This is a genomic window from Tepidisphaeraceae bacterium, from assembly GCA_035998445.1.
Taxonomy (GTDB): domain Bacteria; phylum Planctomycetota; class Phycisphaerae; order Tepidisphaerales; family Tepidisphaeraceae; genus DASYHQ01.
This window is the reverse complement of record DASYHQ010000022.1, coordinates 1-57,090: the sequence shown is the minus strand read 5'-3', so window position 1 is coordinate 57,090 and position 57,090 is coordinate 1. Positions and strand designations below refer to the sequence as shown.

The following is a 57,090-nucleotide window of genomic DNA, read 5'->3' as shown; positions in this document are numbered from 1 at the left end:
TGCAGTCGCGCGGGTGGGTCGGTGAGGACGGCGTTGCGCGGATGCGGCTGGTGCTGCTGGCGTCGGGCAGTTCCGGCGTCTCGGCGCAGATCGACTTCAGCGAGCTGCCCGTGCTGGCCTGCGAGACGGCCGACCGGCGATTCTTCGACGGTGGCCTGGTGGTGATCAGTGAGGACATGGACGGCATGCGGGCCCGGCGGTTCGAGGTCGCCCAGATCGACTTCATCGGCGACGGCTTCCTGGCGTTGAAGACGCCGCTGACGCAGTTCTTCGGCGTCGGCAGCCGGGTCATGCCGCTGATCGAGTGCGACGTCACGATCGAGGGGCAGCTGACGCCGCGGACCGACAACATCGTCGAGGCTACGCTGACCTTCCGCGAGCGCGTCGGCAAGTCGCAGCTGCCGTCGCTGGTCCAACCGGGGCTGGTCCCCGAGGGCTTCCCGAGCTACCAGGGCTACCCGATCCTGTACTCCGGGGCGTCCGGCCTGCAGCCCCACGTCGACTGGAGCCAGCCGCTGTCGGCGGGCGTCGTCCGCGAGTTGGTCTCGACGCCCGTTGGGCCGGACCAAGCCACGATCACCTATGGCGCGGTCCCGCGGCGAACGCACACCCGGCCGTACCTGTCGCGCGATCGCGCCCGCGCGTTCGACCTGCTGCGCCTTTTCGACTCGAGGGCGGGCGCCCTGTTCCCGTTCTTCGTCGTCGATCCCACCACGATCTTCACGGCCACCGCGATTGGCACCGGCACCGTGACCGTCGTCGCCGCGGGCCCGTCGCGCGACTGGACGTACCGACGATACCTGGCCGTGCTGACGACCACCGGCGACCTCTACGTGCGCGAGGTGGCCAGCGTTGCCCGCGACGGTGTCGTCGACGTCGTCACGCTGCTGGACGTCATCCCGATGATGGCCCTCGCCCAGGTACTCCGGGTCACGTTGGCGCACCTGGTGCTGTCGCAGTCCGACGAGATCACCGAGCAGTGGACGACGGACCAGCACATGGTGTCGTCGCTGGCGGTCGTCGAGGCCGACGGCGAGAAGACGGTGTCGATCGAGGTCCCGGCCATCGGCCCGGGGACGACGCTGCCGCCGGCACCAGAACCCACCGGCGGTCCCGGTGCCAACCCGCCGCCCCCGGGCGACCCGGTCCCGTACCGGCGCGCCCGCGACCTCTGCACCGGTGTACCGATCGACCTCTGGATTCCGGCCGACACCGCACCGGCCGCCCCGGAGTACGTCGGCGGGTTCGACCCGACGAGCGGAAGGTGCTTCACGGTCGACCCCAACGACCCGACGACGCTGAACCCGCCCGGCGACGTGCCGGCGGGCTGGGAGCCGCTGCCGTCGGCAACCGACCCGTTCGCCCAAGAGGTCTGCGGTTGCAAGTTCCGGCTCGCGACGCCGTGTGCCGGCGAGAGCGGGGCTGCGTTCTCGGTGCCGAGCGGTGCCGTGGCAGGCGGAAGCGTGATTAAGTACGCCGACACCTGCTATACCGTCTCGGAGCTGCAGTACGTCAATCCGCCGGCACCCATCGTCGAGAGCGGCTGGACTTCGTTCGCCGACTGCGACGCCTGCAATCCGCCCCCGGAGCCCGTCCCATGCATCTGCCCGGCCAGCGAACTCGCCGAAAGCTACACCATCAGCGGCGACTTCGTCGTCGATCACATTAACTACAGCGGCGACGAGCCGCTGGGCAGCTTCAGTATCGTCGTCACGCGGAACGGTACCAGTTGCAGCTACAACGGGTCGGGGGGTGATGCTTCCTGGGTGAACGGATCGACGGCCTGCACGGGTCCGACCCCAACATTGTCGCTCAGCCTGTTTCACGAGTGCGGACGATGGGTGGTCAGCGCGGGCATGGGTTGTAATCCGAATAACTGTGCGTCCTGCACCGGCACTGCGATCAAGACTGTGGGGCCGCTGCCGCCGGGCAACTACGCCGCGCCGTTCTCCGCTTCGGAATCACGGGTCGACCTGACCAACGTCGTGGTGAGCCGATGAACGTCGTCAACTGCAAGCTGGCCGCCGTGACCGCCACCGGCATTGCCTGCGCCGGGCATCACCACGCCAAGCCGAGCCAGTGTCATTGCCTCACCATCTGCACCGTACGCCAGCGGATCGCCGAGCGGGATCCGCTGCATAATTGCGGCGGCCTTCCCGCGACGCGGACGGCACAGCCGGCAGCCCCTTGGTACGAGGGCATGTGGGCCGAGTTTCACGGCTACGAGCCGATCGGCGACGTCGCGGCCGACCAAGCGTGGTTCGATCGCTTCAGCGGACGCGTGGCCTGCGGTGAGTGCCGGGACCACTGGACGGCCCTGACCCGCGCGCACCCGCCGGATTGGGCACACTGGCACGCCTACACGCACGCGCGGCACAACGATGTCAACCGACGCATCGGCCGCCCTGAGCTGCCTTACGCCGACGCCGCTGCCCGTTGGGGCTGGCACGACCTCGCCAAAGCCGAACCCGATCCGTCATCCTGAGGTACTCCGAAGGATTCCTCCGAGAATTGACCATGCCGAACCCGATCGACACCCGAAGCGCCAGCATCGTCGTCCAGCTCCTGACGTTCATCTGGGGCCCCGGACCGCAGGAGCAGCGATACGTTGGCATGGCCGACGACCTACCGATCCCCGACTACGGCAACTTCGCCAGCCTCACGAAGATGGAGATCACGCCCAAGGCGATCACCGGCGGCATCAGCGACGAGCCCTGGGATGTGCTGATGGCCGCGGTGCACCCGATCGACCGGGCCGCGCGCGAGCCGCACGCCACGATCACCTGCCGCGTCGAGGAGGTCGACCCGTTCGACCTGACCACGCGTCGGCTGCTCTGGAGCGGGTACGTCGAGAACGTCACGACCAACCCCGATGGCCAGCCCGGCCTGGTCCGGTTCCAGATCCACGGCCAGAAGGCGAAGCTGCCGGTCGCGCTGGGCATCCTGATTAACCGACACTGCCAGAACCCGTTCGGCGACGAGCAGGGCAGCCCGTGCAAGTTCCCGCTGGCGACGGTCCGGCAGACCGGCACGATCACCGCCATTGAAGGTAACGAGGTCACCGTCGTCGGCGCAACGGCCGTGCCGGCGAAGGGCATGTGGCGCGAGGGCAGCGTCAGTTACGACGGGCTGGAGCTGAAGATCGAGGACGCCGTCGGCGGCGTCGACGAGTCCTACACCGTCTTCAAGCTCGAGTGCGATGCCCCAGCTAACTGGTTCAGCAAGGAAGTGGTCTGCACGCCGGGCTGCGACGGGCTGTTGACGACATGCCGCATCTACGAAAACGAACTGCGCTTCAATGGGCTCGGGATCCGCATGTCGAAGGTGGACCGGACGCGGTACATCAGCTGACGGCCGAGCTGCAGCGGTGGCTCGGCACCCCGTACGCCCAGGGCCAGAGCCGCCGCGGCGTCGCCTGTCATTGCTGGGGCTTCGTCGGCGGCGTCCTCGACGCCCTGTACCGGTTGTCGGGCCCGTTGCCGGCCGTGCCGTTCAACACCGGCCTGGATGACCGCCGGGCCGCGGTGGCGGTCGTCGGCATGCTCTGCCGGCGTTACCCGCACGTCGTCGCCCGCGATGGCCTGCTGTACCCCGGCGACGTGCTGGTCGCCCGCCGCGTCGCCGGGCCTGGCCACGTCTACATCGCCGGCAGCGGACAGTTATGGCACGCCGACCGCGCGACCGGCGTTACCCGCACCGCTCTGGCGGCGTCGCTGAACGTGATGCGCGTCTACCGACTTCAGGATAAGCACCTATGGCAGTAACCGCACTTATCTACGGGGCGATCGCGGTCGGCGCGTCGGTCGCCGCCAGCCAGGTCCAGCGCAAGAACAAGGCCAAGGCCACGCTGCGCGATGCCCCGACGACGACGAGCGTCGAGCCCGGGCAGTGGTTGCCACTGCTGATCGGCCGCCGGCGCCTCGGCTACAACCTCGGGTGGGCCGGCAAGCGGTTCAACAGCACCGACGGCGACGGCGACACCGACACGCTCGTCTACAAGGAGCACGGCTGGCACCAGATCTGCGTTGGCCCGGCCGACGTCCTGCACGGGATCTACCTCGGTACCAAGAACATCCTGCTCGACCCGCTGTCGCGCGAGACGCACCCGTCCGGCACTGAGGTCGGCCTGCGCGGCGGCGGCGCCTTCACGATCTACTGGGGCGACGACGATCAACCGATCGACGCGTTCCTGTCGCAGCCCGACGTCCTCGGCATCGCCAGCCAGTGGCCGCGGGTCTGCCACGGCCGGTACCGCAGCTTCCCGCTCGGCACCAACGAGAGCGCGACGTGGCCGGCGGACCTCACGTACGACATCGAGTGCTACGGGACCGAACCGGTGATCCCCGGCGTCGAACGGGTGATCGCGGAGACGAATGAGGTCACGGCCGACGGCGGCATCAACCCCGGCCACGCGATGTGGCAGGTCCTCACCGCGCCGTGGCCCAACGGGATCCACATGGAGCCCGCCCTGATCGACGGCGGCGCGGTGATCGCGGTGGGCCTGCAGACGCAGAACGAACACCTGCCCAGCAACATCGTCGCGGCCGACGGCATCGGCGCCGACGAGCTGATCAACTCGATGATGCTCGACTACGGCTTCATGCTGGTGCAGAACCGGGACCTGCTGACGCCCTACATGATCCGCCAGGCCGTCGGCGATCTACCGGCGCTGACGGCCGACATGATCGTCGCCAGCAAGGCCGAGCGCACCCGCGTGCACGGCGTCAGCGGCGTCGACCAAGTCGCCTACACGTTCCGGGACCGCAAGCGCAACTACGGTGAGAACTCGATCTCGCTGCGGAACGACCCCCGCGCGCGCAACCGCCGGCGGCAGAGCGTGACGAAGGTGGGCATCGAGACGGTGACCGATGCTTCGACCGCCTTCAAGATCGCGGCCCGTCGTTCGCTGGAACGGATCGCGTCGACCGAGTACGACGGCGGGATCTTCCTGCGCGGGGCCCGCAACCTGTTGCCGGGCCAGGCGTACCTCGACGCCGAGGGCCGGCAGCAGCGGGCCAGCAAGGTCGAGTTGATGCCGCTGGCGTCGTCCGGCGCGAAGGTGACCGCGGTGCTGGACCAGTACACGTACGGACCGCCGAACTACGCGCCGACGTACGACGATGACGCCGCGTTGCCGGACAACGAGGCCGCGCCGGACCTGGCCGTGCTGGCGATGATCAACCAGATCGGCCGCGTGTGGGTCTTCCGCGTGCGGGCCAACCAGTCGGTGAGCGGCGCCTACATCTGGATCCGACCCGGCGAGCTGCAGAGCTACGATCGCCACAGCCAGAACCAGCAGTGGCCGGCGGCGGGCGGGACGCTCAACAAGCCGCTCGACGGGTCCGATGCCATCGTCGAGGAAGGACCGACGATCACCGCGTTCCCCAACGGAGACATCCTGACAGTGCCGATCGACCTGACCGGGCAGGACTCGGCGTGGGAGGCCAACCGCCAGCTGCTGTGCTGCGAGGGCGAGCTGATGAGCTTGAGGAAGGTCACGGCCGTCAGCGGCGGCTGGCGGCTCGACGGCATCCGCCGCGGCGTGCTCGGGACCGACGTCGCCGCGCACCCGATCGGCGCGACTGTGTACATCATCCGGCAGCAGCTGCTGACCGACATCGCGTTGTCATCGAGCATCACGCTCAGCGAGGCGGTGCGGCTAAAGACGCAGCCGTACACGTCGTCGGCGCGGGTCGACCTGCAGGACGTCGAGAGCGTGGAGATCCTCCCATGAGCATTCCCGGCAACACCCGCGATCGCCGCCCGCTGCGACCGGCGAACTTCCGCGCCAACGACGGGCAGTTCCGCGACACGTACGTCGCCGGCGGCGACGTCGTGTTTGCCTGGTCGTACCGGGTGAAGGACGGCCGGGGCAGGGCTGCAGGCGAGCAGCTGGCCGGCGTGCCGGTCGGCGAGGGCGTCCCGACCCGGCAGGGACGGTTTCGCGTGCGGGTCCTCGACGCCGACGGCGAGACGGTCCTGCGCACGATCTACGTCGACGACGACGCTGCCACCACCACGTACACGAACGCGCAGATTATTACCGATTTTATTTTCGAGCCGGCCGAGATCGTCGCGGAGCTGGTGAACCTCGACGGCACCTGGCAGTCCGAGGCGAGGCGGATCACGATCACGAAAAGGACCTAGACATGCCCCAACCCACGACACCCACCATCCTGACCGTCGCCGCCGGCAGTGCCAACTGGCAGGCCGAGATCAACTCGAACTTCGCGGCGCTCCTCGCCCACCTGACCGGCGGACCTTTGCCGGTGAAGGTCTACACGATCGCCACGCTCCCGCCTGCGGCCGAGTGGCAGCAGTGCATAGCGTTCGTCTCTGATCCGGCAACGGACAAGGGCATGCTGGTCTACTGCGACGGCACCGACTGGCGGTACGTTTCGGACGCCACCACCCTCTAATCGGTTGTCGCCTGCTGCTGGGTCGTCGGTGACGGTCGCGTTGTAGTTGGGCGGTTCTCCACTGGACGATCCTGCGCGATCGCCCACCACACGATCGCTGCGGCCAAGCCCAAGCCCAGCATTGCTTTGGCGACTAGGCTTGCAACGTTCTGCCCTGTCGTTTCACGCTCACCGGGCGGCGGCGCGTATTCGTCTGGTGTGTACGCATGGCCACATCGCAGGCAGGTGACATCGACCTTCCTGCTGTCCACCGCGCCAAGCAGTGCTCCGATCGTGCCTAGGGCAATCAGCCCTATGGGCCCAGCCGCACAGAAACCCACCGCACCTAAAATGAACGCGCCCAACAGGCCAGCGAGGCACCCGTATCCTTTCCGGTGCGCGTTCACGTTCGTGGAGTCGCATTTCGGACATCGGATCTGATCGTCGAGCATCGTCTACTCTATCGCCGCGCGTTCGGGGTCTAACATACGTGGACTCAGACGTCGTCAGGCTCTACCATCAGCTTAGCGGTGCGTGCTGCCTCGTCAATATCACCTGCTGCGGGGACGCGCTGCCAGCGCCTTGTCGATCTTCGCCAGCGTCGCGCGGTTCGGCGTGTTCTTCCCGGTCATTAGCCGGTTGATCGTCTCCTTCGGTAACCCCGCCTGCCGCGCGAGTTCGGCTTGCGACCAACCCTTCGCCTCCATCCCCGCGGCGATCTTCCGCACCAGGGATGCGCGGGCATACTCCAAGGCCCGCACGTTCCCGGCATCGTCGGCCACGGGCAACGCCGGCAGCTCGCCCCCACTCAGCCTGCGGTACTCATCGGCGTCCAGCAGGTAGAACGTCTCGCCTTTGATGTTCAGTGTCTGGGGCATCGCTTCAATCCTCGTAAAACCCATCTCGTTTGCCAATCTTCACGATCGTCACCACGTCGCCCTTGACCGTGAACTGCACCCGGTAGTCACCGGTGCGGACGCGGTACTGGCCTGCCAGCCCGTGACGCAGGGGCTTTGCCCCGCTCACGGCTGGCCACTTCGCTAACCGCTCGATGACCTCCAAAACCCGCCCGTGAATCTTGATCGGCAATGCGTCCAATTCCTCGCGGGCTTCGTTGTTCAGCAGCACGGTTGCCATGCCCATATTCTACATTATAGACATAATTTGTCAATGGAAATGCATACGAATTTTGGTGGGCCATCCTCGCTATTTATCGGTTATTATAAGTCTCATCCGTGGGGCTTATGGAACTACCGACCGCCAAATTAGCAGGTGTGCTACGTGATGCTCCGAACTTTGACTTCCTAATGGGGGGAGTGCGCATTTGGGGCGACGTGGTGACAGATATTCCGGAGTACGCCGCGTTTGCAAACGCCGAGGCTGTCCGACGTCTTGCAGGCGCCAAAGTACTTGGACGTCGGCTGTTTAAGGCGTCAGTCCCGCTAGGTCACAAGTCCACCATCGCATTGACGGAGTTCCTCGTCAGTGGAACCGATGTTGGCGTCCACTACAAACGGGGATACCGGCGGTGCGATGATGAAGCTGAACAGATTAGACGTCGCGCCGCGAAGCTTTACGCCGCCCGCGAGGGTGCAGACCTAACGAACGCGGAGGATGCGGAGCAAAGGCTGCGCGACTGTCGCGGGATCACCGACCTGTTCCTATTTCGTCTGACGCAATGGATCGATATGTGGCCCGGGGTAGTCCTCCACATCCAGAACCGTGGAAAGCTAAAGGCACCGCGTTACCGCGAGTTTATTGAAGATGCTACAGGAATACATGATCGCAGCGTGAAGTTCAGCGTCAACGCCGCCCCGCTATTGGAGTTCGTAACCACATTGGACTTACGAGCTTTGCCCGAAGCCCTTATGACCGTTACGCAGTACAGGGAGGCCCGGCTCCGGGAATTCCAGTTGGAAGACGTTGCCGTCATTTCCGGAGCCCACGATCCCACGTCAGTCCTCGATAATACGGCCGACCCATATGCGCCGTACTGGCCCGCCTCCGACTTCAAGACCAAATTTGGGATCCCGCCATCACGTCTTCGCCAAGCAAAGAAGCGGGGGCAATTACGGTTCAAACTCATTCGTAAGCTTCCCTACTATTCCATCCCTAATGCTCGGGAACTGTGGGCTCCGGATTTCGACGAGCAGTTCTAGCACATCTGTACTCATCCGCTCCGGTCTGCCCGCCAGCGGTATGCGAACGTATCAATACGAATATTGCGCAGGCTATCGGCACTCATCCGCGGTCCTCTGCCGTCTTCCCGTTGTCTCCGTTGGATACGTTGGTCGTTTCGACCGAATTTGAGCATTTCAAGGCATTTTGCGCCATTTGCGGCCTGTTCCCTGCAGGCCATGCTGCAGTAGAGGCTACCTTGTGGATAGTGGCCCTCCGTCAAACGACTGGGTAATGACCGTCGACCTACGCTGAACCTACTGTGAACGCTCATTTTATGACCTTCGGATCCCCTGGGACTCCTTGGGACTACGTGGGATTACTTGGAATGACCGGGATTACAACGGGGTGCGAGTTGTGGCGGTGCATCGATCGACAACGAACGTAAGTGCAGTATTGCGCAGATACTAGCAGCGGCGGTATTCAGACCAACGACCAAGCTAGTTGAAATCACGAAACTGTCCAAGGCGTGACAGGCGTGACAGGTCGTGACATCCGTGACAAGGCGTGAATCAGGTCAGTTTGGCCTTTGTTCCGGCGGCCAGCGCTGGCATTAATAGGTCCATGCGAAAGAAGCGAAGCAACAACAAACGTAGTACACGAATGACGCCTGAACTTTGTCGCGCACTTGCTCGACTGACCTATTGGGCGGAACGCGTTAGATCGCTGCAATGTGCTGCACCAGTTCGATCGTCGATGAACCCGACGGTCCGGAAGGCAGCTTGAAGGGGTGGGTATACGATGTCCGTCCCACTATCGCCCTCGGCGTTTGGGTTTGGCGGGTCCGGCCGGCGTAGCACGAGGATCTTCCGCGTTCTGAACGGATGCCACTCCCGTTCTACGTGCCTGTTTGAGTTCTTCTAGTGCCGCCTCATACAGAGCGGCGTCTGGGCGCCGCCCGGCAAGAATTTCAATCGCTACGCTGGGCTCGCCACCTTCCTCGGTGATACGGTCCAACGCGACGTTGGCGGCGGCAGACGTGGTGGCAGACGCGAACGTGATGAGCGCGGCTATTTGGATGACCTCGGGTTGTCGAGCCATCCAGCGAACGATACGCGAAGTAAGCTCTTCGCGATTGATCTGCCACTTGCCGCACAGCTCATCAAATGCTTTCTCGGTAGCCGCCGCTTCTTCGGGGGTGTTCGCGACGTAGCGGGCGTTGACCGAATGGTGGCCGGCGCCGGCGTCTTCGAGTTCTTTGAGCGTGATCCGAAGCGCTTGAGCCAGCAACCTCTTGGTAGACGTACGAGCAGCCAATTTCTCCGACGTCTCCAAGCTCTGTATTGCTTCAGGCGACAGACCTGCGTGCTCTGCAAACGCCTTACGCGATTTGAATCCCAGCATATGTCGCTGCGCCGTCAGCCAGTCTCCGAAGTGGATCATAAGGAAAGTCGTATCGGCTCATATTTGGTTATACAACATGATATTTAGTAAAATACCGAAAATAGGTTGAAACACTGAAAACATAGGGTATATATAACTGCCGTCCTGATGAAGTAACCCATCGGAGCAGATAGATGCGAAAGAAGATCACGCCTTTTTACCGAGCCCGTTACGCCAAGGGATTCACACAAGCGGAACTCGCCGCAAAGTTGGGCGTCAGCCAGGCCGCTGTGAACGGGTGGGAAACAGGTCGGTGGATTCCACGCTTGGCGATTGCCGACGAGCTGGCAAAGCTGCTCGGCATTTCGCGGGATGATCTGCTCGAGCTAGTCGTAGCGTCTGCGTCGGCGTCCACGGATACCGTCGGCAATCAGGCACTCGCAACTGCTTAAGCACGGTGAATGCATCTTATAGCGACGGTGTCACAAGCGGGACTCAAGTTACTAGGTGATGTATGAGCGACCTACTCACACCAAAGAAATTCGCCGCCGAGATGGGCAAGGGTCTTGGCTTCGTGATGTCGCTGATCAACAACGGCGAGATCGAGGTCGAGGATCACCGGTCGCCCGGCAAGACGCTGCCCCGCTACATGATCAACCGCGAGCAGATCGCCATCTGGCGAAACAATCGCCGGACCCGGAAGAACCCTAAGACGGAACAGCAGCAGGGTCGGCAGCAGCCGCAGGAACTTGAGTCGGTAATTCGCTAGTCCACCCCTCGAACAGTTCGCGCCAGACATGATCGACCACCGCGTACAACTTCGCCTCGGGGAACCGCTCGACGTACTCGGCACTGATGTGCCGGTCGGTGTGACCCATGATGAGGTTGATCGCGTCGTCGTCCTTCACCGGCATGCCTTCAGCGAGCGTGCGGAACGTGGTACGCAGGCCCGACAGGCCGCGCCCGACCGAGTGGACGTCAGCCGCCTTCATCAGCTTGTAAAACTCGCCAGCGGCGGCATCGACGCGGTTGGCCGACAGCAGCGTGCCTCGCTCGGATCGTTCCTCGCAAGCGCGGGACAGCGGCATCGCGAAGGTCGTCAGGAAGAACAGGTCGCCGTGCTTCTCGAAGCAGGGGCCGTAGACGTCGGGCCGCTTGAGAAACCGCTTGTCACCGGGCTCGGGGCGGCGGTAGCTGCGGAGGGCATCGATCGTCTCGCGCCACAACGGTGCCTTGCGGTACGCGCGGCCCTTCTTTCCGCGCCGGAACTCGATCACGCGCCGGTCCAACTCGACCACCTCGCGCGGCAGGGCGCCGAGGTCGGCGTTGTGGAAGCCCGCGTTGAGGCCGAGCAGCACCATCGAGATCCACAGCGGCTTGTCCGCGGCGGCCGTCACCAGCTTGCGGACCTCGTCGCGCGAGAACTCCTTCTGAATGTTGGCACGCGAGTCGCGACGCTCATCCTTGCTCGTCTTCTTCATGTCCGACCCCATCTTCACGGGGTGGGGCAGGTGGTCGTTCTCAACGCCCCATTTGTACATCGCGACAATCGGAGCGATGTAGCGGTCGCGGGTGTACGGGCTCTGGCCCGGGATGCGCGAGGCATAGGCGGCGAACTGTGCCGGGCCGAGTTTGACGGCCGGCTGGTTGGCGAGCCGATCGCTGTTGCCGCCGCCGTCCGTCCACCGGGTATCGTTGAACAGCTGGATCGCCAGGCGGTAATCCTCGTAAGTGCGGGCCTTGAACGGTCGCGGCTTCTTTGTCTCGATCCGCTGGCGCAGCCATCCCATGTAGAGGTTGCTGAGCTCCTTCACGGTCACCACTTGCTGGCCGTCGGGCTCGGTCGCCTTCAACATCAGCGGCTGCTTGCGGTCGAAGTCACCGGCCTTGATGCGGGCGTGCAGGCGGGCCACCGCCTCGCGCGGCGAGATGCAGCCGCAGACCCACTTCATCTGGTTGTTGAAGGACTTGGCGTAGCCGTCCTTTCGCAGGCTCATAGGGAACTTGGCGGGCAACTTGTAGCCGGCGGCGGTGAACCAGTCGGGCAGCTTGATCGTGACGGCCATTTGAACCTCTCCCTTATCGATGCCATGGGGTACAGCCATGGGGTCGAGGGATTCTCGGGTAGAAACGTGCAGATTTCAACAGAAAAACGCAGTATTCGGGCGTGCAAGCTAACCGGACTGTCGATCCGGATGTTGCGGGTTCGAGCCCCGTCGTCCTCGCTTGCGACAATTTGATTGCATCGCGTAAGCCCTGAAATGTTCAGGGCTTATTTTGTTGGTAGGTGGAGGTGGGAGGGGTTAGGTGAGGGTGATTTCGAGTTGTCCCACTTGTCAGGATTGAAGAGTTGCCCATTCGTCGGCCGTCTGCCGTTCGAAATCACCCTCACCTAACCTCTCCCGGCGTACCGGGAGAGGGACCGGAGGATTTCGGCCGCAATGGAGGCCACCAAGTCCATCCCTTTTCCCTTCTTGGCGTACTTGGCGATCTTGGCGGTTCAAACGTTTCCTAACCCCCATCCCGATCACCGCCTATAGGCTGCGCACGCCATCCGGGCTAGATTAGTACCCATGAAGGGCGTCATTCTAGCAGGGGGGACCGGCAGCCGACTGTTTCCGTTGACGAAGGTCACGAACAAGCATTTGCTGCCGGTCTACGACAGGCCGATGATTTACTACCCTATCGAATGCATGGCCAAAGCCGGCATCGATCAGGTGCTGCTGGTCACTGGCGGCAACAACGCCGGCGACTTTCAGCGGCTGCTGGGCGACGGGCGCGAGTTTGGCCTGAAGGAACTCCGTTACACCTACCAGGAACGCGCCGGCGGCATCGCCGAGGCGCTGGGGTTGGCCGAGACGTTCGCGGCCGGTGGTCCGATCTGCCTGATCTTGGGCGACACCATCCTGCAGTACTCGATCGCCGGTGCCTGCCAACGGTTTTGCCAGCAGCGCGAGGGGGCGAAAATCCTGCTGGCTGAGGTGGATGATCCATCCTCTTTCGGCGTGGCCGAGCTTGCCGCAGACGGCACCGTGACCCGCATCGTCGAGAAGCCGAAGCAGGCCAGCAGCAACCTGGCTGTCATCGGCGTCTACTTTTACGATTCGCACGTGTTCGACATCATCAGGATGCTAAAACCATCCAGCCGTAACGAACTGGAGATCACCGACGTCAACAACGCCTACGTCGCCCGCGGCACGCTGACCGCCGAGCGCATTGCTGGCTACTGGGTGGACGCCGGCGAGAGCATCGACGACTACCTGAAGGCCTGCAATACCGTGGCGGCCGGTGGGGCGAACCGGGAGTTGGCGTGATGCGCAGCATTCTCGTCACCGGCGCCGCGGGCTTTATCGGCAGCAACTTCGTGCGCGGGTTGATCGGCCGTGGGGAGGCCGTGAAGCTGATCGCGTTCGACAAGCTCACCTACGCCGGCAACCTCGCGAACATCGCCGACCTGCTCGGCGAGCAACTGGTCTTCATCCAAGGCGACGTCTGCGATGCAACCGCGGTGCTGGCCGCGATCGATGCGCACCGTGTGACGGAGATCGTCCACTTCGCCGCCGAGTCGCACGTGGACCGCAGCATTCATAGTTCGGCGCCCTTCGTGCAGACGAACGTCGCCGGCACGCAGGTGCTGCTGGATGCCGCCAAGTCGCGGCACGTTGAAAAGTTTCTATACGTCAGTACGGATGAGGTCTACGGCTCTCTTCCCGAAGATCGGCCGGACCTGAAGTTCACCGAAGAAACGCCGCTGCAACCCAATAGCCCCTACAGCGCCAGTAAGGCGGGGGGTGATTGCCTGGTGCGCAGCTACTTCCACACGTTCGGCATGCCGGTGCTGACCACGCGGTGCGGCAACAACTACGGGCCGTACCAGTTCCCCGAAAAACTCATCCCGCTGTTCGTCACCAATCTGATCGACCGCAAGTCCGTGCCGCTCTACGGCGACGGCCGGAACGTGCGCGACTGGATCCACGTCGACGACCACTGCGACGCCCTTTGGGCCGTGCTGAACCGCGGCACGTTTGGCCAGGTCTACAACGTCGGCGGCGACCACGAGGTGACCAACCGGCAGATCACCGAGATCGTTCTGAACGAGATGAACTGCCCGTGGCACGAGTGCGTGCGCTACGTCGACGACCGCCCCGGCCACGACCGTCGATATGCGATCGACGCGGGCAAGATCAAGCGCCAGCTCGGCTGGTCGCCACAGCGGCCGTTTGAACAGACGCTTCGCGCCACGGTTGCCTGGTACCGCCAGAACGAAAACTGGTGGCGGGCCATTAAGGCGCGAAACGATAGACCGTAAGACTGCGGCCGGGCAGGGTGGCCTTTTCGCTTTCACTTTCACCTGCGCCGGCCGACGTGAAATCGGCTTGCGGGATCGACAGGATCGGCTGACCGATCTTGCCATTCACGCGTAGCGACACCTGCGCCGGATCATTGCCGAAGTTGCTGACGGCCGCGAGGTCGTCGCCCAGCAACGTGACCGCCACGCGGGGTGGCGCATCGAACGTCACCCCGAGCGACGATAGCGCGTGCTGGCGGATACGCGTAAGCGTCTCGGCGGGCAGCGTCAACATCGACTCCGGCTTTCCGTTCAGATCGACGCGCAGCAGGTTCGGGTGACGCGCGAGATGATCGGCCTTCAGCCCCGCAAGCAGGCCGTCCGTCACCACGGCGTGCCCGCCGTTGTCCAACAGTTGCCCCAGCCGGTCGGCGATCGCGGGATCGGCCAGATTTTCGGCCGACACGAACGCCGACCGCGCCGCGGGGTCGAGCTGCGTCGTCGGGATGAGCGGCAGTCCGATCATGCCGGCGTAGTCGAACACGTACCGGCCGTCACCCGCGTCGGAGCCCGGCGGCTTGGGCGACACCACGCCGAGCGATAGCGGTCGCGATCGGACGAGCCGCGCCAGTTCGAACATCGCCGGCAACTGCGGGCGCAGCGCCGCGATGCAGGATTCACCGCGCGGAGTGGTAAGGCTGGTGTAGTGGAACAGTACCATCTCGCGTCCACCGCCGAGCACGGTCTGCCAGGCTTGCTCGACGTAGGTGTTGGGGCTGGTGGCGTACTCGTCGAACCAGCCACCGCCGCACTTACCGTCGATGCCACCGGCCAGGTGCGATAGCCACCGCATCACCCAGAATCCCTCGTACTGCGCCACGCGCGGCAGGCTGCCCTTGTTGTGGTCCGGGTCGCGCAGTTCGGTGCCGGCCCAGGTCAGGTCGAACATTGCCGTCTGCCGTTCGACGTCGTAACCGTTCAGGTGGTACTTGTCGTACCACTGCGGGTACTTCAGGATGATCTTCACGTTCGGGTTCACGCGTCTCGCCGGCTCCAGGATGCGCTCGCGCGACAGGCGCACCAGCAGATCGCGCCGGTATTCGCTCCACGATTGCTGCCCGCGCGCGGCGTCGCATTCGGGGCACTGGCAGTCGGTGAAGAGGAAGTCGTCGATCATCACAAGGTCGAACAGCCTCGCCGCATCCTCGAAGATCTGCTGCAGCTTGTCCTGCACCCCGGCGTCGGTGTAGCAGGCGACGATGTCCCAACCGGTCGACCGCTTGCCAAGGTGCGTCGGCGTCACGCCACCGGCGGTCTGAATACCGGCGGCCTCGAATTGCCCTTTGGCGCGCAATACGTTCTGCGGCGGCGCATCGTAGGCGGTGCGGAACGATTCGAGGAAGACGCGCGTGATGCCGTTCGCATGGCACCAGTCGATCGCGGCCGCGATGCCGCTGTCGGTCGCGAGCCGCTCGCGGAACAGGCCGGCTTCGAAAAGGGTCGAGAGCGTCAGCACGTCAAGATTCTGGCGGGCGAGGTCGGAGAGGTTCATGTGCGTTGTTGGGTTTGGGTTCGCGTCGGCAACTTTAAGGCGCATGCGCGCTGAGCGCAACAGTCTACCAGTTCGTCATCCTGAGCGGGTTAAAGAGTATTGCCGCGTCCGCTCCGACCGTGGCATGGGCGTCTCGCCCATGCGTGCCGTAGGGCCAGAAGACTGGATTGAAGCCCGCGGCCCGGTCGGCGCAGTGGCCAGCAAATGACATTTCCCTTTCCAGTCCACAGGCATGGGCTCTGGCGTCCATGCCACGTGAAAGGCAAACGCGATTGAATTCTTTGACACCCTCGCAGTATCTCAGGATGACGATATTGCGCTAAGCGCATACCCACCGAACCTAATTGGATGACGGAAGGGGCAGCTGGTTGTTCTTCTCGATCTGCGTGGTGGTGTAGCGGGTGGCGCGGACGACGAGGACGCGTTCGCCGGTCGTCAGCACGAGCTTGCGCGCGACGGCCTCGGCCGCCTCGACCGTGGGGTAGAGGATGGCGGTGGGGCCGGGTTGGCTGCCTTCGGTGCAGACGGTGAAGCCGTCCATGCGGATGACGTCTTGCATGCGTGAAAGCGTAGCCGGTTGCACGCAGCGCGGGAAGCGGGAAAGGGGCCGGTTTAGGCAGTGGCGGACGGATCGCAGACGTCCATCAGAGAAGAGTGTCATCCCGATGGGAGCCTCAGGCGACCTGAGGGATCTCAGCTGTCTGAAGACGCGGGCTCTGGGAGATCCCTCGGGTCGCTACCGCTCCCCTCGGGATGACAATTTGAGTGTTAAGGCACCGCACGCCTTCGTCCGCATAATTCATTCCCTCTCCCGGTACGCCGGGGGAGGGTTAGGGAGGGGGCGAAGCGACTTGCGTTATGTATTGAAGACCCCCTCCCCAGCCCTCCCCCGCGAGTACGCGGGAGAGGGAGCGGTTTCGGATGATTGCAGGGATCGGTTGTGCGGACTTTCGTCCGCACGACCGGGGGTAAAGGGTGAGTGCCGAGCTGCGGGCTCACTGAAGTGAGACCGCTGCGAGGCGTTACTTGCAGCAGCTGGCGCCAACGACGCAGCAGGCGGCGTCGGTCGTGCAGCAGTCGGACGCAGCGGTGGGGGTGGACTTGCCACCGGCGAACGCGGCGCTACCGGCCAACAGCAGGCCAGCGAACAGGTAAGTCACGTACTTCATAAAGACTCCTTCTGAAAAGAAACTGAAACGCGCCCTGGCAACACACCGGGGCATTAACGGTTACGGTTATTCCTGCGGCACCAGCTTCATCCCGCATTTCGGGCATCGGCTGGCCTCGTCGTCGGTCACCTCCGGGTGCATCGGACAGGCGTACGCGACGGCCGCCGGCGCAGAGGTTGGCGCGGTCGCGGGGGTCGTCGCGGGGTTGCCATCAGAGTGCGACGCCGCGTGCGTTGGGGCAGCAGTGGAAGCGTCCGGCGTGCCGGCGCGCTCGCTGGGCCGTGGGCCGTCGATCTTGCGGTCGACGTTGATCCCGTCGCGCCGCAGCGCCTCGGCGGTCGCGGCGACGGCGACGGTGCCAGGTGGGTTCTCGTACCAGCCCGGATCGTCAAAGCCGACCTCGGCGTCGCGCACCTTCACGATCGTGAACATGCCGCCCATGTCGATGTAGCCGAACGGGCCCTCCATGCCGACCATCGGCAGGCTGTTGTGCGGCACCGCCATGCCCATGTCGCCCATGCCACCCATGCCGTGCTGGCCCATCGTCATGTAGCCCGGCAGCACCGACCGCACCTGCGAGTCGAGCCCGCCAGCGTCCACGCCGATCATGTTGGGCACGTCGTGGCCCATCTGGTTCATCGCGTGGTGGGTCATGTGGCAGTGCATCGCCCAGTCGCCTGGCGCGTCGGCGACGAACTCGACGGCCCGTGTGGCGCCCACGGTCACCAGCACCGTGTTGCCCGGCCATTGCGCCGATTCGGGCACGGGGCCGCCGTCGGTCTCGGTGATGCGGAACGTGAACCCGTGCAGGTGGATCGGGTGATGGTGCATCGCGCCCAGGTTGCCGAAGCGGATGCGCACGCGCTGGTTCTTCTGCACGACCAGCGGCGCGGTGCCGGGAAAGGCACGGCTGTTCATCGTCAGCACGTTGAAGTCGGTCATCTCCAGCGTGTTGGGGCGGCGCGTGCCGGGCTCGATCGCCCATTCGCTCAGCATGATCGCGAAGTCGCGGTCGATCTTCGGGCCGACGGGCTTGCGCGGGTGGATGATGAACATGCCCATCATGCCCAGGCCCTGCTGGGTCATCTCGTCGAAGTGCGAGTGGTACATGTACGTGCCGTACTGGTTCAGCTTGAACTCGTACATGAACGTCTCGCCCGGCTGAATGGGGGCTTGGCTAAGGCCCGTCACACCGTCCATGCCGGCCGGCAGCAGGATGCCGTGCCAGTGGACGGTGGTGGGGGCAGGCAGGCGGTTGGTGACGTAGATGCGCAGATGGTCGCCTTCGACGGCTTCCAGCGTCGGCCCGGGCGTGCGGCCGTCGTAGCCCCAGCAGATGGCGGTCAATCCCGGTGCAAACTCGTGCTCGAACTCGCTGGCGATCAGGTGGAAGACCTTCACGCCATCCACGACCTTGAACGGCGCGGTGACGCCGTTGGGCGTGTGGACGGGCGTGTAGTCCTTGCCCGGTTCGCCCGGAGGAAATTTCTCGTCAGCCGACACCGTGGTGGCGATCGGCAGCGGTGATGACGACTGGGCCATCAACATCGATGGCGACACAACCGCGCCGGTAGCTAAAGCCGCGGCGGTGCCGGTCATCAGGCGACGGCGGGAAAGCATGTGTTGATTGATTGCGTTAGTCATGGGTGGCCTCCGAGGAGGATGGGTTCGTCGATGTTCCAGTAAGCGAGCGGGCGGCCGAGGTGGATGCGCCTTCAAACCAGCCATCCACCAGCGCCTCGAGCGCGCTGCGGGCCAGCCAGTAGTCGCGCAGCGCTTGCACGTACTGAGCGCCGGCGGTCACCTCGTCCTGCTTGGCGCGAAGCAAATCAAACGCGCCGACGTACATGCCGTTGTAGTGAAGCTGCGTCTGTTGCGTGATCTGCGAGCGCAGCGGCAACAGCACGTTGCGGTACTGCTCAGCTCGCACGCGCGCCGCCTGCACGCGGGCGGTTGCGGCACGGACGGCGCTGCGGATGTCGACCGTCATCGCGCCGTACGCGTGCCGCGCCCGCCGGAACTCCGCCGCCGCGGTGGCAACCGCGGGCTGGCCCTGGTTGAACAGTGGAATGGGCAGCGACACCGCCGGTCCCACCGCCCAGGCGCCATCCCCCTCGCGCTCGGCGGCGACGCCGGCCTCAATCTCCGCGTTGGCGAACAGGCCCATCGATCGGGTGATGCCCAGTGCCCGCGCGTTCGATTCGATCTGCCGCCGCGCCAGCGCAACAGTGAGGTTACGCTCGAGCGCCTTTTGCTCGAGATCATCCAGCGACAGTTCGTTCGCAGGCAGTTCCGGCAAACGCGGTTGCAACTGCGCAGTGGGGGCGGGCAGGCCCATCAGCGCGGTCAGCGCTTCGCGGTCCTCGGTCGCTTGCAGCTCGGCGTCGGCTAGGTTCAGTTTGGCCTGTTCGTACGTGGCGCGTTCACTGGCGTAGGCAAGATCGTTGATGTTGCCGGCATCGTGCAGCCGCTTGGCGAAGTCGCGCGAGGCCTCAGCGGCCTGCAGCACGGTGCGGTGCAGGTCCAACGCCTGGGCCGATGCCTGAGCGGTGTAGAACGCCTGCCGTGTGCGGTGGGCCAGCGACATCACCTCACCGGCGACGCGCAGCTTGGCCAGTTCAAAGGCTTGGCCGGCCAAACGCTTGCGGGCAGGGATGAAGAAGATGTCGAGAAAGTCGGTGACGACCGCCAGCTCGATGACTGGTCCTTCACCGTCGGCCAGTTTCAGTTCACCGTCGAAGATCGGGTTGCCCAGCAGACCCGCGCCGACGAGGTCCGCCTGCGCGACCGACAGGTCCTCGTACGTCGCCTGCAACGCGAGATTGTTCAGCAGCGCCACCTGCACGGCGTAGTTCACGTCGAGCGGGCGACTAAGCAAATCGGCGACGTGCCGTTCGACGTCGGCGTCGGCCGCCGTGCCTTGGTTCCAGTGCACGCGCCCAACGCCGCGCTCGGCCAGCAGTTGCTGGACGTCGCCAAAGCCCGCCTCGCGCGGAATGGTCACACAGCCACCGACGCCCAGCAGGGCAATCGCGGCCACTAGAGTTCGTGCGTTCACGAAGACTCCCTTAGGTTCAAATTGTCAGAATCAATGGGATACGAACGAGCGTGCGCAGGGGGGGCTACAACAGCAGGGCGCACTTCATCTGCAAAGGCGTGGCGAGCGAGCGGGGGCGATCATCATCGGTGATCGCGGAAACGGGTGACGCGACCGGCATGATCTCGGGCAGCGCGAAAGCGGCTTCAAACTGCCATGGCGATAGCAACACCTTCGCGGCGCTCACGTCGGCGGTCGCGGGGGCGATCTTGGCCGACATGGCGGGGCAGGTTCCGCAATCGGAAGCGTCGTTCGGATCGGACGAAGAATGGCAGGGCAGTTCGACCGGCTTCTGCGTGGGGCAGCAGGCGTGGTCGTCACCCATCTCACCCACCACCCCTGAAGGCACGGCCACCGGCACGTCCGCCGCGGCCGCGATGGCGGCGTTGACGCACGAGCACAACAGGCACCCGACCAGCATCCAGCTGGCGACGAGCGTCGAGATGATTTTGCTGGCCGGGAAGGTCATGGGTGGAAGGGTTGCGTCTCTACCTATCTTACGCTTCATCCGTGGCGCGGCAAAACGTTTCACGGAATTTGATGGAAGCAGGAACCGCGTGAACAGATTTATTTGTCATCCCGAGGGGAGCGGTAGCGACCTGAGGGATCTCCCGCGGCCGCACCGTCAGTCGGTCGAGATCCCTCAGGTCGCTACCGCTCCCTTCGGGATGACATCGGTTGCTGGCCGGCAGGGGTTTGACTATCTAGTCCTTCGGCAGTTCCCGCTCTACCAACTCGCACAGCGTGTGCAGCAACAGCTTGTGGACCTCTTGAATGCGGGCCGACAGGGTGCCGGGGACCAGCAGTTCCACATCGGCCTGGCCCTTGGCGGTGCCACCGTCGCGGCCAAGGAAGGCGATGGTTTGCAGGCCGCGTTCTTTCGCGACGGCCATGGCCTTCTCGATGTTGCGGCTCTTGCCGCTGGTCGTGAAGACGACCAGCACGTCGCCCGGCAGGCCGAACGCCGAGACGCCGCGGGCGAAGATCTCTTCAAACGCGTAGTCGTTGCCAATGGCGGTCAGATCGCTGCCACTGGCGTTCAGGGAGATCGCGGGATAGGCCCGGCGGTCGTCTACATACCGGCAGACGAACTCGGTCGCCATGTGCATCGCGTCGGCAGCGCTGCCCCCGTTGCCGCAAGTCAGCAGTTTTTTGCCGTCCTTCAGGGCTTCGCAGATCATCTCCGCGGCGATGGCCAGTTGCGGCGCGAGGGACTTCGTCGCTCGCAGCGAGTCGATCAGCGCGACGATGTTGGCTTGGAGGAGTGAGTCGGGCATCCTGAGGGAAACTGAAAGATACGGACGCGTTTGCCTTCACCGTAGCATGGGCGTCTCGCCCATGCCTGTAGATAGAACCAGCGTCACGATTAGTGGCAGACCGCTTCGACCAAGCGGCCCGGACTCAAACAATATCTTCTGGCCCCATCGAGAGCATGGGCGAGACGCCCATGCTACGGTCGGAGCGGACACAGCGGTTGCCGCGTCTAGTACACGTCGCGCTGGTACCGGCCGTCCTTGGTCATCTGGGCGACGTACGCCTCGGCGTCGGCCTTGGGCATCTTGCCTTGCTCGGCGACGATCTGCTTTAGCGCCAAATCGACGTCCTTCGCCATCCGCTTCGCGTCGCCGCAGACGTAGAAGCTGGCGCCGCTCTCCAGCCAGTTCCACAGCTCCGCGGCGTTCTCGCGCATGCGGTGCTGCACGTAGACCTTCTTGGCGGTGTCACGGCTGAAGGCGGTGTCGAGGCGGCTCAGCACGCCGTCGCTCTGGAACGCCAGCAGCTCGTCCTTGTACAGAAAGTCGGTCTGTTCCCGCTGATCGCCGAAGAACAGCCAGTTGCGGCCAGGGGCGTTCAACACCTTGCGCTCTTCCAGGAACGCCCGGAACGGCGCGATGCCCGTGCCGGGGCCCACCATGATAATGTCGCGCTCCAGGTCCGGCGGCAGCCCGAACTTCAGGCTGGCGTGGACGTGCACGCGGATCTTCTGGCCCGGCCGCACGCGCTCGGCGAGGAACGACGAGGCTACGCCCTTGCACTGCCGCTCGTGGCGGTTCTTGAAGCGCACCACGCCCACCGTCAAATGCACCTGACCCGGATGGGCCAACGGCGACGACGAGATCGAGTACAGCCGTGGGCGAAGCAACGGCAGGTTGTCGACCAGCTCGGCCGGGCTGGGCCGGGCCGAGGGGTTCTGCTGCAGGATGTCGATCAGCTCCACGCCTTCCAGCGGGGCGCCGGTCTCGTCGACCAGCATGTTCAGCAGCCGCCCGGCGTCCTGTGGGTTCGTCGCAACGTCGGCGAGGAACTCGATCAGGTCGGGGGTCATCTTCGAGATCATCCGCTGGTGCAGCAGCGCCTCGCGCAGGCTGGTGGTCAGGCTGCCACCGTTGTGGGCCGGCACGTCCTCGGCGCCGGTGGCGCCCAGCACGTCCAGCACATCGCTGACGGCGTCCGAGCAGTTCTCGGGCGTCACGCCCAGCGCATCGCCCACCTTGTAGGTGAGCGGCGTGCTACGGAGGTCGATTTCGATGTGACGTACGTCTTTTTCCGAACCCTCGCCGTTCAGGCGAAGGGTGCGCAGCAGGCGGGCGTTGTACGAACCATCGTTGAACTCGGTGTTCACCGCCACGTCCGACCGCTCGGCCGACCGACCGGCGACGCTGACGGTGGTCTCACCGATGCGCAACGTGGTGACGAGCTCCTTCAGCTTCTTGGTCGTCTCGCGGCCACCGGGCGAGCACTTGGTGATGTCGCTGTCGACACCGGAAGCGATCGCCTCGGCGTAGGTCTGGCAGAGATAGCCGCACGAGCCGCAATCCAACTGCGCCATGGCCGCCATCAACTGGCGTTCGGGCTTGCGACCCTCAGCCAGCGACATGCGGTCGTCCATCTCCAGAGCAGGATCGTGCCACGGGAAGTCGCCGCTGTCGGCCTCGTCTTCATCGTCAGCAACGGCGACGGCGCCCGATTGCGACTCGAGTTGCGTTTCCGCACTGGCGGCGGGGGCCTGAACCACGGGCGCCGCGGCAGGGGTGGCGGCAACGCTGGGGGTGGACGATCTGGCACCGTTGGACGACTCGGCCGGTTGCGCCACCGCGCTGGGGGCGGCTACAGCAGGACCACGCGCGGCCAAAACCGCGGTGAGGAAACCGTTGAGCCAGGCACGCTGGGCTTCGTTGAACGGGGCGTCGTCCGGTACGAGCGGGGCACTCATCTCATTCATCCTGTCGAGCATATTCCGCGTCTGGCGGTCGGCATGACCCGCCGGTGGTTGATTCTCTTAAGGATACGGCAAATATCGCCGGACGACCAGACGAGGATCGAAAAAATGGCGTGAGGGTGGTTTGGAAGAGAACGCGAAGGCCCGATGGCGCGAAGGCGGCCGCGAAGGGGCTGCTCCGGTCCCTCTCCCATGTACTCATGGGAGAGGCTAGGTGAGGGTGATTTTGAGCTGCTGACGGTTCTCGACGGGTCGAAATCACCCTCACCTAGCCTCTCCCGGCGTACCGGGAGAGGGACCGGACTCCGCCCGCCTTGCCTGCTTATTGCTCCGCCTGCGATCGCTCCACACCCACATTCAACGGTCGATTCGGGTCACCCGCGAGGTAGAGGGTTTGCGTCGGGAAGGCGAATTCCAACCCGGCTTCGTTGAACCGCCGCAAAACCTCAAAGTTGAACTGCTGAAGCATTTCGCTGTAGCCCCACCAGTCGCTGCCGGGGAAGTACCAGAGGTAGACCTTCAGGTTCAGGCTCGCCGACGCCAATTCATCGAAGTAGGCGCGCGGCGGGTTCTTCTCGAGGTTGAACCCCTTGGCGATCTCGGGCAGCGTCACGATCTCGCGCACGATCGACAAAGCCAGCTGCATCTTTTCGGGCGGGGTGTCGTAGGTCAGGTTGATGATCGCGATGCGCTGGATGAACGGCCGACGGCCGATGTTCTTCACGCTGGCGTCGACCATGCGGGCGTTGGGGATGGTTACGAACTCCCCCTGCAGCGTGCGCACCTTCGTGCTGCGGAAGCCGATCTCCTCCACGTTGCCGTCGTGCCCGTCGAAGACGATGCGCTCGCCGACCGCGAAGGGCTTATCGAGGAAGATCGTCAGCGAACCGAACAGGTTCTTAATGGAATCTTGCGCAGCCAGCGAGACCGCCAAACCGGCGATGCCCAGGCCGGCGAGCCAGGCGCCGATGTCGGCCCCGAAGACGTTTTGGGCCGTGAACAGGATGAAGATGACGACCAGGAACAGCCGCAGCGTCTTGCGGACGAGCGGGACGATCTGCGTCTCCAGCGCCGAGCCCCCATGGCGGATGAACCTGCGCAGGACGAGGTCGACGACGGCGACGACCTCGAACAGGAACCAGCCGATCGCGATGATGATCAGCAGTTTCAGCACCCCTTTGGCAAAGTCGCGGACGGGGTCGGACAGGGAGACCGGCGCCAGCCCGATCGCCAGCGCCGCCGCCAGCACCCACAGGTAAACCGGCCCCGCCGCCGAGGCAAAGATGGTGCCGTACAACTGCCAGCCGCGGTTCTCGCTTCGCTTGGCCAGCCCACGGGCCGCCAAGTGCAGCACCTTGCCGATCAGCAGGCCGAGGAAGATCGCGATCAGCAGGATCATCCAGCCGGTCCAGGGGGTATCGGTGATCGTCGTATCGAGGTCGAGCCGCTCGAGCAGCTTGCCAAACTCGGGCGAATCCGTCACCTGCTGTGCCGGCGTTGCGGCGACGGGGTCGGCGGCGGGGGGAGCGGTCGGGTCGGCTTGGGCCAGAATGGAGAACATAGAACGGGTACTAACCCGACGAGGGAGATCGAACAAGGGGTTTTTCTGACGAAAGCGGGTGTGGGCGCGAGGCGGGGCGGTGGAAGGTGGGTGACATGCAGCGCATGCCCGCTGGCACCATTTGGCATCCACTGCGGAGCCGAAAGGCTGGCGGACGAAACTCCTGCGTTAATCAGCAACGTGTCATCCCGATGGGAGGCTTGCCGACCTGAGGGATCTCCCACGGCCGAGAACCGTCCGTCGATCGAGATCCCTCAGGTCGCCAAGGCTCCCATCGGGATGACACCGTTGGCGGCATAGCATTTTTCCGCACTCCGCACTCCGCACTCCGCACTCCGCACTCCGCGCTCCTCTACCCTTCGTCATGCACGTCGCTACAATCGGCGCATGATCTACCGCATCGACGTCCGCACCACCCCAGCGGCCCGTGGGGGCCAGGCCGCGTTGGACCCTGTGGGCGAGTCCATCCGCCAGCAAATTCGTGAGTTTGGGGCCGAGGTCGGCTCGATCGACACCTCGCGCATCTTCCTGATCGACACCGACGCCGACCGCGACACCGTCGCCAGGGCCGCGTCCAACCTGCTGGCCGATCCGGTGGTGGAGTCGGCGGACGTGATGACCACCTCCAACGGTCACGACGCCGCTAAGAGCCGCATCGAGATCCACTTAAAGCCCGGCGTGATGGACCCGGTCGCCTCGTCCACCGAGCGCGCGCTGCGCGACATGGGCGTGGGCCAGGTGGCCGTGCGCACCGGCCGGGCCTACGTGATCGACGGTAAGGTGGACAAGGCCCAGCTGAACCACATTGCCTCCCGCGTGCTGGCCAACGGCGTCATCGAGAGCGTCCACTTCGACGCCTACGTTCCTGAAAGATTCGAGAAGGGCCACGACTACACGTTCAAGCTGCAGCACGTGAACATCCGCGAGCTGACCGATGAAGGTCTGACCAAGCTCAGCCGTGAGGGGCACTTGTTCCTCTCGCTGACGGAAATGAAGGCCGTTCAGGACTACTTCCGCAAACAGAACCGCGAGCCGACCGACGCCGAGCTGGAAACCGTCGCCCAGACGTGGAGCGAGCACTGCGTCCACAAGACGCTCAAGAGCGCCGTCGACGTGACCGAGGTCGACGAATCGGGCAAGCCCGTCGGCAGCCGGCGGTACGGCAACCTGATCAAGGAAACGATCTTTAACAGCACGCAGGAGCTGATTGGCAAGGAAAAGAACCCCTTCTGCCTGAGCGTGTTCAAAGACAACGCCGGCGTGATCGCGTTCGACGATAAGGACGCCGTCTGTTTTAAGGTCGAAACGCACAACCATCCCAGCGCCATTGAACCCTACGGCGGCAGCGCCACCGGCATTGGTGGCTGCATTCGCGACATCATGGGCACCGGCCTGGCCGCCAAGCCAGTGGCCAACACCGATGTTTTCTGCGTGGCCTACCCCGACGCCGCCTCTTCAACCGCCAATCGCCGGTCGCAAATCGCAACGCTGCCCAAGGGCGTGATTCACCCGAAGCGCGTGCTGCAGCAGATCGTCGCGGGCGTGCGCGATTACGGCAACCGGATGGGCATTCCGACCGTGAACGGCGCGCTCTACTTCGACGACCGCTATCTCGGCAATCCGCTGGTCTTCTGCGGCTGCGTGGGGCTGATTCCCCGCGACAAGATCACGAAGGCCGCCCGGGCGGGCGATGCGATCGTCGTGATGGGTGGGCGCACGGGCCGCGACGGCATCCACGGCGCCACGTTCTCGTCGGCCGAGCTGACCGACACGCACGCGGATGAGTTCTCGCACGCCGTGCAGATCGGCAACGCGATCACGCAGAAGAAGATGGCCGACGTGATTTTGCAGGCCCGCGACCGCGGGCTGTTCAGCGGCATCACCGATTGCGGCGCGGGTGGGCTATCGAGCGCCATCGGCGAGATGGGCGAGAAGACCGGCGCGTTCGTCGAGCTGGGCAAGGTGCCGTTGAAGTACGCCGGTCTGCGGTACGACGAGATCTGGATCAGCGAGGCGCAGGAGCGCATGGTGCTGAGTGTGCCGCAGGAGCACGTGAAGGAACTGCTGGAGATCAGCGCGCTGGAGGACGTCGAGACGACCGTCATCGGCACCTTCGGCACCGACGACCGGCAATTGATCCTGGACTACAACGGCAACGAGGTCGCCCGCATCGCCATGGCCTTCCTCCACGACGGTATCCCCATGCCCACGCGCAAGGCGACGGTCTTGCGCCGTGGCATGGGCGTCTCGCCCATGCTCGCGGTGAAGTCGAGCAACACAATTGGTGGCGACAACTCGGCCGAAGCGGCAGCCAAAAATAAAACTTCTTCTCCTGCTGATATGCATGGGCGAGACGCCCATGCCACGGTTAAAGCGAAGCTCCTCGGTACGCTTGCCCACCCCAACGTCGCGTCGAAGCACTGGGTCATCCGCCAGTACGACCACGAAGTGCAGGGCGGCAGCGCGATCAAGCCGCTCATCGGCCCGCAGCAGATCGGCCCCAGCGATGCCGCGGTCGTTCGGCCGAAGCTGGAGAGCATGAAGGGCGTGGCGATCGGCAACGGCATGGCGCCGGCCGTTCAAGACCCGTACCAAATGGCGATCGCTGCGATCGACGAGGCCGTGCGCAACGTCGTCTGCGTTGGAGCCGATCCGAACCGCACCGCGATCCTCGATAACTTCTGCTGGCCCAGCGTCGACGACGAGAAGACCATGGGCACGCTCGTGGCCGCCTGCGAGGCGTGTCGCGATGCGGCACTGGCCTACGGCATCCCGTTCATCAGCGGCAAGGACAGTTTGCACAACCAGTTCACCAACAGCGAGACCGGCGAGGTGCTGCGCATCCCCAACACGCTGCTGATCAGCGCGATCGGCATCGTCGACGACGTGCGCAACGCCGTCACGATGGACCTGAAGTCGGCCGACGCGACGCTGATGCTGATCGCCCCGAAGGCCAACGCCCAGCTGGCCGATTTGGCCCACCTGCACCGCACCGTGGCGGCCGCCAACGCCAAGGGTTACTTCGCGGCCGTGCACGACGTGAGCGACGGTGGCGTGCTGACCGCGGTGGCCGAGATGGCGATTGCGTCGGGCCTTGGGGCCAGCGTTCGCCCTGAGGCGATGGGGAACAACCCATTCGCTGAGGGGCTCGGCCAGTACGTGGTTGAAGCGTCGCCCGACTCGAACGCAGCGCTGCTGGAACATTTTGCCACCGCTGACGTGGCGATCACGCCACTGGGCAAGGTGACGAGCGATGCGACGTTGAAGGCGGGTAATGGGCTGGACGTGTCGGTCGCGGAACTGACCAAGGCGTGGCGGGGGACGTTGGACTGGTAATCACAGGGTAACGCCTGCCCACGCGGCACGGCCGGTTCGCGTCAATTGTCATCCCGATGGGAGCCTTAGCGACCTGAGGGATCTCGAACTGCCTAGCGCCGCCGGCCGTGGGAGATCCCTCAGGTCACCTTAGGCTCCCTTCGGGATGACAGTCTGCGCAGCGCAACGCCGCGACGCGACCGCCTTGGGATTTGGTCCTCGGTCCTTCGTTGGTCATTGGGACTTGGTCATTCTGATTTCTGAGCTCCCATGACCCTCGGCCTGCTCCTCGTCTGCATCGCCGCTGCGATGATCGGCATCACCAAGAGCGGCTTCGGCAGCGGGTTGGGGCTGATCGTCGTGCCGATCATGGCGCTGGCCCTGGCGACCAAAGACGTGGCCGGCCTCGGCCCGGAGGCCACGCTCGGCCTGATGCTGCCGTTGCTGATCGTCGGCGACATCATCGCCCTCACGCAACAGCGGAAGCACGTCAGCCTGATCCTCGTACGAAAACTGCTGCCGGCCACCATTGTCGGGGTGGCGGTGGGGGGATGGTTCCTCTACCTCGCCCACCAGCACAAGGCGCTGGCGGCGGCACTGATCAACCTCGATATCGGGTTCGAATCGATCCTGCTCGTCAGCCTGCACTGGTACCGCCAGCTCACGAGCGACCGCGAGACGGTGTACGTGCCCAAGCCGTGGCACAACCATTTGACCGGCGCGTTCGCCGGCATCAGCAGCACGCTGGCGCACGGGGCGGGGCCGATCATCGCGCTCTACCTGCTGCCGCAAAAGCCACCTCGGCAGACGTTCGTCGGCACGTGCGCGGTCTACTTTTTCCTGTTGAACACGATCAAGCTATCCGCCTACGTGTTGGCCGGGCAGTTCACCGCGGCGCCGCTGTCGATGACGGTGAGATTCGTGCCGCTGGTCCTGCTGGGCGGGGCCATCGGCTACCTGCTGAATCGGCGCATCAGTGACCGGCTGTTTTCCAACATCGTCTACATCGGCACGTTCGTACTGGGATGGTACTTGCTATACCTGGGATTGCGGGACATCTACGCGTACCGATACGGGACGTGATACCGCCGGCGAACGGTACAAACAAAAACACGGGCGAGCCGCCCGTGGTACGTGTGAATCAGAATGTATCGAATCGAGGGGCTACCGCAGGCGGTGGCGCAGGCGTTTGATCTCGTCGTCCATGTCCTGCAGTTGGCGGTTCAGGACGCGCTTGTCGGCCTCGTTGCGCACGTGTTCGATGCGCCGCCGAAGGTCGCGCGCGTGCATCTCCAGGCGCTCGATCTGGGCGATGATTTCGGATTCTGAGGTCAGCAAGGTCACAGTCGTCTCCGTCGTCGTTCCGCTAAGTCAATCTTACGCCACGAATTAGCCGCGGGCAATTAGCGTTATCGGATCGGGAGAACTGGGACTTTGCGGGAATTCTCACATAGCCACCGGCTTGCGGGTGTTCTTTGTGTTCCCCTAAGAGCAGAGAAGACCACCGGCAAGCCGGTGGCTATGTGCGCCGGTTCACGCGGCAAAACCGGTTGTAGCGATCGTCTTGATCACGCGGGCGGGCACGCCGACCACGGTCGCGCCCGCGGGCACGTCGCTGATGACCACCGCGCCGGCTCCCACGATTGCGCGCATGCCGATCGTACGGCACTGGATGACCTTCGCGCCCATGCCGACGAATGCGCCCGCCTCCACGCGCACCCGGCCCGCCAGCGCCGCCATCGGGCAGATGTGCGACCCGGCGGCCACCTGGCACTCGTGGTCGATGGTCGCCGACGTGTTGACGATGACCGAATCCGCCAACGTCGCCTCGGCGCATACCACCGCGCCCGCAGCGATCACGACGTTCCGGCCGACCGTTGCGCTGCTCGACACCACGGCGGCCGGGTGGATCGCGTTGATCAACTCAAACCCATGTTCCAGCAACCGGGCCGCGTAGGATGCGCGCACGGCGTTGTCCCCGATCGCCACGATCGCGCCGCGAATCTTCTGCTGCCGTAGTTTTGGCAGCAGGTTGGGCGCCCCCAGCACCGGCAGCCCACCAATGGTCGTTCCCGCCAGCGACGGATCGGCATCGATAAACCCCACCGGCCGATGAAGCCCTGCGGCGCGCAGGATGTCCAGAACGACCTTGCCATGCCCACCGGCGCCGATGATCAGCGTGTCCATGTAACGGTTATCGGACGATCGGGCGCTTCGGCTGGAGGCGGTCGATTTTCATCTGAGATTCGCCGTCCGATAAAATTGCCCCTTATGGCTCGCCGGGCTATCATCCGCTCGCAACTGGAGCCGCGTTCCGTTTTGGATGGGACGAGGTGAGCCAGTGATAGAACCTGGAATTGAATCCACACCCGTGCAGGAGGCACACCCATGGCGGAAGCCAACCCGACCGATTTCCCGACCGTCCTCGGCCCCGACGCGAACTTCAAAGGTGAGCTGTCGTTCGAGAAGGGCATGCGCCTGCAGGGCAAGTTCGAGGGCAAGATCAACACGCCCGGCCGGCTGCACGTGTCGCGCGAGGCGCGCCTGAGCGCCGACGTCGATGCCGGCGCGATCATCGTGGAAGGCGACGTGAAGGGAAACCTGTCTGCCGCCGACCGCATCGAGCTGAAGGCCACCGCCCGCTATGAAGGCGATCTGCGCGCCAGCAAGCTGGTGGTCGACGAAGGCGCAGTGTTCGCCGGTCACGTGACGGTGGGCCCCGAAGCGATCAAGAACCGCCCGCCGCAGGGCGGTAACATGGGTCAGGCCCGCCCCCCGATGGGCCAGCCCGCCGGTAACGCCGCCGGCATGCCCCCGGCAAACCTGCAGGGTCAGCCGCTGAAGTAACGTTTTTGCGGAGTGCGGATTGCGGGGTGCGGATTGTGAATGCAACAATCTGCTTTCTCAATCCGCACTCTGCACTCTACAATCCGCAATCGCAATGTCTCGCATTCCCTCCTACGGCTCATCGACGCCAGACGACCGCGTCCCGATCGTCTGCCTTCACTGCGGCAAGACCAACGAGGTCGGCCGCAAAGCGATGACCGTCACCTGCAAGTTCTGCTACAAGTCGCTGAACCTGCAGGACCTTCAGTTCAAGGGCTACGAGGCCCGCCGGGCCGTGGAGACGGTGGGGATCGTCACGGTCGAGAAGAAGGGCAACGTCATCACCGACCGCGTGCTGGCCGGCGGGTTGATCGTCCGCGGGAAGCTGAAGGGCGACGTCACCAGCACTGGACCGGTGTTGATCGGTCCCGATTCGGAACTGAAGGGCAACGTCACCGCCCCCTCGCTGGCCGTCGGCGCCGGCGCGATCCTCGACGGCCAGTACAAGATCGGCGACCCCAACGAACTGCCGAAGTAACCGCGGGCCGCGCCGTCCCTCAACCCTCCTCTGTTTAGCCGCGGGCTTGCCCGCGATGTAGCCCCGTCAATCGCCGGCAAGCCCGCAGCTAAACGTTGCTGCGGTTAGAACGGTTGTGCGCTAACGGTCCATCGTCCGCGCGCGATCCACTCTTACGAGAACGATTATCGCGGGACCAGGAACCCCAGATGATGGGCCGCGTGGACCCTGTGGATGCTGATCCACTGGTCCCGCGTCAACCTGCCAAGCAGCGGGCTCGGGTGAAACGTCGCTCCCGGTTCGAGGATGCGCCGCACCGCATCGGCCAATGCTTCGGCCGCGGCGGCGTCGTCGGCGAGGTTGGCAGCGGGCATGAACGCCGCCGGGCCGTCGAGGCCTTTTGGCATCGTTTTCATCCGCAGGATCAGGGGTTTCGCCAATCGGCCAAAAAGGCGCAGCGGCCAGCCAAATCCGGTCTCGCCAAACCCGTCACGGCTCATCGTCATGAGCTTGGTCAGGTGGTCGCAGACCTGGGCCAGGTTCCACTTGCCGGCGCGGTCATAGCCGCGTTCGAACAAGTGGCGGGCATCGGTCACGGCATCGTCCAACGTGGTGAATTGCAGCGGGCGGCGTTCCATGGCGCAAGTCTAGACGGAAGTGCGTTCAACCACCAAGAACGCCAGGAGTGTAAACGATGGAAGTACGAGTTGCTTCCGGTCCATCTCCCGCAAGCGCCGGGAGAGGCCAGGTGAGGGTGATTTCGATCTGCCTCACGCGCGGCGAAAGGCATTGCCCACGAATGGGCACGAAGGAACACGAATGAGATAAGAGGCAGATGGCCTTCTCTTCCTTTCGTGCCCATTCGTGGGCAGTTTCGCTATTCGCTACGACCCCAGCACCTGCAGCAACTGCTGCAACTGCTTCTTCTGCGGGTCATCGGGATTCGCCTGCAGGTATTGGTCGAGCAACTTCGACGCTGGCCGGGCCAGGCCGCAGCGGGCCAGCACCAGCGCCAAATCGCGCTCAAGTTGATGCTGTTCCGGCCAGAGCAGGATTTCCAGTTCCAACATCGCGGCGACGTCGGCGTAATGGCCCGTGTTCGTGAAGACGTTCAGCAGGTTCTGGATCATGCGCGTCAGCCAGTGGCGGTTGCTCGCTGGCTGCACGTACTCGTCGCTCCACTCCTCGCTGTCACCCAGCAGCAGCTTCACGCGATCATGGGCCTCCTCCTTCGTCACCAGCTTGCCACCGGCGAACGGGTCGACCAGCATCAGCGTTTCGTTGGTCGCAATGGCGGCCATGAAGTGGCCCGGCAGCGCAACGCCCCATGCATCCAGGCCAAGCCGACGGGCGACGTCGACGTAGATCAGTGCCAGCGTGATCGGCAGCCCGCGCTTCGATTCCAGCACAGCCGCGATGTTGCTGTTGAGCGGGTTGTAATAGTCCTCGGTATTGCCCGTAAAGCCGAGCTCATCGAAGAGGAACTCGTGCATGTGCGCGATCAGCGCCTGCTCCTGTGGGCCGCGCACGCGCGACTGGATCATGTCGGCATAGCCCTGCAGGATTTCCTCGATCTTGCCGCCGTCGACCTCATCCACCTGGTGCATCGCAACCGCGATCGCACCCTGCAGTAGGGCCTCGGGCGCTTCAATATCTTCAAGTTGACGGCTCATCAGGTCGAACGCCACTGGCGAGCAGCAGAGCGGTATGTGTGGCTTCATGGTGCAACTCCTTGGTTCGTCCCATTCCTCCCTCGTACATCACACTTACGTATGCACGTGGCGTGCCGTAGTGCGACCGTAGAAGGTCGTGGCGATCAATCTTAGGAGGGTGGTGCGACGGAAGTCTTGCGCCCAGCGAGGATCAGGGCGTCATGAGCCAGCGATAAGTAAACAGTATTACACTGAGCAGCGCGCCCTGCGTGACCGCGATTGCAGCAAGCAGCGACCAGTGGGAAGGTGGGGTGCTGACCCGTGTCGCAGTGACGCGATCGGGCCGTTCGTGAAGGACCGCCGCGATGACGAGGTTCGCGTGGAATCGCCCGATCTGCAGCCGCTGCGCGACCCGCAGCAGGCTGTGCCGATTGACGAGCGGCTCGCGCGCGACGCAATCGCGCACGTGATCGACGAATCGCCGGACGGCGGCTTCCTGATCGGGTGGAACACCGAGCAGCGCGGCTGGGCAGACCGTTACGGGCGTGGGAAGCGTTGAGGCGCTGTCTGAGGTTTCGTTGCGCGATGCGTACTGGCGCGACGAGGGAAACTGGTCGCTAAAGCGGCCAGCCTGGCGGGAGGTGGGGGGCACCTGCGCTGGCGCGGGTTGCGACAACGCCTGTAGCGCGCGGTGCATGCGCGTGGGTTGCCCGGCGTACGCGTGCCGCAACCGCCTGGCCTGACGGCAGTATTCGACGGCGGCGAGGTTGGGAGCAACGTCCGAACGCACAGCCCAAGTTTAACGACCCCGCGCACCACCGGGACGGGAAATCTCCTGACGCGCCAGGAAACGGCTGCGCCGCGGGCAAAGATCGGCAATCTAGGCGTCTCGTATCGCTTGTCGGGGCAATCGATCAATGATGGGCCGATCGTTGATGGGCCGATCGTTCGCACGTTAGTGGTGGCGAGAACTGCGGGCGTTCGAGTAGGATCGCGATCACACCGCGCCGATTGGACCTCTTTGAGCCGACGAACCTCTATTACCTGGTTGAAGCGAACTCTGATCACGCTGTCGATCCTCGTGATCGCCGTCGCGTTGGTCGGCATGTACCTCGTTCGGCGAGCACCCGATTTCTACGCCCGGCCCAACCTGTCGCCCGAACGCCGGGCGACGCTGGCGCGGGAGGCGCAGAACCAGCTCATTCGCGCCCGCGAGTTCGCCCAGTCCGCCCGTGTCGCCGAGGTCCGCAGCGCGACCAATCCCGCCACCACGCGACCGGGACCGATGGTGGTCGACTTCTCGCAGGACCAGATCAATTCCCTGATCGAAAAGTGGGCCGAACTGGACGACTGGCGGGCCGGTTACGAGAAGTACGTGCGCGATCCGGTGATCATCTTCCAGAAGGACCGAATCATCCTCGCGGGGCTGGCCAAGGACCTCGGCGCAGTCGTCAGCCTGCACTTTGCGACGCACGTCGACGAACAGGGGCAGCTCATCCTGGACCTGGAGCGCGTGCTGGGCGGCAACCTGCCGATGCCCGAGTCGATGTACAGCGGCTACCGCGAGAAGCTGGTGGGCGGCCTGCGCGGCAAGCTGGTGAACTGGCAGCGCGAGGCGGCGCTGAACCCCGACGGTACCGTGAACGACAAGGCCGTCGTCGCCGGCATGGCCAAGATGCTGCTGGCGGGACTGACGCAGAAGCCGGCCGACCCTTACATCTTCCTGCCCAACGGGCCCGGGGGCAGCGGCGCTGTGCCGATGCGCGTGACGAAGTTCGACGTGCTGAACGACAACGCCGCCTTGACGATCATGCCCCTGAACACCGCCGAGCGCCAGGCGATGATGCAGCAGCTCAAGCAACCCTTGCCCAGCGGCGCCGCGGTGAGTGCGGTGAATGAATAGGGGCTTATGGCCCATGCGTCATCCTGGGCAGTTCCAGCCAAGTTTGTCATCCCGAGGGGAGCGGTAGCGACCCGAGGGATCTCGAATGACGAGCGATTCACGCCATTGGGAGATCCCTCAAGTCGCTACCGCTCCCTTCGGGATGACAGAGTCATTTGAGTGGACGCTCGGTTTCATGGGCACTCCCTCGAGTGAGGGGCATTTCTGGTTTCCGGAATAGTCTGCAATTCGGGATCACCCTCACCTAGCCTCTCCCGGCGTACCAGGGAGAGGGGCCGGATGGCACTCGTGGGGATCAGTGTTGCCCGCTGCAGGAACTGCGCTCTTCAAGCAGGTCCTGCGCTATTCCACCCGCCATCTCGTTCATAGCCGCATCGCCCGCAGAATTCCCGGATCAGCGTAGATCCGCTGAAATCGTAGGCTTTTCGCACGTATTTCCTCTTTTGGCACACCACCGGCGCCACATTGGCACGCCGCTTGTATTAGTCACTCCGGGTCTGGGAAGACTTTCTGGGAGCGACTGAATGGAACAGGTGATGAACGATCTGGGTGCCCGCGTGTTGAACGCTGCACGTTTGGCCGTTGCGATGCACCTGAGCCAATCGACCCCGAATGAGAACGCGCACCGGCAGGTGGTGATCGGCGGAGCCGGTCCACGCTTTGTCACGGATGGCATGCCGGGCGCACCGGTGGATCGTGCGGCACGGGACATGTCCCGTGCCGCACGTAAGCCGGTTGAATAGGGACCTCACGACGTCGCGTCGGGCTTCCAACTCCTGAAGGTACTGGTCACAGAAGTGGCGAGCCCTTGGGATGAGGGCTTCCGATCGTCACCTCGCGGGTCGGTCTGCATTTCAGACGGAAAATTATGCTGTACGGAATGTACCTCTCGGCGTCGGGCGTGATGGCCAATTCGCACCGGCAGGACGTGATCGCCAACAACCTGGCCAACAGTGAGACCGTCGGCTTCAAGCGCGATTTAGCGCTGTTCATGGAACGCCTGCCCGAATCGCAGTCGGGCCAGCGGCCCGGCGCCTACTCCGACCCCATGCTCGACAAGATCACCGGCGGGCTGCTCATCGCGCCCAGCAGCATCGACACCTCGGCCGGTGAACTGGAAACCACAGACGCGCCGCTGGACGTCGCCATCATGGGCGAGGGCTACTTTTCCGTGAAAACCGGTGGAAAACAGCACCTGACGCGCGACGGCCGGCTGATGGTCGACCGCGAGGGGCACCTCATCCAGGCCGGCAGTGGCGCCAAGGTGCTGGACGTCGAAGGCCAGCCGATCGACCTCGACCCCGCCCGCCTGACCACCATCGCCACCGACGGCGCCGTGACCCAGGACGGCGAGACGATCGCACGGCTCGGCATCTTCGAGATCACCGACCGTTCCCAGATCATGAAGACCGGCGGCAACATGATCCGTGTCGCCGACAACGCCGTCCTGAAGCCCGCTGCGCCCGAACTGCGCATCGGCATGCTCGAACGCGCCAACGTCGACCCCGCCAGCGAACTGTCGGCCTTGATGGAATGCCAACGCGAACTTGAGGCCAACGCGAATCTGATCCGGTATCAGGATCAATCGCTCGGACGGTTGATCAACGAGGTCGGGAAGGTCGGATAGTGTTTGATCGCTGGCCCCAGTGACGTTCAAAGCAGCAAAATCCCAAGTCCCAATGCCAAACAAATGACCAAGCCTCAATTACCAATGGGGCGGTGGCTTGTTTCGTTCCATAGCGCGGTCTGTCATCCCGAGCGGAGCCTAAGGCGACGGGAGGGATCTCGACTGCACGAAATCGCTGGCCGTTCGAGATCCCTCAGGTCGCCAAGGCTCCCATCGCGATGGCAAATGGTGCCACTGGCGACTTGTGGGTCACGCGGATCGTCCTTTCGCCATTGGGACTTGGTACTTGATCATCTGTTGGGCATTGGGGCTTGCAATTTCATTCCCTCCTCCTTCCCCTCCCCAGAAATTTCAATAATCCTCCTCCCATCCACCGTCCGATAACAATTCCATGGCTATAACCGCCCTGAATGCCGCTGCGACCGGGTTGAAGGCGCTGTCGACCAGCATCGACGTCACCGCCAACAACCTCGCCAACGCCGAAACGACCGCGTTTAAGCGCAGCCGGACGAACTTCGAAGACCTGATGTACCTCACCCTGCGGCAGCCCGGCACCACCAACGCCGCGGGTGAGGTCTCGCCGGCCGGCACGTTCGTGGGTTTGGGCGTGCGCGTCAGCAACACGCAGCTGGACATGAACCAGGGCTCGATGGAACGCACCGACCGCGCCCTCGACGTCGGCATCCAGGGCGACGGGTTCTTCAAAGTGAAGATCATGGATTCCGTGGGTGACGGCACCGGCTATACCCGCAACGGGAACTTCTTCCAGAACAAGGACGGCGACCTCGTGCTGGGCATGGGCGACGGCTACCGCGTCATCCCGCCCATCAACATCCCCGCCAACGCCACCGACCTCACGATCGCCGAGGACGGCACCGTCACCGTGCTGCAGGCCGGCCAGAACGTGCCTACCACGATCGGCCAGCTCCAACTCCAGCAGTTCGTCAACCCGCACGGCCTGAAGCTGCTGGGTGGCAGCATCTACATCGAGACGACCGCCAGCGGCAACCCGATCGAGTCCAGCCCGGGCGAAGACGGCGCCGGCAAGCTGCTGCAGTTCTTCCTGGAAACCAGCAACGTCGACCCGGTGAAGGAGCTCGTCTCCCTCATCAAGACCCAGCGGGCGTTCGAGCTGAACAGCCAGTCCATCCAGAGCGCCGACCAGGCCCTGCAGACCATCAGCAACCTGCGCCGCGGATAACCCGGTAACGCGGTCGCGCATCGCACGCCGTAGAAGACGAGGCCCCTATGCAGCGAGTTGGTTTCCTCATCAAGGTTCGCCCCGAGCGACTGGTCGAGTATCGCCGGTTGCACAACCCGATCTGGCCCGAACTGCAGGCCGTCCTGAGCGACGCCGGCATTCGCAACTACAGCCTGTGGCTGTCACCCGACGGCACCGAGTTCGGCTACCTCGAATGCGACGACTGGGCCGCGGTGTGCGCGAAGTTGGAACGGTCCGAGGTGCACACGCGCTGGCAGACGTTGATGCGGGACTTTTTGCAGACGAGCCCCGACGCCGGACAGGCCGGCCAACCGATTCAGTTGCTCGAGCAGGTTTTCACGCTGGAATAGCCTGAAATAGATCGCATTTCGCAATTGCAGAGGCAATTCGATGAACGACATGACCCAGCCCATTGCCGATCGCCGCCGCTATCGTTCGCTGATCGCGCTGGCACTTTGCGTGACCGCGACGGTCGCCGGGCAGGCCGCGGCGCAATCGACTTTGGATGACACCGCGCCCGCGCCCATCGCGACGCCTCTGGCGCTGCCCGCGACCGTGTTCATGACCGACGCCAGCCGCCTCGCCACCGCGGTGGTCGAGCTGCGCAGCGAGGCGAAGGTGTACGGCCAGGAGATCCGTTTCAAACAAATCGCCCGCTGGTCCGATGCCGACAACGCCCTGATGCAACCGCTGGGCGAACTGATCGTTGCCCGCGCCGAGGACGAAACGCCGTTCCGCTCGCTCACCGTCGAGCAGGTGCAGACCGTGCTGTGCGATGCGGGCATCAACCTCGCCACGCTGCGATTCACCGGCGCCACGAGCTGCCGGGTGGCCCGGGCCGACGTGCGCTTCGACGAGACCGAGGCCATGATGGCCTGGGCCAAGCCCAACGAACCGATGGCGGTGGAAGCGGTGGATGACCTGATCATGGTGGCACCATCGGGCACCGCGAAACCGCAAGCGACTCCAGCGGGCCACCGACTGAACGGGGCGGACGACCTGGTTCAAACCAGCCCGCGCTCGCTGCGGGCGCAGCTGGTGTCCGACCTGGCGTCGCGCCTGAGCCTTGACCGGGCCAACCTACAGCTCACCTTCAAGCCCACCGACGAGAAGGTGTTGAACCTGGCAGAACCGCAGTTCCGCTTCACGCTCGACGCCCGCCGGGTGCGCGCGCTGGGCACGGTGGTGTGGGACGTAACCATTCTCACCGATGGTGGCCAGCACAAGACGACCATCCAGGCCGACGCCAAGGCGTGGCAGGACCAGGTGATCGTCGACAAGCCGATCGCGGCCCGGCAGGTCATTCGCGCCGACGACGTCACCACCCGTCGGGTGCTCAGCGACGAAACACCGACCGACACGCTGGTCTCGCTGTCGCAGATCGTCGGCCAGCAGGCGACGCGCAACCTGCCCGCGGGCGCGCTGATGACCGCACGGCTGATCCAGGCGGTGCCGCTGGTGCGGGCGGGGCAGCTGGTCTCGGTAACGCTCGGCCAGGGTGGCATTCGCATCAAGACCGTCGCGCGGGCGGCCGAGTCGGGCACGTTTGGGCAGACGATCAAGGTGAAGAACGAGACGACCCGCGACGTGTACGACGTGAAGATCACCGGCCCGCAGATGGGCGTCGTGGGTGACCTGACCGACCACGACGTTGCGCTGGCGCAGTAGGGCCCGCGCAACGCGGCCGCGACCAAAAGAAGCACGATTCAAGCTGTTACACGGGATATTTATGAAGCGCGCCTTGCTGTTGACCATCGCCTTAAGCACGCCCGTCGTCGCGCAAGTGCCGTCATCGCCAGGTCCCAGCACCGTCGCGCGGCTTCAACCGCCGCCAACCCCAGCCCAGCAGTTGCGCATGGGTGGCGGATCGCTGATGCGCGCTGGCCAGGCCAACGGCGCACCGCAGGCGGCAGGGGTGAGCCTGTTCAGCGTGACGCCCCCCGAGCCCCGCACGCTGAAGAAGCACGACCTCGTGACGATCATCGTGCGCGAGGAGAGCAACTACACAACCGAAGGCAAGACCGACCTGAAGAAGGAAGCCAGCGTCACCGCCAAGCTCAGCGAGTTCGTCGAGCTCGACCCCGGCAACCTGCGCATCAAGGCGATGCCGACCGGCGCGACGCCCGGCGTCAACTTCAGCGCCAGCCGGGAGATGACCGGTGACGGTTCGGTCGACCGCAAGGACGTCGTCACGCTGCGCATCACCGCGGAAGTGCTCGACGTGAAGCCGAACGACACGGTGGTGCTGCAGGCGCGCAAGCAGATCAAGATCGACGATGAGGAACAGAGCATCATCATCGCCGGCGTCTGCCGTGCCGAGGACATCACGGCCGACAACACGATCCTGAGCACGCAGCTGGGCGACGTGCAAATGACGAAACTGCACAAGGGAGCCGTACGCGACAACACGAAACGCGGCTGGCTCACGAAATTATTGGACCGTGCGAATCCGTTTTGACGACATTACGTAGGGGCAGGCCTCCGTGCCTGCCCGCATTTTCCTGACGAGACGAAGAGGGCAGGCACGGAGGCCTGCCCCTACGCGAAAGGGCGGAGCCCTTCATGTTCAAACAGACCCTCATCATTCTCGCAGTCCTCGCGATCGCGCCCGCCACGTCGCTGGCGGTGAAGGTCGCCGACATCACCCGCATTGGCGGGCAACGCACGAATCAACTCGTCGGCATCGGCTTGGTCTACGGCCTGAAGGGCACCGGCGACGGTGGCGACTTTCTGCCCGCCATCCGGCCGCTGCAGGCGATGCTGACCAAGTTCGCCAACCCCGCCGAGCTGGCCGAGCTGCGGGAAGTCAGCAACGTCGCCGTCGTCAGCGTGACCGCCACGGTGCCGAAGGACGGCGCGCGTGATGGCGATCAGCTGGACGTCTTCGTCACCAGCATGGGCTCGGCCAAGAGCCTGCGTGGCGGGCGGTTGATCGTCTCGCCATTGCAAGGCCCACTGGGCACCGGCGCGGTGCTGGCGCTGGCGCAGGGCGCGATCGTGCTGGAAGACCCATCCTCACCCGTCGTCGGCAAAATCCCCGGCGGTTGCGTGATGGAGGCCGACCTGCCCAGCAACTACATCGACAACGGCCGGTTCACGCTGATCATCGAAGACCCGTCCGCCAGCTGGACCATCTCCAGCACGATCGCCAAGATCATCAACGACGCCGAGGGCAACGACGGCGAGATCCTCGCCACCGCGATCGACCCGAAGAACATCATCGTGTCGATCCCCGAGATCGAGCGCGAGCGGCCGGACAGCTTCATCAGCCGCGTGCAGCGCCTGCCCGTGCCGCTGCTGCCGACCGAGGCGCGCGTGCAGATCAACGACCGCACCGGCACGCTGATCATCACCGGCGACGTCGAGATCAGCCCGGTCGTCATCAGCCACAAGGGGCTGACGATCAGCACGATCTCCCCCACGCCGGTTGCGACGCCGCGAACGCCCATTCTGAACACGCGGGATGCGGTGGCCTTGGACACGACTAACACCGGTGGCGCCAAGCTGCAGGATCTGGTCGACACGCTCGACAAGATCAAGGTGCCCGCAGAGGACCGCATCACGATCGTGAAGGAACTGTTTAAGACCGGCAAGCTGCACGCGAAGTTGATCGTGGAATGAGCTCTCCGGTCCCTCTCCCGGTACCCCGGGAGAGGCTAGGTGAGGGTGACTTCGAACTGCTGACGATTCTCGTAATTCGAATCACCCTCACCCTAACCCTCTCCCGGAGTACCGGGAGAGGGAACCAGACGGAAGAACAATGACCATTACCCCAAAACAACCTCAGAAGGCCGGCCTCACCGACACCCTCTTCCGCGGGCAGATGACCAAGCCCAAGGGCACGCAGCACGAACAAATTGTCGACCAGACAGAAAAGTGGGTGGCCGCCAGTTTCTACGGCACGCTGTTGAAGCAGGCGCGCGACAACCCGTTCAAGTCGGAACTGTTCTCCGGTGGGCAGGGGGGCGACGCGTTCGGCTCGCTGTACGACCAGAAGATGGCCGAGCACATGAGCCGCGGCACCGGTAAGAAGCTGGTGAACGCGATCGTGCGGAAAATCGAGGCGGCCAAGGCCTATGCACAGCAGAAGAACGCCGCCGACGCGACGAAGATCGAGTCCACCGACGCGCTGACGGCGCCGCGAATGATCGAGGCGTCGCCCGAGGCCAACACGAGCAGCAATTCCCGAAACGTGAGGTCCGATGTCACGGCAGTTCGTTGATCTGGAAGCCACGCTGGCGCAACTGGTGGCCGAGCACAAGAACCTGCTTGCCAACTTAGACCGGCAGCAGGCCGCTATGCGCAAGCTGGACGTGGAAGCGCTGGAAAGCGCCACGAGTGCCCAGGAAGCCTCGCGGCTGCGCATCGCATCGCTCGACACCCGCCGGCGACTGCTGGTGGGGCAGATCGCCAAGCTGGCGCGCGTGGACGAGAAGCAGTTGACGCTCGCCAAGCTCGCCGACCTGCATCCGCTGCGCAAGGCGCAGTTGCTGGCGCTGCGGAAGGAACTGACGGACCTGGCCGCGATGATCAGCCACAAGGCCAACATCGCCAGCCGCGTGTCGGGCGCGATTCTGGGCCACCTGAACACGGTCGTGCGCATCGTCGCCGGCGCGATGGAGAAGGGTGGCATGTACACCAAACAAGGCGTGCCGCGCGTGTCGGCCCGCATCGGGATGATGGAAGCCGTCGGGTAGGGGAATTGCCGATTTGCGATTGCCGATCGAAGGGCAATCCGGTCGCTCGGCTATCCCTCTCTTCCATCGCAAATCGGCAATCGAAAATCGGCAATCCCTATGTCCCTCACCGGAGCCCTACTCACTGGTCGCTCTGCCCTGTCGGTAAGCCAGGCGCAGCTGCAGGTCACGGGCAACAACATCGCCAACGCCGGCAACGCCGACTACACGCGGCAGGTCGCCAGCGTGTCGACGGCGAAGGATCGGATGATCCAGACCGGCGTCTTCATGGGCACCGGTGTGCAGCTGGATTCCATCCGGCGGCAAATCGACGACGCCCTCGAAGGTCGCCTGCGCGCCAGCATCAGCGACAGCAACTCGGCCGACACCACGCAGCTGTGGATGGGGCGCGTCGAGTCCGTCTTCAACGAACTGGGCGACCAGGACCTGTCGACGGCCATGAGCACGTTCTTCAAATCGTGGTCCAGCCTTGCCAACAAGCCGCAGGACGCGGCGTTGCGCCAGATCGTGCTGCAAAACGGTGAGATTCTGGCCGACGGATTTGTCGACCTGAAGTCCAGCTTCGAAGGCCTCCGCAGCGACGTCGCCGACCGCCTGAAGGCGCTTACGAACGACGCCCAAGGCCTGTCGAACCAGATCGCGGTGCTGAACAAGCAGATCGTCATCTCGGAAGCCGGCACGGGTGGCGAGAGTAGCGGGCTGCGCGACCAGCGCGACGCCACGCTCAAGAAGCTGTCGGAACTGATGGACATCCGGTCGATCGAACAGCCGAACGGCTCGGTCAACGTCTTCGTCGGTTCTGAACCGCTGATCGTGGGCAACACCAACCGCGGCCTGGCGATCAAGCAGGAGACGATCGACGGCAAGCACAACACCAGCATCATCTTCGCCGACAACAACGCCGACGTGGCCTTCAAGGGCGGGCAGATCGGCGGCCTGACGGGCGTGCGCGACACGATCGACGCCACCACGGATCGGTTCAACGATCTGGCGAAGAACATGATCTTCGAGGTGAACAAGCTGCACGCCTCTGGCCAGGGCACGAGCAACCTGTCGACCGTCACCGCGACCAACGGCGTTGACGACCCCGCGCTGGCACTCACCGATCCGCGCACCAATCTGAAGTTCACGCCGAAATCAGGCAGCTTCGTGGTGCACGTGAAGGAGAAGGCGACCGGCCTGACCACCAGCACGCTGGTGCAGGTGGACGCCGACGGTCTGAACGCCGACGACACCACGCTCAACAGCCTCGCCGCCGACCTTGCGGGCATTACCGGCCTGAACGTCTCCACGACTGCCGGCAAGCTGGCGGTTAGCGCCGCCAGCAGCGCGGTCGAGTTCTCGTTCAGCCAGGACACCAGCGGCACCTTGGCGGCACTGGGGGTCAACGGGTTCTTCACCGGTAGCAGTGCGTTCGACATGGGCGTGAGCAGCGTGATCAAGGCCAATCCCGCCTTGCTCGCTGCGGCTAAGAACGGTGAACCGGCCGACAATCAGACGGCCCTAGCCATCGCCAACCTCGAAACCGCAACGCTGAGCTCGCTTACGCATGGTTCGCTAAAGGAAACGTATCAAGCGATGGTGAACAACGTTTCCGTCCTCACCGCCGCCTCCAAAAGCGACGCCGAGGCGGCCCACGTGGTGCAGGACACGCTGTTCAACCAGCGCGAAGCGCTCAGCGGCGTCAGCATGGACGAGGAGGCCATCAACCTCATGCGACAGCAGCGTGCTTTCCAAGGCGCATCGCGACTCATCAACGTGGTGAACGACCTGATGGATACGGTCATGGGCCTCGTCCGATAAAGATTCACGGGCACGACCGATAAATGTCGAATAGAGGATGGAAGCGTTGCGCCCGCTTGCGGTTTTCGCGAAAGGCGCAGGTTGAACAGTGAAACGTCGGTAGCAAAATGGCAGTCCTTCCAACCAACCTCGCACGCGTCAGCAACCTGCTACGCACGAGCGTCGCCACGTCGAGCATGACGAAGACGCAGCGGATGTTGCTGGAAGTGCAGAACCAGCTGACGACCGGCTACCGCATCACCAAGCCCAGCGACGATCCGGGCGACAGCGCCGTCATCCAGCAGCTGCAGAAGACGCTCGAGAAACGCCAGGGCTACCTGGACAACATCAGCGCCGCTAAGAACACGCTGTCGAGCGTGGATACCTCGCTTGATGGGGTCACCGACCTGCTGCGGCAAGCAACGCAGATCGCCTCGCAGAACGTCGGCTCAGACGTCACGCCCGCGGCCCGGCAGAGCGCCGCGGCGCTAATTGAAAACCTGTACAACCAGGCCGTCACCTACGGCAACACGCAGTTCGAGGGCACGTTCATCTACGGTGGCGATCGCTCGAACACGTCGCCGTTCGTGACCAGCACCAATGGTGGGGTGAAGTTCGCGGGTTCGAACGACGTGCTGAAGAACACGTTCGACGAGAACACCGTGCTGCCGTTCATGGTGAGCGCCCAAGAAGTCTTCGGCGCCACCTCCGAACGCCATCGCGGCGGGGCGGATCTATCCCCCAGCATTACCGCGGCCACCCGGCTGGCGGACCTGGAAGGGGCGACCGGCACCGGTGTGTACAAGGGCGTGATCTCGATCGCCAACGGTGGCAGCAACGCGACGGTCGATTTGACGACGGCCGACACGGTCGGTGACGTCATCACGCGCATCAATGCGGTCACGGGCACCACCGACGTCACCGCGTCGCTCTCGGCCGACGGCAACAGCATCACGCTCACCCCCGGCACCGGCACGGTCACCATCACCGATGTGGGTGGCGGCACCAGCGCCCGCGACCTTGGCATTCGCCAGGCAGTGGCGGTGGCCTCGCTCGATGGTAGCGACGTGCAGGCCAAGCTGACGCCACTTACACCGCTCGCCAGCCTGCGCAACGGCGCGGGCGTGAGCGCCAGCGGCATCACGATCGCCAACGGCGTCGCGACGGCGACGATCTCGATGGCCGGGCTGAACACGGTCGAGGATCTGTTGAACGCGATCAACGGCTCGGGCGTGGAAGTGCTGGCGAAGCTGAACGACGCCGGCACTGGCATCGACGTGCTGAACCCCGTGCAGGGCACGCAGATGACGATCGCCGAGAACGGTGGCACCACCGCGGCCGACCTCGGCCTGCGGACCATGTTGCCCGCGACATTGCTGGCCGACCTGAACGAAGGGCGCGGCGTGCGCACGGTGGCAGGGGACGACCTGACCATCACGCGGCGTGACGGCACGACCTTCGCCGTCGACCTCGACGGTCTCACGACCGTGAACGACGCCATCACCGCGATCAACACCGCCGCCGGCACCGCCATGGCGAGCTTTGCCACCAGTGGTAACGGCATCGTGCTGACGGACGCGACCACCGGCACCGCGACCTTCAAAGTCGACCCAGCCAACTTCTCACAGGCCGCCGGCGACCTTGGGTTGCTGGCGACGCCGGCCAGCGGTGGCACGATCACCGGCGCGGACGTGAACGCCGTGAAGTCGACGGGCGTCTTCACGCATTTGGCCGAGCTGCGGGATGCGCTGCGGGCCAGCGACGCCGGCGCGATCACCCGGGCCGCCCAGGGCATTGATGAAGACCTCGCCCGCGTCATCCGCGTGCGCGGTGTCACCGGGGCCCGCGTGCAGGAGCTGGAAGCGCGCGAGTCGCGCATTACCGACGAGAACGTCGCGACGCAGTCACTGCTGGCTAACCTGCACGAAACGGACTACACGACCGCGATCACGAAGTACACGAACATGCAGATGATGCTCGAGGCGAGCATGAAGACGACGAGCCAGGTGACGAATACGTCGCTGCTGGATTTCCTGCGGTGATTTTGTTTGAGAGTCTGGCACGACGATTGCTGTGTGGATAAGTGGTGTATGAGGTGTTCGTAGAAAACGCAGAGAATGCAGGTAGGGCGCAGAAAAGGTTGCCGAGTGATGCAGAAAATGCCGGATAGCTGGTGAGTGTGATCCGGTCCCTCTCCCGAATGCTTCGGGAGAGGGAACAAGCGAGAGGTTTGAAGCGTGAAGTGTGCAGTTGGAGTTTTTCACTCCGACTGCCCACTTCCCCCTTCCGGCTTCGGAATCGGGATGGCCTGGGCAGGGACGCTCGGGCAGATGAGTTGAACATGGAGTTCCGCGGTGGAGCCGCGGGTGGTATTGCGGGCGACCCAAGTCAAACGGGCCCGCGACTGGAAATGGAGTTCGAATGGAGATTCAGACGACGCGATTCGGGTTGCTGTCCATTGAGGACGAACGGGTGATGACCTTCACCCGCGGCCTCCTGGGCTTTCCCGACCATTCGCGGTTCGCCCTCATCTCGACGGGCGACGACAACTACTTCTTCTGGCTGCAGAGCGTCGACGACCCGAACCTCGCGTTCGTCGTCGCCGACCCGACGGTCTTCTTCAAGGAGTACGACGTGCCGATCCGCGAGGAGACGGCGACCGAGCTGATGATGACCGACAGCGCGCTGGCGCAGGTCTTCGTCATCTGCAACAAGGTCGGCGACTGGCTGACCGGCAATTTGCTCGGACCGATCCTCGTCAACGCGGGCAACCGCCTGGCGACGCAGGTCGTGCTGACCGAGAAGAAGTGGACGACCCGACAGCCCCTGTACCGGCTGACGCAGGAGGTGCCGCTGGCCAAGTCCGCGTGATCGCACGCTAGCTTGCGGCCGGACTGATGAGCCCGGCCGGGAGGTGAACGCCCGACGCGACGCAAGTTGCGTTGGACACGGTCGCCTCAGCCCTGCCGGGCAGAAACCGCCGGCAGCGCCTCGGTCGAACGGAGTCGACCGCAGGCGAAACGCGAATCTTTTGCGAGCATCGCGAGGCAAACGCGGCGCGGCCTACAATCTGTAGCCCGCTTCGCCCGTGCGATCCATGCGACGTGGTCCGTCCGACCACACCAGCGCATCGGTTGCACTGCCCACCCCGGTGCAGGCTTGGCGCCCGACGGCGCCGAGCCTTCCAAAGCGTGGCATCGACGTCATATGTGCGACGTCGAACGGTCCACCGCTTTAGTCAGACATGGAAGGAGCCAGGCATGTTGGTACTGTCCCGTCAGCGCGACGAGACGATCATGATCGGGGACGACATCGAGGTCACCGTGGTCGACATCCGCGGAGACAAGGTGCGTCTGGGGATCAATGCCCCCAAGGAGATCAGCGTCCATCGTAAGGAAGTATACGACGCGATCCGGCGTGAAAACCGGGCCGCGGCGCAGGTGAAACCCGAGGATCTTTCGGGTCTTGGAAAGATCGGTCCCAACAAGGGTGGCACGACCAACCCCGACAAGGACCAGAAGAAGCAGTAGCCTCGGATTTTCGATTTGCGATTTGCGGTTTGCGATTGAACTAGCGAGGGCACGTGCCCTTCCAATCGGCAATCGAAAATCGGCAATCGCAAATCTCTCTAGGTCCGAAGGATCGGACCTCTTCGCCCGGGCAATAGGGCCCGGCAAGCCATCCACAATCATGGAGGATTGACATGGCCCGTATCAATACGAACGTCGCAGCTCTGACCGCCCAGCGTGGGCTGGCCAGAAATCAGGGAACGCTCAGCGACACGATGAACCGGCTCAGCAGCGGCCTGCGGATCAACCGCGGCGCCGACGATCCGTCGGGCCTCATCGCGTCCGAGGGCCTGCGCAGCGAGATGTCCGGCATCAACCAGGCCATCGACAACAGCCAGCGCGCCAGCAACGTCATCTCGACGACCGAGGGTGCGCTGTCGGAGATCGCCAGCCTGCTGCTGAACATCAAGGGCATGATCGTCCAGGCCGCCAACACCGGTGGCATGAGCCCCGAGGAGATCAGCGCCAACCAGCTGCAGGTCGACTCGGCCGTCGAGAGCATCACCCGCATCAGCAACACGACGACCTTCGCCGGTCTGCAGCTGATCAACGGCAGCCTCGACTACCTCACCAGTGGCGTCACGACCAGCGCGATCAAATCGCTGAACATCAGCCAGGCCAACTTCGGCAACAACACGTCGATCCCCGTGCAGATCAACGTGCTGACCAGCGCCAAGACCGCCGACCTGCAGTTCCGCACCAGCGCGATCACCAACAGCGTCACGCTGGAGATCACCGGTAACGACGGCGTGCAGGTACTGACGTTCACCAGTGGCACCGCCGCCTCGGCGATCGCGTTTGCGGTCAACCGCATCAGCGATTCGACGGGCGTGGTCGCCACCGGCATCAGCAGCGCCGGCGCGACCAGCGGCATCAGCTTCAAGAGCAACGAGTTCGGCGCCAAGCGGTTCGTCTCCATCACCGCACAAAGCGGCTCGTTCGAGACGACCGACGCCGACGGCAACGCCAAGGGCCGCGTCATCGGTCAGGACGCCGTCGCGACGATCAACGGGGCGCTCACCGTCGGCGACGGGCGCAACCTGAAGATCAACACGACCACGCTCGACCTCGAGCTCACGCTCGACCAGGCGTTCGGCGCCGGCACCAAGAGCTTCGCCATCACCGGGGGTGGGGCGCTGTTCCAGCTCGGCCAGTCGGTGAACTTCAACCAGCAGGTGAACATCGGCATCGGGTCGGTGGCCGCCAGCAAGCTCGGCGACTTCGAGAGCGGCTTCCTGAACGACGTCGTCACCGGTGGCAACAGCACGCTGGTCGGTGGGCAGACGCAGGCGGCCAGCAAGATCATCGAGAAGGCGATCCGGCAGGTCTCGGTGCTTCGCGGCAGGCTGGGCGCGTTCGAGCGAAACACGCTCGACACGAACATGAACAGCCTCAGCGTCGCGCTGGAGAACGTGACCTCCAGCGAGAGCAGCATCCGCGACGCCGACTTTGCGAAGGAGACGAGCGCGCTCACCCGCGCCCAGATCCTCACGCAGGCCGGCACGAGCGTGCTCGCCACCGCCAACCAGACGCCACAGCAAGTGCTGTCGCTGCTGGGCGGTTGATCGGTTGATCGACTGATAAAGACGTAAGAGAAGAAGACGCGGCCCCCGTGGACAGTTCCACGGGGGCCGCGTCGTTTACGTTGATCTGTTCACTATCGGTGCCACCGGCGGCTTGCCCGCCCGTGTCTTTAGGCAGCGGGACAAAACCCTGCGTTGATCAGGGACCGTCATCCCGATGGGAGCCTTGGCGACCTGAGGGGTCTCCTATGGCCGAGAACCGCCCGTGCGTCGAGATCCCTCAGGTCGCTACCGCTCCCTTTGGGATGGCATGGGGTGCTTGTCCGCTAGCCGCTGGCTCTCTTTCTAGCAGCTCCACTGGCCAGAGGCCGTGTCACGACAGACGCGTCAGCGTACCGACGCCATGGGCGAGCCGCCCATGCTACGTTGCGGATCGCCGTCCACGGCGCAGCGCCAGCAGGCCACCGATGGCCACCACCGCCAGCGAGCTTGGCTCCGGCACGGCCGTCGGCGTGGCCGAGAAGTTGTCGAACGTGATCGTGTTCTGGATCGCCGTCTCGCCACTGCCCTGGAACGCCTGGGCCAGGTTGGCCCGCAGACCGACCGAACCGGCGGCGTCGTAGGCGTTCGTGGCGGTCAGCGGTCGCACCGGTGGTCAAGTTAAACGTTGAGTCGAAGAACGCCGTGCCCGCCGTCGACGTCGCGTTGTTCGCGTCGTAGAAGAGGCGCAGCTGCACGGTGGTGGCGCTCGTGGCGTTCAGCAGGGCCAGCACGCCCAGGTTGTTCGACTGCACGCGCGTGTAGAAACCGACCGACGCGTTGGCGCTGGTACTGAGCACGCTGATGGTCGTGTCGACCGACAGCGTTTCGGTCAGGAAGTCGGCCGGACCGGCGACATTGTCACCGGGGTGGTGTCGTAGCGCAGCAGGGCGGTGCCGTTGTTGCCCGACGGGGCGTAACGCACGTTCTGATTGGCCGAACTATAGCCGATGTTGGCGGTGTTCGTTCCCAGCTCGAGGAAGTTGTTCGTGTACTGGTCCTCGGTATCGAACGGAATGTTCGGCACGAGCGCGGCGTGCGCGACCGACGACGACATCCCCATTGCGACTACCGTCGCGCCGATTCGTTTTACGAAAGTTCCGGTTTCCATCTTGCTCATCTTGCTCCTGTGCCACGCCTCACACGCGGGTGCATCGCCTCTGGGCCCCATCCGCGATCCAACGGCAGGAACGCTAGAACGTGCGGTTAATTAACCACCGTACTATACCCCTATGAATCTGGTTTAAACGCTAAAAATGATGCCGTATTGCGACATAGGGGATTTCCTGGAGGTAGAGGAAGCTTATCGGGCGTGACGGGCATATTGCGCAGTAAGGTCCGATATTTTAACGGTTTAGGCGAGGTGTGGGTGTTCGTAATTGCCAGAGGCGGCGCAGGCGGAAAAATCGAAAAATTCCACGCGCCGAGATCTAAAGTGCCCCTGTAAGTCGGTCGATCCCAATCACGCATGCCTGATGTGCCGTCTAGTGCGGCCTGTCCGGCACGACTTGTGAGAAAGGAGACCGAATGAGCCTGAACGGGAACCACGCGACGTCCACGTAAGACCCGCATAGTTCCGAAGGCTGCCGGACGCCGTCCCTTGGCGTTGCCGGACTGGGAGTGAACGTCACTCTCCGCCTTTCAAGGGAATGAAGGGCGTGTTTCGGGAGTGTTCCCGACACGCGGCTAGAACACTCGTCAAGGAAAGACTAAGACAATGTCAACGATCAACACCAACGTCAGCTCGCTGATCTCACAGCGCGTCCTCGGTAAGAACAACAACACGCTCAACACGAGCATGCAGCGCCTCAGCACCGGCCTGAAGATCAACAGCGGTGCCGACAACCCCGCCGGCCTGATCGCCAGCGAGAACCTGCGTGCCGAGAAGGTCGGCATCACGACCGCCATCGACAACGCCGAGCGCGCCAGCAACATCATTGGTACCGCCGAGGGTGGCTTGAACGAGGTCAGCAACCTGCTGACCGAACTGCAGGGCCTGATCGGTCAGAGCGCCAACACCGGTGGCCTGTCGGCCGAGGAACAGTCGGCCAACCAGCTGCAGGTCGACAGCATCCTGAGCACGATCAACCGCATCTCGCAGAGCACCGCGTTCCAGGGCAAGAAGCTCCTGAACGGCAACTACGACTACTCGACCAGCTCGGTCGGCACCAGCGCGGTGCAGAACCTGCGCGTCAACTCGTCCCGCGTGCCGGACGGTAGCACCGTCTCGGTCGTGGTGCAGGTGACCACCAGCGCCCAGACCGGCACGCTGGCCTACTCCGGTGGCACCGTCACCGGCGCCACCGTGACGCTGGAAGTCTCCGGCGCCAACGGCACCGAACAGCTCTCGTTCGCCAGCGGCACCACCGTGTCGTCGATCGCGACGGCCATCAACGGCGTGAAGACGGCGACCGGCGTCTCGGCGACGATCACCGGCACCACGTTGAACGTCAACAGCACCTCCTTCGGTTCGACGCAGTTCGTCGGCCTCAAGGCCCTGACCGGCACGTTCACGCTCAGCAGCAACAAGGACTACGGCACCGACGCCGCCGTCACCGTCAACGGTGCCGCCGCCCAGACCGACGGTCTGAAGGTCGCGTACCGTTCCAGCAACCTCGACCTCGAGTTCGACCTCGACACGACCGTCAACGTTAACAACCAGACCAAGACGTTCGGCGTCACCGGTGGTGGCGCGACGTTCTCGCTCGGCTCGAAGGTCACGGAAACCGACAAGGCCAGCATCGGCATCGCCTCGGTCAGCACCGGGTCGCTCGGCGACAGCGCCGTGGGTTACCTGAGCACGCTGGGCAGCGGTGGCGCGAACGCCCTGACCAGCGACAACCTCACCAATGCTCAGAAGATCCTAGACAAGGCGATCAAGCAGGTCAGCCAGACGCGTGGCCGCCTGGGCGCGTTCCAGAAGTTCACGATCGGTTCGACCGTGAACGCCCTGGGCGTGGCGTTCGAGAACGCCAGCGCCGCCGAGAGCGCGATCCGCGATACGGACTTTGCGTCGGAGACGGCCCAGATGACCCGTTCGCAGATCCTGTCGCAGGCCGCCAGCACCGTGCTGTCTCAGGCCAACGCCGCCCCGCAGGCCGCGCTGCGTCTGCTGCAGTAGGACTGACTGGTCCGGATGGCCGGACGGTCCACTAGAGTTTCCGCTTCTCACAAGTCAAAGCCCCTGGCGCATCGGCGCCAGGGGCTTTTTTCGTTGAGGTTCATACGCTTGACGCATCCGTGACCGACGTCGTCATCCTGAGAGGGCGTTGAAGAACGCGGCCGAGGCCGCATTCACCGTGGCATGGGCGTCTCGCCCATGCGTGTGGACTGGAATGACAAACATCTTTTGTTGGCTGCTGCGCCGAAACAGCCGCTGCAACCAATGTTGTCTAGCGGCCCTGACACGAGCATGGGCGGGACGCCCATGCCACGGTCGGAGCAAACGCGGCGTCCTTCTTTAACACCCTCTGAAGTACTCCGAAGGATCTCTTTCGTCTGCGGCCTGAACTGTGGCGGAGTGCCGCGGGTGGTTTGCCCGCCCGGGTTCCTTCTTTAGTTGAAGCATTCAAGACACGGGCAGGCAAGCTGCCCGTGGCACCCCCTCACGAGTCGTAGGATGATCCGCCGTACCACGGGCGGCTCGCCCGTGTATTTTTCCAGGGTAAGTAGCATGCACGGGCGGGCCGCCCGTGGTACGTGGGATTGCGGCTGGGCCGCACCGCGACGCAGGCGTCGCCACTACAGGGACTACGGCCTAGCGTTCGTTCGCGCGATCGATGATCGCGCCTTCAGCACGAGTTCCCGCGCCGCATCGGGCGTATCGGCAAGCGCCGTCAGATGGCCCATCTTTCGGCCAGGCTTGGCGTCGCGTTTGCCGTAGAGATGCAGCTTCACATCTGGCATCGCGATCGCCCGGTCCCACGCGGGTTCGCCGTGCTGCCATTCGTCGCCCAGCAGTTGCGCCATGGCCGCGGCGCGGTGGTAGGTGGTGGCGCCCAGCGGCAGGCCGCAGACGGCCCGCAGTTGTTGTTCGAACTGGCTGGTGACGCAGGCGTCGATCGTCAGGTGGCCGCTGTTGTGCGGGCGCGGGGCAAGCTCGTTCACGAGCAGCTTGCCGGACTTCGTGTAGAAGAACTCGACGCACAGCACGCCCACGATCTGCAGCGCCTCGAAGATCCCGCGCGCGATCTCCACCGCCTCGGCCATTACGACAGGCGGCAAATCGGCATGCGCGATCGACACATCAAGAATGTGGTTGCGATGCACGTTCTCGATGACGCCCCAGTGCGCAAACGCCCCATCCACCCCGCGGGCGGCGACCACGGACACTTCACGGTCGAAGTCGACCAACGCCTCGAACACGCGCTCGACCTGCGGGTCGGCCGCGATGGCCGCCTCGGCGTCGGCGAGCGTGGCAACCTTCGACTGCCCCTTGCCGTCGTACCCGAACGCCGCCGTCTTGATCACGCCCTTGGGGCCGATCTCGCGCGATGCCGTCCGCACGTCTTCGATCGAATGCACGGCACGGTAGGGCGTGACCGGAAAACCGTTCTGCGACAGAAACGCCTTCTCGCGCAGCCGATGCTGCGTCGTATGCAGCACGTTGCCGCCCGGCCGCACGGGCCCGCATTCGGCACACGCCGCCGCGGTGGGCGCGGGGACGTTCTCGAATTCGAACGTGACGACGCTCACGTCACGCGCGAACGCGCGCACGGCGTCAAGATCGTCGTAGCTGGCCGTCACTTCCAGGTCGGCCACCTGCCCGGTGGGGGTGTCGCTATCGGGCGAGAACGTGTGAACGCGATACCCCATCTGCCTGGCCGCGATCGTGAACATACGGCCGAGCTGCCCACTGCCGAGCACGCCGATGGTGGAACCGGGGAGGATGGGGGAGGGGTGGGTCATGATTCTCGAAGGGATGTTCTTTTACATAGCCGCCGGCTTGCCGGTGGTCTTCAATTCGGACGAAGCAAGACCACCGGCAAGCCGGCGGCAATATAACGGCGGCCCCGCCTCACCCCGCGGTTGGCAGGTGCGTATCCAGCACCGTTTGCGTCTGCTTCTCGCGATAATCCCGCAGCTTCTCGCGCAGTTCCGGCCGCGTGGTCGCGAGGATAGCGATCGCCAGCAGCGCGGCATTCGTCGCGCCGGCCTTACCGATCGCGAGCGTGCCCACCGGCACGCCGGCGGGCATCTGCACGATCGACAGCAGCGAATCCATCCCGTTCAGTGCCGCCGACTGAACCGGCACGCCCAGCACGGGCAAGATCGTCTGCGCCGCCACCATGCCCGGCAAATGGGCCGCGCCACCGGCGCCGGCGATAATCACCTGCACGCCGCTGTCCTCGGCGTTGGTCGCGAACTCGGTCATCAGTTCGGGCGTGCGATGCGCCGAGACAATGCCGCACTCGTGCGGCACCCCGAAACTGCTGAGGATGGCGTCGGCGTGCTGCATCGTCTCCCAATCGCTCTTGCTGCCCATGACCACCGAGACAAGAACTTGATCTGCGTCGTCTGCCATACCGCGTGTTTCCCTGTGTTTCGCTGCTGCTTTCATCCCGGCCTGCCCGATCCTACCATAAGCCGGTGGCGCTCCCAATTACGGCCATCCTCGACCGCCAGATCGACTTCGACCCCGCCGGCGATTTCGAAACGTTCGCGCGCGCGGTGCCGGCCAAGTGGGTCGTCTATCTTCTTGCCGACGCCACCGGCCAGCCCGTGCAGTTGCTGTGCGTGAAGAACCTTCGCCACAGCCTCAAGCGAAGGCTTGGTGGCGACGAACAAGACGTTGGCCCGAGCCGTCGTGTGAACTACCGCGAGCTCGTCCGGCAGATCTACTACAAGCGCGTCGACAGCGCCTTCGAGGCCGACTGCGTCTACTACGAGGCCGCTCGGCTCTGCTTCCCGCAAACCTACAGCGCCATGGTCGGCTTCAGGCCCGCGTGGTTCGTCCACGTCGATCCCGATGCCGAGTTTCCGCGCTTCACGAAAACCACCGATCTCACCCCGCGCCCCGGCCGGCTCATCGGCCCCGTGGAAGACAAGCACGCTGCGCAACACCTGATCGAACTGGCGGAGGATTCGTTCGACCTCTGCCGGTATTACAACGTGCTGACCGAGGCGCCGCGCGGCAAGGCGTGCGCGTACAAGGAGATGGGCCGTTGCCCCGCGCCGTGCGACGGTTCGATCGGCATGAACTCGTATCGCCGCATGGTTCAGTGGGCCGCCGACACGTTGATCGACCCGTCGACCGAGCTTGCGCATCACACGAAGCGCATGCAGTCCGCCGCGATGGAACTGAAGTTCGAGACGGCCGGGAAGATCAAATCGCTAATCGACGCGCTGTCAAAGCTGGGCAAAGGCCCGTTCCGCCACGTGCAGTTGCTGAGCGACTTCGCCTACGTGTCGCTTCAGCGCGGTCCATCTCGCGGCGACGTCAACGTCTTCCTCATCACGCCCGGCCAGATCGAACCACTGCTCTGCCTAACGGATTTGCCCGAGCGCTCCAGCGACGCACTGCGCTTCTTGCTGCACACCGCCACCGAGCGCACGCTCCCGCCAGATACCAGCGGCGCCGAACGGATTGGTATCGCCGCGCATCACCTGTTTTCCGCCAAGGCTACGCAGGGCATCTTCCTGCCGCTGCGCGAGGTAAACGAAAAGTCGTTCCTGAAAGCCTACCGCGACGTGCTAAAGCAAAAGATCGCCGCGGAGAGCGACGACGATGAAGGCGTGATGAAGGAGCTGCAGGCGATCTAGCCGTCGTCGTGCAGCCTCTTCTGTAGGACAGGCATTCCTGCCTGTCTCTCCCCCCCGTCCTGCTCTCCCCCGTATTTATCTCTTCTGCTGGTGGGACGGACATTTTTGTCTGTCTCTATTGCGCCTCTACTAAGACAAATGCGAACGCGAAGCGCGCGAAGGGCGGACGCGAAGGACCGCGAAGAAGACAAACCCACTGGCGGCGGCGGTTTGGGTAAGGCAAAACGTGAATTCGTGCACTATCGTGCACCATTTTGCACCATCGGGTGAGGATGTCGGGTATCCACCACCGCACGCGCGTCGGCTATTCGGTTGTCAAAGAGCACGCTATCCATCTCTACGCTGGCGCTGCGCAGTTGAGGTGAATCCGGCGCAACACCTGGGCTTTTCTTCGCGTCCTCCTTGGTGCCTTCGCGTCTTCGTGGCTCCCTGTTCTCCGATCGCGGCTAGCGCCGCGTGGCAGGCAAGAAAGTCCGTCTCACCAGGAGGAAAGACAGAAGAGAGGCGGACAAGAACGGACCTATGCACTTGAGAAAGTGGCCCGTTGCCGAGCCGTCATCCTGAGGTACTCCGAAGGATCTCCCCCCGTATTGCGTCGCGAAGAGATCTTTCGGGGTACCTCAGGATGACGATTGCTTCGTCAGGTGCATAAGTCCGGACAAGAATGTCCGGTCCACCTGAATCCCTGTTTCACGGAAGAAAAGATGCGGGGGGAGAGACAGGCAGGAATGGGCAATAACATACTTGACGCACTCGTCCGGTCCCCTCTCCCGCGTACTCGCCCCTGAGGGCTAGGGAGGGGGCCTTCTTGGCGACTCCGAACGGGTAGACCCCCACCCTAGCCCTCCCCCGGCGCAGGCGGGAGAGGGG

General features: G+C 64.2%; 55 protein-coding genes and 1 tRNA gene (1 of these 56 only partly in view). 34 read left to right on the top strand and 22 right to left on the bottom strand.

The window, feature by feature from the left end; genetic code table 11:
• The 7 genes in view from VGN72_10055 to VGN72_10025 are tightly spaced (at most 32 nt apart) and all read left to right on the top strand, a layout consistent with a single transcriptional unit that may run on beyond the window.
• Window positions 1-2,000, top strand: partial view of a hypothetical protein gene (locus VGN72_10055; GenBank protein HEV7299696.1) — the 3' portion only. Its footprint begins 775 nt before the window's first position; the window shows 2,000 of its 2,775 coding nt (coding positions 776-2,775); the start codon falls outside the window, past its left edge; it ends in the stop codon at window positions 1,998-2,000.
• The gene (locus VGN72_10050; GenBank protein ID HEV7299695.1) at window positions 1,997-2,485 is read left to right on the top strand and encodes a hypothetical protein; all 489 of its coding nucleotides are present in this window, start codon (window positions 1,997-1,999) and stop codon (window positions 2,483-2,485) included. Before VGN72_10055 ends, VGN72_10050 begins: the two co-directional genes overlap by 4 nt.
• A gap of 32 nt (window positions 2,486-2,517) precedes the next feature.
• Window positions 2,518-3,351: a hypothetical protein gene (locus VGN72_10045; GenBank protein ID HEV7299694.1), complete on the top strand. Its 834-nt coding sequence runs from the start codon at window positions 2,518-2,520 to the stop codon at window positions 3,349-3,351.
• Window positions 3,267-3,764: a hypothetical protein gene (locus VGN72_10040; protein HEV7299693.1), complete on the top strand. Its 498-nt coding sequence runs from the start codon at window positions 3,267-3,269 to the stop codon at window positions 3,762-3,764. Before VGN72_10045 ends, VGN72_10040 begins: the two co-directional genes overlap by 85 nt.
• Complete coding sequence (locus VGN72_10035) at window positions 3,755-5,734, top strand: hypothetical protein (protein ID HEV7299692.1); 1,980 nt, start codon at window positions 3,755-3,757, stop codon at window positions 5,732-5,734. Before VGN72_10040 ends, VGN72_10035 begins: the two co-directional genes overlap by 10 nt.
• Entirely contained in the window at window positions 5,731-6,147 is a 417-nt protein-coding gene (locus VGN72_10030) for a hypothetical protein (GenBank protein ID HEV7299691.1), read from the top strand. Before VGN72_10035 ends, VGN72_10030 begins: the two co-directional genes overlap by 4 nt.
• Before the next feature lie 2 nt (window positions 6,148-6,149).
• Window positions 6,150-6,419, top strand: coding sequence for a hypothetical protein (locus VGN72_10025; protein HEV7299690.1), 270 nt, complete (start codon window positions 6,150-6,152; stop codon window positions 6,417-6,419).
• Between the two features lie 530 nt (window positions 6,420-6,949).
• Here the strand turns inward: VGN72_10025 and VGN72_10020 are convergent.
• Together VGN72_10020 and VGN72_10015 are read right to left on the bottom strand one after the other, a co-directional pair.
• Entirely contained in the window at window positions 6,950-7,276 is a 327-nt protein-coding gene (locus VGN72_10020; protein HEV7299689.1) for a helix-turn-helix transcriptional regulator, read from the bottom strand.
• A 4-nt stretch (window positions 7,277-7,280) separates the two neighbouring features.
• The gene (locus VGN72_10015) at window positions 7,281-7,535 is read right to left on the bottom strand and encodes a type II toxin-antitoxin system RelE/ParE family toxin (protein ID HEV7299688.1); all 255 of its coding nucleotides are present in this window, start codon (window positions 7,533-7,535) and stop codon (window positions 7,281-7,283) included.
• A gap of 107 nt (window positions 7,536-7,642) precedes the next feature.
• Between VGN72_10015 and VGN72_10010 the strand changes: the two genes are divergently transcribed.
• On the top strand, window positions 7,643-8,557 hold the full coding sequence (locus VGN72_10010) for a hypothetical protein (protein HEV7299687.1): 915 nt from the start codon (window positions 7,643-7,645) through the stop codon (window positions 8,555-8,557).
• A 772-nt stretch (window positions 8,558-9,329) separates the two neighbouring features.
• Here the strand turns inward: VGN72_10010 and VGN72_10005 are convergent.
• Window positions 9,330-9,959: a hypothetical protein gene (locus VGN72_10005; GenBank protein ID HEV7299686.1), complete on the bottom strand. Its 630-nt coding sequence runs from the start codon at window positions 9,957-9,959 to the stop codon at window positions 9,330-9,332.
• A gap of 134 nt (window positions 9,960-10,093) precedes the next feature.
• On the opposite strand from VGN72_10005, the gene VGN72_10000 reads away from it, so the two are divergent.
• Window positions 10,094-10,351 carry a helix-turn-helix transcriptional regulator gene (locus VGN72_10000; protein HEV7299685.1) on the top strand — a complete coding sequence of 86 codons (258 nt, stop codon included), beginning with the start codon at window positions 10,094-10,096 and terminating at the stop codon, window positions 10,349-10,351.
• A 62-nt stretch (window positions 10,352-10,413) separates the two neighbouring features.
• On the top strand, window positions 10,414-10,668 hold the full coding sequence (locus tag VGN72_09995) for a hypothetical protein (protein ID HEV7299684.1): 255 nt from the start codon (window positions 10,414-10,416) through the stop codon (window positions 10,666-10,668).
• Here VGN72_09995 and VGN72_09990 read toward each other — a convergent pair.
• Window positions 10,607-12,004, bottom strand: coding sequence for a hypothetical protein (locus tag VGN72_09990; protein ID HEV7299683.1), 1,398 nt, complete (start codon window positions 12,002-12,004; stop codon window positions 10,607-10,609). The two genes, VGN72_09995 and VGN72_09990, sit on opposite strands and share 62 nt — an antisense overlap.
• A 58-nt stretch (window positions 12,005-12,062) precedes the next feature.
• Here VGN72_09990 and VGN72_09985 point away from each other — a divergent pair.
• The 3 genes from VGN72_09985 (at window position 12,063) to rfbB (ending at window position 14,208) form a co-directional block, all read left to right on the top strand.
• A tRNA-Ser gene (locus tag VGN72_09985) sits at window positions 12,063-12,124 on the top strand.
• A gap of 348 nt (window positions 12,125-12,472) precedes the next feature.
• Window positions 12,473-13,213, top strand: coding sequence for a sugar phosphate nucleotidyltransferase (locus VGN72_09980; GenBank protein HEV7299682.1), 741 nt, complete (start codon window positions 12,473-12,475; stop codon window positions 13,211-13,213).
• Window positions 13,213-14,208, top strand: coding sequence for a dTDP-glucose 4,6-dehydratase (rfbB, locus tag VGN72_09975; protein HEV7299681.1), 996 nt, complete (start codon window positions 13,213-13,215; stop codon window positions 14,206-14,208). The genes VGN72_09980 and rfbB overlap by 1 nt, the downstream gene beginning before the upstream one ends.
• Here rfbB and VGN72_09970 read toward each other — a convergent pair.
• The 9 genes from VGN72_09970 to VGN72_09930 all read right to left on the bottom strand — a co-directional run bounded on the left by VGN72_09970 (window position 14,183) and on the right by VGN72_09930 (window position 24,786).
• Window positions 14,183-15,739 carry a hypothetical protein gene (locus tag VGN72_09970; protein HEV7299680.1) on the bottom strand — a complete coding sequence of 519 codons (1,557 nt, stop codon included), beginning with the start codon at window positions 15,737-15,739 and terminating at the stop codon, window positions 14,183-14,185. The genes rfbB and VGN72_09970 overlap by 26 nt on opposite strands.
• Before the next feature lie 340 nt (window positions 15,740-16,079).
• Entirely contained in the window at window positions 16,080-16,298 is a 219-nt protein-coding gene (locus tag VGN72_09965) for a hypothetical protein (GenBank protein ID HEV7299679.1), read from the bottom strand.
• A gap of 463 nt (window positions 16,299-16,761) precedes the next feature.
• A complete protein-coding gene (locus VGN72_09960) occupies window positions 16,762-16,908 on the bottom strand; it encodes a hypothetical protein (protein ID HEV7299678.1) in 147 nt (48 codons plus the stop codon).
• Window positions 16,909-16,974: 66 nt separating this feature from the next.
• Window positions 16,975-18,552, bottom strand: a complete 1,578-nt coding sequence (locus VGN72_09955; protein HEV7299677.1) for a multicopper oxidase domain-containing protein — start codon at window positions 18,550-18,552, stop codon at window positions 16,975-16,977.
• Window positions 18,545-19,966 (bottom strand): TolC family protein, encoded by a 1,422-nt coding sequence (locus VGN72_09950; GenBank protein HEV7299676.1) that lies wholly within the window; start codon window positions 19,964-19,966, stop codon window positions 18,545-18,547. The genes VGN72_09955 and VGN72_09950 overlap by 8 nt, the downstream gene beginning before the upstream one ends.
• Before the next feature lie 64 nt (window positions 19,967-20,030).
• Complete coding sequence (locus tag VGN72_09945; protein ID HEV7299675.1) at window positions 20,031-20,474, bottom strand: hypothetical protein; 444 nt, start codon at window positions 20,472-20,474, stop codon at window positions 20,031-20,033.
• Between the two features lie 235 nt (window positions 20,475-20,709).
• A complete protein-coding gene (locus tag VGN72_09940; GenBank protein ID HEV7299674.1) occupies window positions 20,710-21,282 on the bottom strand; it encodes an SIS domain-containing protein in 573 nt (190 codons plus the stop codon).
• Window positions 21,283-21,488: 206 nt separating this feature from the next.
• A complete protein-coding gene (locus tag VGN72_09935) occupies window positions 21,489-23,219 on the bottom strand; it encodes a sulfite reductase subunit alpha (GenBank protein ID HEV7299673.1) in 1,731 nt (576 codons plus the stop codon).
• A gap of 328 nt (window positions 23,220-23,547) precedes the next feature.
• On the bottom strand, window positions 23,548-24,786 hold the full coding sequence (locus VGN72_09930) for a mechanosensitive ion channel family protein (GenBank protein HEV7299672.1): 1,239 nt from the start codon (window positions 24,784-24,786) through the stop codon (window positions 23,548-23,550).
• Window positions 24,787-25,173: 387 nt separating this feature from the next.
• Between VGN72_09930 and VGN72_09925 the strand changes: the two genes are divergently transcribed.
• Both VGN72_09925 and VGN72_09920 read left to right on the top strand, forming a co-directional pair.
• Window positions 25,174-28,122 carry a phosphoribosylformylglycinamidine synthase subunit PurS gene (locus VGN72_09925; protein HEV7299671.1) on the top strand — a complete coding sequence of 983 codons (2,949 nt, stop codon included), beginning with the start codon at window positions 25,174-25,176 and terminating at the stop codon, window positions 28,120-28,122.
• Window positions 28,123-28,371: 249 nt separating this feature from the next.
• Entirely contained in the window at window positions 28,372-29,184 is an 813-nt protein-coding gene (locus tag VGN72_09920; protein HEV7299670.1) for a sulfite exporter TauE/SafE family protein, read from the top strand.
• A gap of 81 nt (window positions 29,185-29,265) precedes the next feature.
• On the opposite strand, the gene VGN72_09915 is transcribed toward VGN72_09920, so the two are convergent.
• Entirely contained in the window at window positions 29,266-29,445 is a 180-nt protein-coding gene (locus VGN72_09915) for a hypothetical protein (GenBank protein HEV7299669.1), read from the bottom strand.
• Window positions 29,446-29,634: 189 nt separating this feature from the next.
• On the bottom strand, window positions 29,635-30,288 hold the full coding sequence (locus VGN72_09910) for an acetyltransferase (GenBank protein HEV7299668.1): 654 nt from the start codon (window positions 30,286-30,288) through the stop codon (window positions 29,635-29,637).
• A 201-nt stretch (window positions 30,289-30,489) separates the two neighbouring features.
• On the opposite strand from VGN72_09910, the gene VGN72_09905 reads away from it, so the two are divergent.
• Together VGN72_09905 and VGN72_09900 are read left to right on the top strand one after the other, a co-directional pair.
• Window positions 30,490-30,948, top strand: coding sequence for a polymer-forming cytoskeletal protein (locus VGN72_09905; protein ID HEV7299667.1), 459 nt, complete (start codon window positions 30,490-30,492; stop codon window positions 30,946-30,948).
• A 94-nt stretch (window positions 30,949-31,042) separates the two neighbouring features.
• Window positions 31,043-31,465, top strand: a complete 423-nt coding sequence (locus tag VGN72_09900; protein ID HEV7299666.1) for a polymer-forming cytoskeletal protein — start codon at window positions 31,043-31,045, stop codon at window positions 31,463-31,465.
• 164 nt (window positions 31,466-31,629) lie between these two features.
• Here VGN72_09900 and VGN72_09895 read toward each other — a convergent pair whose 3' ends face one another.
• The 3 genes from VGN72_09895 to VGN72_09885 form a co-directional block, all read right to left on the bottom strand.
• Entirely contained in the window at window positions 31,630-32,082 is a 453-nt protein-coding gene (locus VGN72_09895; protein ID HEV7299665.1) for a DUF1569 domain-containing protein, read from the bottom strand.
• A 246-nt stretch (window positions 32,083-32,328) separates the two neighbouring features.
• Window positions 32,329-33,165, bottom strand: coding sequence for a transglutaminase-like domain-containing protein (locus VGN72_09890; GenBank protein ID HEV7299664.1), 837 nt, complete (start codon window positions 33,163-33,165; stop codon window positions 32,329-32,331).
• Window positions 33,166-33,307: 142 nt separating this feature from the next.
• Window positions 33,308-33,886: a hypothetical protein gene (locus VGN72_09885; GenBank protein HEV7299663.1), complete on the bottom strand. Its 579-nt coding sequence runs from the start codon at window positions 33,884-33,886 to the stop codon at window positions 33,308-33,310.
• A 258-nt stretch (window positions 33,887-34,144) separates the two neighbouring features.
• On the opposite strand from VGN72_09885, the gene VGN72_09880 reads away from it, so the two are divergent.
• The 15 genes from VGN72_09880 to VGN72_09810 all read left to right on the top strand — a co-directional run bounded on the left by VGN72_09880 (window position 34,145) and on the right by VGN72_09810 (window position 49,461).
• Window positions 34,145-34,999 carry a hypothetical protein gene (locus tag VGN72_09880; GenBank protein HEV7299662.1) on the top strand — a complete coding sequence of 285 codons (855 nt, stop codon included), beginning with the start codon at window positions 34,145-34,147 and terminating at the stop codon, window positions 34,997-34,999.
• A 524-nt stretch (window positions 35,000-35,523) separates the two neighbouring features.
• Complete coding sequence (locus tag VGN72_09875) at window positions 35,524-35,742, top strand: hypothetical protein (protein HEV7299661.1); 219 nt, start codon at window positions 35,524-35,526, stop codon at window positions 35,740-35,742.
• A gap of 125 nt (window positions 35,743-35,867) precedes the next feature.
• Complete coding sequence (locus VGN72_09870; GenBank protein ID HEV7299660.1) at window positions 35,868-36,626, top strand: flagellar hook-basal body protein; 759 nt, start codon at window positions 35,868-35,870, stop codon at window positions 36,624-36,626.
• 391 nt (window positions 36,627-37,017) lie between these two features.
• Window positions 37,018-37,827, top strand: a complete 810-nt coding sequence (flgG, locus tag VGN72_09865) for a flagellar basal-body rod protein FlgG (protein HEV7299659.1) — start codon at window positions 37,018-37,020, stop codon at window positions 37,825-37,827.
• 47 nt (window positions 37,828-37,874) lie between these two features.
• Window positions 37,875-38,198, top strand: a complete 324-nt coding sequence (locus VGN72_09860) for an L-rhamnose mutarotase (protein ID HEV7299658.1) — start codon at window positions 37,875-37,877, stop codon at window positions 38,196-38,198.
• Window positions 38,199-38,247: 49 nt separating this feature from the next.
• Window positions 38,248-39,516 carry a flagellar basal body P-ring formation chaperone FlgA gene (flgA, locus tag VGN72_09855; protein ID HEV7299657.1) on the top strand — a complete coding sequence of 423 codons (1,269 nt, stop codon included), beginning with the start codon at window positions 38,248-38,250 and terminating at the stop codon, window positions 39,514-39,516.
• Window positions 39,517-39,577: 61 nt separating this feature from the next.
• Window positions 39,578-40,306 carry a flagellar basal body L-ring protein FlgH gene (locus VGN72_09850; GenBank protein ID HEV7299656.1) on the top strand — a complete coding sequence of 243 codons (729 nt, stop codon included), beginning with the start codon at window positions 39,578-39,580 and terminating at the stop codon, window positions 40,304-40,306.
• Between the two features lie 104 nt (window positions 40,307-40,410).
• The gene (locus tag VGN72_09845) at window positions 40,411-41,469 is read left to right on the top strand and encodes a flagellar basal body P-ring protein FlgI (GenBank protein HEV7299655.1); all 1,059 of its coding nucleotides are present in this window, start codon (window positions 40,411-40,413) and stop codon (window positions 41,467-41,469) included.
• 139 nt (window positions 41,470-41,608) lie between these two features.
• A complete protein-coding gene (locus tag VGN72_09840) occupies window positions 41,609-42,070 on the top strand; it encodes a rod-binding protein (GenBank protein HEV7299654.1) in 462 nt (153 codons plus the stop codon).
• Complete coding sequence (flgN, locus tag VGN72_09835; GenBank protein HEV7299653.1) at window positions 42,051-42,545, top strand: flagellar export chaperone FlgN; 495 nt, start codon at window positions 42,051-42,053, stop codon at window positions 42,543-42,545. The genes VGN72_09840 and flgN overlap by 20 nt, the downstream gene beginning before the upstream one ends.
• 99 nt (window positions 42,546-42,644) lie before the next feature.
• On the top strand, window positions 42,645-44,348 hold the full coding sequence (gene flgK, locus VGN72_09830) for a flagellar hook-associated protein FlgK (GenBank protein HEV7299652.1): 1,704 nt from the start codon (window positions 42,645-42,647) through the stop codon (window positions 44,346-44,348).
• 107 nt (window positions 44,349-44,455) lie between these two features.
• A complete protein-coding gene (locus VGN72_09825) occupies window positions 44,456-46,369 on the top strand; it encodes a flagellin hook IN motif-containing protein (protein HEV7299651.1) in 1,914 nt (637 codons plus the stop codon).
• Window positions 46,370-46,748: 379 nt separating this feature from the next.
• Complete coding sequence (fliW, locus tag VGN72_09820; protein ID HEV7299650.1) at window positions 46,749-47,198, top strand: flagellar assembly protein FliW; 450 nt, start codon at window positions 46,749-46,751, stop codon at window positions 47,196-47,198.
• Between the two features lie 389 nt (window positions 47,199-47,587).
• A complete protein-coding gene (csrA, locus tag VGN72_09815; protein ID HEV7299649.1) occupies window positions 47,588-47,857 on the top strand; it encodes a carbon storage regulator CsrA in 270 nt (89 codons plus the stop codon).
• 173 nt (window positions 47,858-48,030) lie between these two features.
• Entirely contained in the window at window positions 48,031-49,461 is a 1,431-nt protein-coding gene (locus tag VGN72_09810) for a flagellin (GenBank protein ID HEV7299648.1), read from the top strand.
• A gap of 379 nt (window positions 49,462-49,840) precedes the next feature.
• Here the strand turns inward: VGN72_09810 and VGN72_09805 are convergent, their stop codons facing one another.
• Together VGN72_09805 and VGN72_09800 are read right to left on the bottom strand one after the other, a co-directional pair.
• Window positions 49,841-50,068 carry a PEP-CTERM sorting domain-containing protein gene (locus VGN72_09805; GenBank protein ID HEV7299647.1) on the bottom strand — a complete coding sequence of 76 codons (228 nt, stop codon included), beginning with the start codon at window positions 50,066-50,068 and terminating at the stop codon, window positions 49,841-49,843.
• 222 nt (window positions 50,069-50,290) lie between these two features.
• Window positions 50,291-50,578: a hypothetical protein gene (locus VGN72_09800; GenBank protein ID HEV7299646.1), complete on the bottom strand. Its 288-nt coding sequence runs from the start codon at window positions 50,576-50,578 to the stop codon at window positions 50,291-50,293.
• 597 nt (window positions 50,579-51,175) lie between these two features.
• Here VGN72_09800 and VGN72_09795 point away from each other — a divergent pair.
• On the top strand, window positions 51,176-52,579 hold the full coding sequence (locus tag VGN72_09795; GenBank protein ID HEV7299645.1) for a flagellin: 1,404 nt from the start codon (window positions 51,176-51,178) through the stop codon (window positions 52,577-52,579).
• A 629-nt stretch (window positions 52,580-53,208) separates the two neighbouring features.
• Here the strand turns inward: VGN72_09795 and VGN72_09790 are convergent.
• Window positions 53,209-54,366: a 5-(carboxyamino)imidazole ribonucleotide synthase gene (locus tag VGN72_09790; protein HEV7299644.1), complete on the bottom strand. Its 1,158-nt coding sequence runs from the start codon at window positions 54,364-54,366 to the stop codon at window positions 53,209-53,211.
• 109 nt (window positions 54,367-54,475) lie between these two features.
• Window positions 54,476-54,982, bottom strand: coding sequence for a 5-(carboxyamino)imidazole ribonucleotide mutase (purE, locus tag VGN72_09785; protein HEV7299643.1), 507 nt, complete (start codon window positions 54,980-54,982; stop codon window positions 54,476-54,478).
• Window positions 54,983-55,047: 65 nt separating this feature from the next.
• Here purE and VGN72_09780 point away from each other — a divergent pair, with 65 nt between their 5' ends.
• On the top strand, window positions 55,048-56,220 hold the full coding sequence (locus VGN72_09780) for a hypothetical protein (GenBank protein HEV7299642.1): 1,173 nt from the start codon (window positions 55,048-55,050) through the stop codon (window positions 56,218-56,220).
• Window positions 56,221-57,090 lie beyond the last annotated feature (870 nt).

Bases quoted from the DNA above. Each gene is read 5' to 3' on its own strand.
- VGN72_10050 (HEV7299695.1), top strand. From the start codon at position 1,997: ATGAACGTCGTCAACTGCAAGCTGGCCGCCGTGACCGCCACCGGCATT.
- VGN72_10045 (HEV7299694.1), top strand. From the start codon at position 2,518: ATGCCGAACCCGATCGACACCCGAAGCGCCAGCATCGTCGTCCAGCTC.
- VGN72_10040 (HEV7299693.1), top strand. From the start codon at position 3,267: ATGCCGCATCTACGAAAACGAACTGCGCTTCAATGGGCTCGGGATCCG.
- VGN72_10035 (HEV7299692.1), top strand. From the start codon at position 3,755: ATGGCAGTAACCGCACTTATCTACGGGGCGATCGCGGTCGGCGCGTCG.
- VGN72_10030 (HEV7299691.1), top strand. From the start codon at position 5,731: ATGAGCATTCCCGGCAACACCCGCGATCGCCGCCCGCTGCGACCGGCG.
- VGN72_10025 (HEV7299690.1), top strand. From the start codon at position 6,150: ATGCCCCAACCCACGACACCCACCATCCTGACCGTCGCCGCCGGCAGT.
- VGN72_10020 (HEV7299689.1), bottom strand. From the start codon at position 7,276: ATGCCCCAGACACTGAACATCAAAGGCGAGACGTTCTACCTGCTGGAC.
- VGN72_10015 (HEV7299688.1), bottom strand. From the start codon at position 7,535: ATGGCAACCGTGCTGCTGAACAACGAAGCCCGCGAGGAATTGGACGCA.
- VGN72_10010 (HEV7299687.1), top strand. From the start codon at position 7,643: ATGGAACTACCGACCGCCAAATTAGCAGGTGTGCTACGTGATGCTCCG.
- VGN72_10005 (HEV7299686.1), bottom strand. From the start codon at position 9,959: ATGATCCACTTCGGAGACTGGCTGACGGCGCAGCGACATATGCTGGGA.
- VGN72_10000 (HEV7299685.1), top strand. From the start codon at position 10,094: ATGCGAAAGAAGATCACGCCTTTTTACCGAGCCCGTTACGCCAAGGGA.
- VGN72_09995 (HEV7299684.1), top strand. From the start codon at position 10,414: ATGAGCGACCTACTCACACCAAAGAAATTCGCCGCCGAGATGGGCAAG.
- VGN72_09990 (HEV7299683.1), bottom strand. From the start codon at position 12,004: ATGGCTGTACCCCATGGCATCGATAAGGGAGAGGTTCAAATGGCCGTC.
- VGN72_09980 (HEV7299682.1), top strand. From the start codon at position 12,473: ATGAAGGGCGTCATTCTAGCAGGGGGGACCGGCAGCCGACTGTTTCCG.
- rfbB (HEV7299681.1), top strand. From the start codon at position 13,213: ATGCGCAGCATTCTCGTCACCGGCGCCGCGGGCTTTATCGGCAGCAAC.
- VGN72_09970 (HEV7299680.1), bottom strand. From the start codon at position 15,739: ATGAACCTCTCCGACCTCGCCCGCCAGAATCTTGACGTGCTGACGCTC.
- VGN72_09965 (HEV7299679.1), bottom strand. From the start codon at position 16,298: ATGCAAGACGTCATCCGCATGGACGGCTTCACCGTCTGCACCGAAGGC.
- VGN72_09960 (HEV7299678.1), bottom strand. From the start codon at position 16,908: ATGAAGTACGTGACTTACCTGTTCGCTGGCCTGCTGTTGGCCGGTAGC.
- VGN72_09955 (HEV7299677.1), bottom strand. From the start codon at position 18,552: ATGACTAACGCAATCAATCAACACATGCTTTCCCGCCGTCGCCTGATG.
- VGN72_09945 (HEV7299675.1), bottom strand. From the start codon at position 20,474: ATGACCTTCCCGGCCAGCAAAATCATCTCGACGCTCGTCGCCAGCTGG.
- VGN72_09940 (HEV7299674.1), bottom strand. From the start codon at position 21,282: ATGCCCGACTCACTCCTCCAAGCCAACATCGTCGCGCTGATCGACTCG.
- VGN72_09935 (HEV7299673.1), bottom strand. From the start codon at position 23,219: ATGAGTGCCCCGCTCGTACCGGACGACGCCCCGTTCAACGAAGCCCAG.
- VGN72_09930 (HEV7299672.1), bottom strand. From the start codon at position 24,786: ATGTTCTCCATTCTGGCCCAAGCCGACCCGACCGCTCCCCCCGCCGCC.
- VGN72_09925 (HEV7299671.1), top strand. From the start codon at position 25,174: ATGATCTACCGCATCGACGTCCGCACCACCCCAGCGGCCCGTGGGGGC.
- VGN72_09920 (HEV7299670.1), top strand. From the start codon at position 28,372: ATGACCCTCGGCCTGCTCCTCGTCTGCATCGCCGCTGCGATGATCGGC.
- VGN72_09910 (HEV7299668.1), bottom strand. From the start codon at position 30,288: ATGGACACGCTGATCATCGGCGCCGGTGGGCATGGCAAGGTCGTTCTG.
- VGN72_09905 (HEV7299667.1), top strand. From the start codon at position 30,490: ATGGCGGAAGCCAACCCGACCGATTTCCCGACCGTCCTCGGCCCCGAC.
- VGN72_09900 (HEV7299666.1), top strand. From the start codon at position 31,043: ATGTCTCGCATTCCCTCCTACGGCTCATCGACGCCAGACGACCGCGTC.
- VGN72_09895 (HEV7299665.1), bottom strand. From the start codon at position 32,082: ATGGAACGCCGCCCGCTGCAATTCACCACGTTGGACGATGCCGTGACC.
- VGN72_09890 (HEV7299664.1), bottom strand. From the start codon at position 33,165: ATGAAGCCACACATACCGCTCTGCTGCTCGCCAGTGGCGTTCGACCTG.
- VGN72_09875 (HEV7299661.1), top strand. From the start codon at position 35,524: ATGGAACAGGTGATGAACGATCTGGGTGCCCGCGTGTTGAACGCTGCA.
- VGN72_09870 (HEV7299660.1), top strand. From the start codon at position 35,868: ATGCTGTACGGAATGTACCTCTCGGCGTCGGGCGTGATGGCCAATTCG.
- flgG (HEV7299659.1), top strand. From the start codon at position 37,018: ATGGCTATAACCGCCCTGAATGCCGCTGCGACCGGGTTGAAGGCGCTG.
- VGN72_09860 (HEV7299658.1), top strand. From the start codon at position 37,875: ATGCAGCGAGTTGGTTTCCTCATCAAGGTTCGCCCCGAGCGACTGGTC.
- flgA (HEV7299657.1), top strand. From the start codon at position 38,248: ATGACCCAGCCCATTGCCGATCGCCGCCGCTATCGTTCGCTGATCGCG.
- VGN72_09850 (HEV7299656.1), top strand. From the start codon at position 39,578: ATGAAGCGCGCCTTGCTGTTGACCATCGCCTTAAGCACGCCCGTCGTC.
- VGN72_09845 (HEV7299655.1), top strand. From the start codon at position 40,411: ATGTTCAAACAGACCCTCATCATTCTCGCAGTCCTCGCGATCGCGCCC.
- VGN72_09840 (HEV7299654.1), top strand. From the start codon at position 41,609: ATGACCATTACCCCAAAACAACCTCAGAAGGCCGGCCTCACCGACACC.
- flgN (HEV7299653.1), top strand. From the start codon at position 42,051: ATGTCACGGCAGTTCGTTGATCTGGAAGCCACGCTGGCGCAACTGGTG.
- flgK (HEV7299652.1), top strand. From the start codon at position 42,645: ATGTCCCTCACCGGAGCCCTACTCACTGGTCGCTCTGCCCTGTCGGTA.
- VGN72_09825 (HEV7299651.1), top strand. From the start codon at position 44,456: ATGGCAGTCCTTCCAACCAACCTCGCACGCGTCAGCAACCTGCTACGC.
- fliW (HEV7299650.1), top strand. From the start codon at position 46,749: ATGGAGATTCAGACGACGCGATTCGGGTTGCTGTCCATTGAGGACGAA.
- csrA (HEV7299649.1), top strand. From the start codon at position 47,588: ATGTTGGTACTGTCCCGTCAGCGCGACGAGACGATCATGATCGGGGAC.
- VGN72_09810 (HEV7299648.1), top strand. From the start codon at position 48,031: ATGGCCCGTATCAATACGAACGTCGCAGCTCTGACCGCCCAGCGTGGG.
- VGN72_09800 (HEV7299646.1), bottom strand. From the start codon at position 50,578: ATGAGCAAGATGGAAACCGGAACTTTCGTAAAACGAATCGGCGCGACG.
- VGN72_09795 (HEV7299645.1), top strand. From the start codon at position 51,176: ATGTCAACGATCAACACCAACGTCAGCTCGCTGATCTCACAGCGCGTC.
- VGN72_09790 (HEV7299644.1), bottom strand. From the start codon at position 54,366: ATGACCCACCCCTCCCCCATCCTCCCCGGTTCCACCATCGGCGTGCTC.
- purE (HEV7299643.1), bottom strand. From the start codon at position 54,982: ATGGCAGACGACGCAGATCAAGTTCTTGTCTCGGTGGTCATGGGCAGC.